This is a genomic window from Nucisporomicrobium flavum (assembly GCF_016464385.1).
Classification (GTDB): domain Bacteria; phylum Actinomycetota; class Actinomycetes; order Mycobacteriales; family Micromonosporaceae; genus Actinoplanes; species Actinoplanes flavus_A.
In genome coordinates this window covers 387,677-444,267 of record NZ_JADMLH010000005.1, presented here as the reverse complement: position 1 = coordinate 444,267, position 56,591 = coordinate 387,677, and the positions used below count along the sequence as shown (strand labels likewise).

51 protein-coding genes and 1 tRNA gene (2 of these 52 running past the window's edge) are annotated in these 56,591 nt (G+C 71.7%); 30 read left to right on the top strand and 22 right to left on the bottom strand.

The features are described 5' to 3' along the window. The 5 genes from IT780_RS16025 to IT780_RS16005 form a co-directional block, all read right to left on the bottom strand. Positions 1–261 carry the 5' portion of a hypothetical protein gene (locus IT780_RS16025; protein WP_199512329.1) on the bottom strand. Its footprint begins 21 nt before the window's first position, so 261 of the gene's 282 nt are visible here — the first part of the coding sequence; the start codon lies at positions 259–261; its stop codon lies off the left edge, out of view. A gap of 10 nt (positions 262–271) precedes the next feature. Continuing rightward, positions 272–1,444 carry an MFS transporter gene (locus tag IT780_RS16020; RefSeq protein WP_199512328.1) on the bottom strand — a complete coding sequence of 391 codons (1,173 nt, stop codon included), beginning with the start codon at positions 1,442–1,444 and terminating at the stop codon, positions 272–274. Beyond that, the gene (locus IT780_RS16015) at positions 1,441–3,075 is read right to left on the bottom strand and encodes a GNAT family N-acetyltransferase (RefSeq protein ID WP_199512327.1); all 1,635 of its coding nucleotides are present in this window, start codon (positions 3,073–3,075) and stop codon (positions 1,441–1,443) included. Before IT780_RS16015 ends, IT780_RS16020 begins: the two co-directional genes overlap by 4 nt. After that, positions 3,068–4,300 carry a DUF6271 family protein gene (locus IT780_RS16010; protein WP_199512326.1) on the bottom strand — a complete coding sequence of 411 codons (1,233 nt, stop codon included), beginning with the start codon at positions 4,298–4,300 and terminating at the stop codon, positions 3,068–3,070. Before IT780_RS16010 ends, IT780_RS16015 begins: the two co-directional genes overlap by 8 nt. Before the next feature lie 143 nt (positions 4,301–4,443). After that, positions 4,444–4,516 (bottom strand) — tRNA-Gly (locus tag IT780_RS16005). 121 nt (positions 4,517–4,637) lie between these two features. Here IT780_RS16005 and IT780_RS16000 point away from each other — a divergent pair. Further along, positions 4,638–5,177: a TIGR03086 family metal-binding protein gene (locus tag IT780_RS16000; RefSeq protein WP_199512325.1), complete on the top strand. Its 540-nt coding sequence runs from the start codon at positions 4,638–4,640 to the stop codon at positions 5,175–5,177. Here IT780_RS16000 and IT780_RS15995 read toward each other — a convergent pair. After that, positions 5,174–7,207 (bottom strand): phosphocholine-specific phospholipase C, encoded by a 2,034-nt coding sequence (locus IT780_RS15995; protein ID WP_199512324.1) that lies wholly within the window; start codon positions 7,205–7,207, stop codon positions 5,174–5,176. The genes IT780_RS16000 and IT780_RS15995 overlap by 4 nt on opposite strands. Positions 7,208–7,431: 224 nt before the next feature. On the opposite strand from IT780_RS15995, the gene rho reads away from it, so the two are divergent. Beyond that, positions 7,432–8,547 (top strand): transcription termination factor Rho, encoded by a 1,116-nt coding sequence (gene rho, locus IT780_RS15990; RefSeq protein ID WP_199512323.1) that lies wholly within the window; start codon positions 7,432–7,434, stop codon positions 8,545–8,547. Positions 8,548–8,554: 7 nt separating this feature from the next. Here the strand turns inward: rho and IT780_RS15985 are convergent, their stop codons facing one another. Then, complete coding sequence (locus IT780_RS15985; RefSeq protein ID WP_199512322.1) at positions 8,555–9,355, bottom strand: L,D-transpeptidase family protein; 801 nt, start codon at positions 9,353–9,355, stop codon at positions 8,555–8,557. Between the two features lie 180 nt (positions 9,356–9,535). On the opposite strand from IT780_RS15985, the gene IT780_RS15980 reads away from it, so the two are divergent. Next, positions 9,536–10,168, top strand: a complete 633-nt coding sequence (locus IT780_RS15980) for a CGNR zinc finger domain-containing protein (protein ID WP_199512321.1) — start codon at positions 9,536–9,538, stop codon at positions 10,166–10,168. Positions 10,169–10,217: 49 nt separating this feature from the next. Beyond that, a complete protein-coding gene (locus tag IT780_RS15975; RefSeq protein WP_199512320.1) occupies positions 10,218–11,060 on the top strand; it encodes a zf-HC2 domain-containing protein in 843 nt (280 codons plus the stop codon). 30 nt (positions 11,061–11,090) lie between these two features. Here the strand turns inward: IT780_RS15975 and IT780_RS15970 are convergent, their stop codons facing one another. The 3 genes from IT780_RS15970 to IT780_RS15960 form a co-directional block, all read right to left on the bottom strand. Further along, positions 11,091–11,324 (bottom strand): hypothetical protein, encoded by a 234-nt coding sequence (locus IT780_RS15970; protein WP_199512319.1) that lies wholly within the window; start codon positions 11,322–11,324, stop codon positions 11,091–11,093. 64 nt (positions 11,325–11,388) lie between these two features. Beyond that, complete coding sequence (gene mscL / locus IT780_RS15965; RefSeq protein ID WP_199512378.1) at positions 11,389–11,832, bottom strand: large conductance mechanosensitive channel protein MscL; 444 nt, start codon at positions 11,830–11,832, stop codon at positions 11,389–11,391. A gap of 111 nt (positions 11,833–11,943) precedes the next feature. Beyond that, the gene (locus IT780_RS15960) at positions 11,944–12,297 is read right to left on the bottom strand and encodes an anti-sigma factor antagonist (protein WP_106126981.1); all 354 of its coding nucleotides are present in this window, start codon (positions 12,295–12,297) and stop codon (positions 11,944–11,946) included. Positions 12,298–12,486: 189 nt separating this feature from the next. Here IT780_RS15960 and IT780_RS15955 point away from each other — a divergent pair, with 189 nt between their 5' ends. Genes IT780_RS15955 through IT780_RS15930 form a run of 6 tightly spaced genes read left to right on the top strand, consistent with a single transcriptional unit; the run spans position 12,487 to position 18,075 of the window. After that, positions 12,487–13,350 carry an STAS domain-containing protein gene (locus IT780_RS15955; RefSeq protein ID WP_199512318.1) on the top strand — a complete coding sequence of 288 codons (864 nt, stop codon included), beginning with the start codon at positions 12,487–12,489 and terminating at the stop codon, positions 13,348–13,350. Positions 13,351–13,354: 4 nt separating this feature from the next. After that, entirely contained in the window at positions 13,355–13,768 is a 414-nt protein-coding gene (locus IT780_RS15950) for an STAS domain-containing protein (RefSeq protein WP_199512317.1), read from the top strand. After that, positions 13,765–14,172 carry an ATP-binding protein gene (locus IT780_RS15945; protein ID WP_199512316.1) on the top strand — a complete coding sequence of 136 codons (408 nt, stop codon included), beginning with the start codon at positions 13,765–13,767 and terminating at the stop codon, positions 14,170–14,172. Before IT780_RS15950 ends, IT780_RS15945 begins: the two co-directional genes overlap by 4 nt. Beyond that, positions 14,169–15,200: a SpoIIE family protein phosphatase gene (locus IT780_RS15940; RefSeq protein WP_199512315.1), complete on the top strand. Its 1,032-nt coding sequence runs from the start codon at positions 14,169–14,171 to the stop codon at positions 15,198–15,200. Before IT780_RS15945 ends, IT780_RS15940 begins: the two co-directional genes overlap by 4 nt. 14 nt (positions 15,201–15,214) lie before the next feature. Then, positions 15,215–16,540 (top strand): sensor histidine kinase, encoded by a 1,326-nt coding sequence (locus tag IT780_RS15935; protein WP_233412872.1) that lies wholly within the window; start codon positions 15,215–15,217, stop codon positions 16,538–16,540. Beyond that, positions 16,537–18,075: a fused response regulator/phosphatase gene (locus IT780_RS15930; RefSeq protein ID WP_199512313.1), complete on the top strand. Its 1,539-nt coding sequence runs from the start codon at positions 16,537–16,539 to the stop codon at positions 18,073–18,075. Before IT780_RS15935 ends, IT780_RS15930 begins: the two co-directional genes overlap by 4 nt. A 40-nt stretch (positions 18,076–18,115) precedes the next feature. Here IT780_RS15930 and IT780_RS15925 read toward each other — a convergent pair whose 3' ends face one another. Next, on the bottom strand, positions 18,116–20,203 hold the full coding sequence (locus IT780_RS15925; RefSeq protein WP_199512312.1) for a S9 family peptidase: 2,088 nt from the start codon (positions 20,201–20,203) through the stop codon (positions 18,116–18,118). Positions 20,204–20,352: 149 nt separating this feature from the next. Between IT780_RS15925 and IT780_RS41880 the strand changes: the two genes are divergently transcribed. Then, complete coding sequence (locus IT780_RS41880) at positions 20,353–21,657, top strand: FAD-binding oxidoreductase (RefSeq protein WP_233412871.1); 1,305 nt, start codon at positions 20,353–20,355, stop codon at positions 21,655–21,657. A 7-nt stretch (positions 21,658–21,664) separates the two neighbouring features. Here the strand turns inward: IT780_RS41880 and IT780_RS15915 are convergent, their stop codons facing one another. After that, positions 21,665–22,291, bottom strand: a complete 627-nt coding sequence (locus tag IT780_RS15915; RefSeq protein WP_199512311.1) for a dihydrofolate reductase family protein — start codon at positions 22,289–22,291, stop codon at positions 21,665–21,667. A gap of 148 nt (positions 22,292–22,439) precedes the next feature. On the opposite strand from IT780_RS15915, the gene IT780_RS15910 reads away from it, so the two are divergent. After that, positions 22,440–23,627, top strand: coding sequence for a serine hydrolase domain-containing protein (locus IT780_RS15910; protein ID WP_199512310.1), 1,188 nt, complete (start codon positions 22,440–22,442; stop codon positions 23,625–23,627). A 175-nt stretch (positions 23,628–23,802) separates the two neighbouring features. Here the strand turns inward: IT780_RS15910 and IT780_RS15905 are convergent, their stop codons facing one another. After that, positions 23,803–25,815, bottom strand: coding sequence for a SpoIIE family protein phosphatase (locus tag IT780_RS15905; RefSeq protein ID WP_199512309.1), 2,013 nt, complete (start codon positions 25,813–25,815; stop codon positions 23,803–23,805). A 110-nt stretch (positions 25,816–25,925) separates the two neighbouring features. Between IT780_RS15905 and IT780_RS15900 the strand changes: the two genes are divergently transcribed. Both IT780_RS15900 and IT780_RS15895 read left to right on the top strand, forming a co-directional pair. Further along, a complete protein-coding gene (locus tag IT780_RS15900; protein WP_199512308.1) occupies positions 25,926–30,329 on the top strand; it encodes a hybrid sensor histidine kinase/response regulator in 4,404 nt (1,467 codons plus the stop codon). Next, positions 30,322–30,870 (top strand): response regulator, encoded by a 549-nt coding sequence (locus tag IT780_RS15895; RefSeq protein ID WP_199512307.1) that lies wholly within the window; start codon positions 30,322–30,324, stop codon positions 30,868–30,870. Before IT780_RS15900 ends, IT780_RS15895 begins: the two co-directional genes overlap by 8 nt. 1 nt (position 30,871) lies before the next feature. Here IT780_RS15895 and IT780_RS15890 read toward each other — a convergent pair whose 3' ends face one another. Then, complete coding sequence (locus tag IT780_RS15890; RefSeq protein ID WP_199512306.1) at positions 30,872–32,032, bottom strand: FAD-dependent oxidoreductase; 1,161 nt, start codon at positions 32,030–32,032, stop codon at positions 30,872–30,874. A 61-nt stretch (positions 32,033–32,093) separates the two neighbouring features. Between IT780_RS15890 and IT780_RS15885 the strand changes: the two genes are divergently transcribed. Next, positions 32,094–32,549, top strand: coding sequence for a MarR family winged helix-turn-helix transcriptional regulator (locus tag IT780_RS15885; protein ID WP_199512305.1), 456 nt, complete (start codon positions 32,094–32,096; stop codon positions 32,547–32,549). A gap of 9 nt (positions 32,550–32,558) precedes the next feature. On the opposite strand, the gene IT780_RS15880 is transcribed toward IT780_RS15885, so the two are convergent. Then, entirely contained in the window at positions 32,559–32,891 is a 333-nt protein-coding gene (locus IT780_RS15880) for an STAS domain-containing protein (protein WP_199512304.1), read from the bottom strand. 123 nt (positions 32,892–33,014) lie between these two features. Between IT780_RS15880 and hemL the strand changes: the two genes are divergently transcribed. From hemL to ccsB, 6 genes are read left to right on the top strand one after another with little or no spacing between them, the layout of a single operon-like run. Further along, positions 33,015–34,358, top strand: coding sequence for a glutamate-1-semialdehyde 2,1-aminomutase (hemL, locus tag IT780_RS15875; protein WP_199512303.1), 1,344 nt, complete (start codon positions 33,015–33,017; stop codon positions 34,356–34,358). Further along, positions 34,355–35,011 (top strand): histidine phosphatase family protein, encoded by a 657-nt coding sequence (locus tag IT780_RS15870; protein ID WP_199512302.1) that lies wholly within the window; start codon positions 34,355–34,357, stop codon positions 35,009–35,011. Before hemL ends, IT780_RS15870 begins: the two co-directional genes overlap by 4 nt. A gap of 55 nt (positions 35,012–35,066) precedes the next feature. After that, positions 35,067–35,630: a TlpA disulfide reductase family protein gene (locus IT780_RS15865; protein WP_199512301.1), complete on the top strand. Its 564-nt coding sequence runs from the start codon at positions 35,067–35,069 to the stop codon at positions 35,628–35,630. Continuing rightward, positions 35,630–36,388 carry a cytochrome c biogenesis CcdA family protein gene (locus tag IT780_RS15860; protein ID WP_199512300.1) on the top strand — a complete coding sequence of 253 codons (759 nt, stop codon included), beginning with the start codon at positions 35,630–35,632 and terminating at the stop codon, positions 36,386–36,388. The genes IT780_RS15865 and IT780_RS15860 overlap by 1 nt, the downstream gene beginning before the upstream one ends. After that, positions 36,385–37,995, top strand: coding sequence for a cytochrome c biogenesis protein ResB (gene resB / locus IT780_RS15855; protein ID WP_199512299.1), 1,611 nt, complete (start codon positions 36,385–36,387; stop codon positions 37,993–37,995). Before IT780_RS15860 ends, resB begins: the two co-directional genes overlap by 4 nt. Continuing rightward, on the top strand, positions 37,995–39,023 hold the full coding sequence (gene ccsB / locus IT780_RS15850; RefSeq protein ID WP_199512298.1) for a c-type cytochrome biogenesis protein CcsB: 1,029 nt from the start codon (positions 37,995–37,997) through the stop codon (positions 39,021–39,023). The genes resB and ccsB overlap by 1 nt, the downstream gene beginning before the upstream one ends. Before the next feature lie 9 nt (positions 39,024–39,032). Here ccsB and IT780_RS15845 read toward each other — a convergent pair whose 3' ends face one another. Continuing rightward, complete coding sequence (locus IT780_RS15845; protein ID WP_307831209.1) at positions 39,033–39,887, bottom strand: helix-turn-helix domain-containing protein; 855 nt, start codon at positions 39,885–39,887, stop codon at positions 39,033–39,035. 102 nt (positions 39,888–39,989) lie between these two features. On the opposite strand from IT780_RS15845, the gene IT780_RS15840 reads away from it, so the two are divergent. Then, positions 39,990–40,859: an aldo/keto reductase family oxidoreductase gene (locus tag IT780_RS15840; RefSeq protein WP_199512297.1), complete on the top strand. Its 870-nt coding sequence runs from the start codon at positions 39,990–39,992 to the stop codon at positions 40,857–40,859. On the opposite strand, the gene IT780_RS15835 is transcribed toward IT780_RS15840, so the two are convergent. Continuing rightward, a complete protein-coding gene (locus IT780_RS15835) occupies positions 40,856–41,713 on the bottom strand; it encodes a hypothetical protein (RefSeq protein ID WP_307831208.1) in 858 nt (285 codons plus the stop codon). The genes IT780_RS15840 and IT780_RS15835 overlap by 4 nt on opposite strands. Positions 41,714–41,806: 93 nt before the next feature. On the opposite strand from IT780_RS15835, the gene IT780_RS15830 reads away from it, so the two are divergent. Genes IT780_RS15830 through IT780_RS15820 form a run of 3 tightly spaced genes read left to right on the top strand, consistent with a single transcriptional unit; the run spans position 41,807 to position 44,822 of the window. Beyond that, positions 41,807–43,264, top strand: a complete 1,458-nt coding sequence (locus IT780_RS15830; RefSeq protein ID WP_199512296.1) for a menaquinone biosynthesis decarboxylase — start codon at positions 41,807–41,809, stop codon at positions 43,262–43,264. Then, positions 43,261–44,157 (top strand): menaquinone biosynthesis prenyltransferase MqnP, encoded by an 897-nt coding sequence (mqnP, locus tag IT780_RS15825; RefSeq protein ID WP_199512295.1) that lies wholly within the window; start codon positions 43,261–43,263, stop codon positions 44,155–44,157. The genes IT780_RS15830 and mqnP overlap by 4 nt, the downstream gene beginning before the upstream one ends. A 17-nt stretch (positions 44,158–44,174) precedes the next feature. Continuing rightward, complete coding sequence (locus IT780_RS15820) at positions 44,175–44,822, top strand: UbiX family flavin prenyltransferase (protein ID WP_199512294.1); 648 nt, start codon at positions 44,175–44,177, stop codon at positions 44,820–44,822. Here IT780_RS15820 and IT780_RS15815 read toward each other — a convergent pair. After that, positions 44,795–45,070: a BldC family transcriptional regulator gene (locus tag IT780_RS15815; RefSeq protein ID WP_199512293.1), complete on the bottom strand. Its 276-nt coding sequence runs from the start codon at positions 45,068–45,070 to the stop codon at positions 44,795–44,797. The two genes, IT780_RS15820 and IT780_RS15815, sit on opposite strands and share 28 nt — an antisense overlap. A gap of 222 nt (positions 45,071–45,292) precedes the next feature. Between IT780_RS15815 and IT780_RS15810 the strand changes: the two genes are divergently transcribed. From IT780_RS15810 to IT780_RS15800, 3 genes are read left to right on the top strand one after another with little or no spacing between them, the layout of a single operon-like run. Then, entirely contained in the window at positions 45,293–45,754 is a 462-nt protein-coding gene (locus tag IT780_RS15810; RefSeq protein ID WP_199512292.1) for an Lrp/AsnC family transcriptional regulator, read from the top strand. After that, the gene (cds1, locus tag IT780_RS15805; RefSeq protein ID WP_199512291.1) at positions 45,709–46,890 is read left to right on the top strand and encodes an L-cysteine desulfhydrase Cds1; all 1,182 of its coding nucleotides are present in this window, start codon (positions 45,709–45,711) and stop codon (positions 46,888–46,890) included. The genes IT780_RS15810 and cds1 overlap by 46 nt, the downstream gene beginning before the upstream one ends. Before the next feature lie 5 nt (positions 46,891–46,895). Further along, positions 46,896–48,338: a hypothetical protein gene (locus tag IT780_RS15800; RefSeq protein ID WP_199512290.1), complete on the top strand. Its 1,443-nt coding sequence runs from the start codon at positions 46,896–46,898 to the stop codon at positions 48,336–48,338. Positions 48,339–48,342: 4 nt separating this feature from the next. Here IT780_RS15800 and IT780_RS15795 read toward each other — a convergent pair whose 3' ends face one another. The 4 genes from IT780_RS15795 to IT780_RS15780 all read right to left on the bottom strand — a co-directional run bounded on the left by IT780_RS15795 (position 48,343) and on the right by IT780_RS15780 (position 54,658). Further along, positions 48,343–48,966, bottom strand: coding sequence for a putative glycolipid-binding domain-containing protein (locus tag IT780_RS15795; protein WP_199512289.1), 624 nt, complete (start codon positions 48,964–48,966; stop codon positions 48,343–48,345). A gap of 92 nt (positions 48,967–49,058) precedes the next feature. After that, positions 49,059–50,987 (bottom strand): DEAD/DEAH box helicase, encoded by a 1,929-nt coding sequence (locus IT780_RS15790; RefSeq protein ID WP_233412870.1) that lies wholly within the window; start codon positions 50,985–50,987, stop codon positions 49,059–49,061. A 238-nt stretch (positions 50,988–51,225) separates the two neighbouring features. After that, the gene (locus tag IT780_RS42700; RefSeq protein ID WP_199512288.1) at positions 51,226–52,749 is read right to left on the bottom strand and encodes a hypothetical protein; all 1,524 of its coding nucleotides are present in this window, start codon (positions 52,747–52,749) and stop codon (positions 51,226–51,228) included. A 172-nt stretch (positions 52,750–52,921) separates the two neighbouring features. Then, the gene (locus IT780_RS15780) at positions 52,922–54,658 is read right to left on the bottom strand and encodes an NlpC/P60 family protein (RefSeq protein WP_307831207.1); all 1,737 of its coding nucleotides are present in this window, start codon (positions 54,656–54,658) and stop codon (positions 52,922–52,924) included. Between the two features lie 250 nt (positions 54,659–54,908). Between IT780_RS15780 and mqnE the strand changes: the two genes are divergently transcribed. Continuing rightward, complete coding sequence (gene mqnE, locus IT780_RS15775; protein ID WP_199512286.1) at positions 54,909–56,078, top strand: aminofutalosine synthase MqnE; 1,170 nt, start codon at positions 54,909–54,911, stop codon at positions 56,076–56,078. Between the two features lie 397 nt (positions 56,079–56,475). Continuing rightward, a protein-coding gene (locus IT780_RS15770) for a hypothetical protein (RefSeq protein ID WP_233412869.1) crosses the window boundary here: on the top strand, positions 56,476–56,591 show its start. 262 nt of this gene lie beyond the right edge of the window; only the first 116 of its 378 coding nucleotides appear in the window; its start codon is at positions 56,476–56,478; its stop codon lies off the right edge, out of view.

Below are 56,591 nucleotides of genomic sequence, written 5' to 3'. Positions count from 1 at the left end.
GGTCCCGCCGAAGCGTGCCTCGTCGGCCACGCAGCGGACCCCGTCGACGAAGACGATGTGGTCCCGGGTCACCGCTTCCGCCGGAGTCTCGTCATCCGCGTAGATCGCGGCGAAACCGCCTGTCGCGGACACGTTGAAGAGATTGAGGGGCCGGCCGTCGGCGTCGACCGCTCTGGCTGCGCAGTCCTGGCAGAGGTGATCGGGGTAGCGCGGGTTGGGGCGGACCTCGGTTCCGCAGATCGGGCAGAGCTGGATCGCCATGAGCCGGATCTTATCGAGCGGCGGCTTCGGTCTGATCCGCCGGCACCGGGGTCGGCTGCGGCCAGCGGATGGGTACGACGCACAGCACCGCCAGCCACGCCGTCACCGCGACCGCTCCCATCGCCCACACCAGGCTGGTGCCCTCGGCGATGAAGCCCAGCACCGGCGGCCCGGCGAGCAGTCCCGTGGTGCTCATGGCGGCGGCCATGGTCAGTGTGGCGGAGCCCTCGCGGGCGGCGGCCACGTACAGGCAGGGGCTGACCGCGGCCATGCCGAGGCCGACGCAGGCGAAGCCCGCCAGGGCCGGTATGACGCCCCCGGCGAGCAGCGCCGTCGCGAGCCCCGCGCCGGCCACGGTGCCGCCGGTGAGGACGATGCGTTTGTCTCCCCAGCGGGCGCGCCAGCCGTCGGCGAACAGGCGGGCGGTCACCATCATGGCCGAGGTGACCGCGATGCCGAGCGGGAGCAGATGCGGCGCGGCGTGCGCGACCTTCTCGAGGTAGAGCGCGGACCAGTCGGTCATCGCGCCCTCGGTGATGGTGGTGAAGAGCATGGCCAGGCCCAGCCAGGTGGTGAGGCGGGACGGGCGGATCCAGCGCCGGCCGGCGGCCTTCGCCGGGGTCGGCAGGTCTTCGTGCAGCAGCGCCGGCCGGGCCGCGAGGATCAGCGCGAGCAAAAGGGCGCCCGCGATCGCGAAGTGCACGGGTACGGCGTCCGTGAACGTGGTGACGCCCGAGGCGAGCAGTGCCGCGCCGAAGATGCCGCCGCTGAACAGGGCGTGGAGTTTCGCCATCGTGTTGCGCTCGTACCGGGCCTCGAGGGCGGCGCCCTGCGCGTTCATGGCCACGTTGAGGCAGCCGACCGCGACGCCGTCGACGAGCAGGATGCCCAGCGCCAGCGGGTACGTCGGCACCACCGCGAGCCCGGCCAGCGCCGCGACCAGCACGAGCGCCGAGCCGAGGGCCAGCCGCCGCGAACCGAGGACCGCGATCAGCCGGGCGACCAGCGGGAACGACACCGTCGCGCCCACGCCGGCCGCGAGCAGGAACACGCCCACCTCGCCGGGGGTCAGGTCGAGGCGGTCGCTGAGCGCGGGGATGCGCGCGGCCCACGTCGAGTACTGGAAGCCGAGGAAGCAGAACAGCGCGGCGACGGCGAGCTGCGAGCGGCGGAACTCGCTCATGCGGGGCCCCTATCCGTGATGACGCGGGACATGTAGACGGCGTCGGGGCCGTACCCGGAGGGGAGCGCGGCGTGGGGGTGCGGGTGGTATCCCTGCGCGGACCAGAAGCCGGCGGAACCACCGACCGCGACCAGGGAGATGCGCTCGTACCGCAGGGACCGGGCCGTCGCGGTCAGGTGCCGCACCATGCGCTTCGCCCAGCCGCGGCCGCGGAACTGGTCGCCGACAACGATGTCATGCAGGTGCAGATTGGCCGAGTCGAACGTCTTGTCCTCCGCCCGTTCGAGGCTCGGGGCCTGGAAGCGCGGGTACGGCAGGGCGAGCAGGTACCCGCCGATGCGTTCTCCGGCGTCCAGCACGAACGAGGTGGCTGGGGACCGGGCGGCCCGGGACCGGAGCACGGCCGGATCCTCGGAGAGCCCCTTCGCGCGGTACGCGGCCGCCTCGAGCTCGGCGATGGCGTGCCAGTCGTCGGAGCCGATCGGCCGTACGCGTTCCGCCCGGACCGTGACACAGGGCAGCGGGTCGAAGCCGTTGAAGTGCAGCGTGCTGTAGCTCGTGGCGTACGCACCCGCGGCGGAGATCCACACTGGATCGCCCGAGGCGAGATCGGCCGGTACGGACACCGGGCCGCCTCCCAACGTGTCGTCGCTGTCGCAGGTGGGACCCGCGACGATCGCCGGGATGCTGCGCCCGCCGGTACGGGTCGGGAACTCGAGGCGGTAGCGCAGCCGGTCGCCCTCGAACAGCCCGTTGAACCGGCCGCAGCTCAGGTACAGCCATGCCTGTTCGCGTACGGTCAGCCGGTCGACGTGGGCGCGGATGACGCTGTGGTCGGCGACGAGGTAGCGGCCCGGCTCGATGACGAACCCCAGCTTCCGGTGCGCCGCCTCGCGCAGGCGCCGCATCCCGGCCCGGATCGCGGCGAAGATACCGGCGGTCGGCGGGGTCAGCGGGGTGCCGTCGCGGTTGAGGTAGCCCTGTGCGGGCAGCCCGCCACCGAGGTTGACGTGGTCCAGGTGGATGCCGCGCGCCGCCAGGTCCCGGACGACGGTGGTGAGGTCGTCGAGGGCCTGCTGCCAGCCCTGCACGGTCATCTGCTGCGACCCGACGTGCACCGACAGGCCGGACGGGACCAGTCCCCGCCGGCGGGCCTCCTCCAGGACGGAGACCGGGTCGCTGGTGCCGCACTTGCCGGTGAGACCCCAGACCGCGCCCGCCCCGGTCGTGGCCAGGCGGCAGAACACGCGTGCGCCGGGTGCGTGCTCGGCGATGGCGCGTACGTCCTCCACGCAGTCGGTCGCGAACATGGTGATCCCCAGCCGGTGGGCGGCGGCGATCGCGGTGTCGGACTTGACGGTGTTGCCGTAGTGCACGAGGCCGGGTGCGATGCCCGTACGCAGCGCCTGCCGGATCTCCCCGGGGCTGGCCGCGTCGAAGCCGGCGCCCCGGTCGGCGAGGCAGGTCAGCACCTCGTCCACCGGGCACGCCTTCATGGCGAAGCGCACCGCGACCCCCGGGAGCTCGGCGAGCAGGATGTCGTACTGCCGCTCGATGCCGGTCAGGTCGTAGATGATCCGGTCCTCGCCGGCCGCCGTCAGCGCGGACCGCACGTGGCGCCGGTCAAGCATCGCGCACGCTCGTCGTCCGGGCCGCCGCCATCAGGGCCGCCCACGCGTCGATGAGCAGGGCGAAGTCGTCGGTGTCCCGCCGGGCCTCGAACAGCAGTCGTTCGCGCCGGTCCCGCACGACGTCCGCGACCGTGGTGAACCGCCCGCCCAGCCGGCGGTACGCGGCCTCCAGGCTCCGGATCTTCGCCTCGTTCGGCTCGCGGGGCTGCCAGGTGCTGTCGCGGACGATCGCCGCGATCGCGGCCGGGTCGTCGCTGGTCATCCGCTGGTAGATGAAGTGCAGGTAGTGCATGGAGAGAATGAACTTCGCGTACCGCATCTGGTACGCCAGGAAGCCGGCGTCGGTCTTGCGTTCCGGGGTGTGGAAATTGACGATGTGACGGTTGTGCAGAACCCCGGGCAGGTGGGCCTTGTCGGCGACGTGAATGAGGAAGTAGTCGCTGCCGATGGTGTCGGTCGCGGGCGGCAGCGGAATCCGCTCGTGCAACCCGTGGAAGCCGATGTTGTGCATGTCCACCCGCATCGGGTCGACGACGGAGAGGACGAATTCGTCGCCGTCGAAAGGCGCACTGCCGGTGAAGGATTCCTCGACCAGCGCGCGTTTCTCCTCCTCCGTACTGCCGTCGGCGGCCCAGAGGCTGACCAGGTCGTAGTAGGCCTCGTGACCGCGGATGTCGGCGATGTCCACGGACATCTCCCCGACGAACGACCCGCCGACCATGCTCACCGTGGCGTCACGCAGCGCCGGATCCAGCCGGTCCTGCGCGGTGCCGGCCAGGTGCGCCGGCTTGCCCAGAAAGAGAAGTTCCGGGTGGATCGGGAAGACCTTCTTGCCTTGGTGCGTCTGAAAGAAGCTGTCCGAGTCGCGGCGGTGCACAGAGTCGCAGCCCAGCGCCGCGGCGATCAGGAAGGCGCGGTTCGTGCAGGCGCCGTACGACAGCCCGCGCGGCAGCATCAGGTCGAGCAGCAGGTCGGGCTTGTCCACGTCGGCGCGCCGGACCACCCGCTGCAGAAAGGCGCGCTGAGCCGGCTCGTCCAAGTGCCAGACGTTCGGCGTTGCACCGAGCGCACGGGCGTGTGCCGCAAAGTGCTCCGAGGAATCCAGCACGAGCAGATGGACTTCGACGTCAAAATGCTCAACGGCATAGGCGGCCTCCGCGACCACCTCCGCGAGCGTCGCAGTGCATTCCCGGTTCGTCGGCACTGTCAGGCAGACGCGACGCATGCGTGCACCTCCGCTAAATTGGCGGCGGTGAATCTAGCATGGTTGTTCACAGAAGCGCGCCGGGCGGGACCGGCGACTGTCTACACAGGCTGGTCATCGGTGCTGATGTGACATCGGGCACGCGACCGGGAGGAGGAAGAGAGAGCGGACGACGGGATTCGAACCCGCGACCCTCACCTTGGCAAGGTGATGCGCTACCAGCTGCGCTACGTCCGCGTGCCCGGCGGCGCTTCCGCGGCCGGACGTGGGATGAACTCTAACCAATCGCCGGACACGGATGCCAGGCGGCCCAGCGCGCTTCCCGGCGCGGGTTGGCACGGACCCATAAAGTGTCAGCGTGACCGCGGCGACCGTTGATCAGCTGACCGCGACGGCCGAACGCGTCGGACGGCTGGTCGCCGGCGTGAAGCCCGACCAGTGGGGCGATCCGACGCCCTGCGAGGACTGGGACGTCCAGTCGCTGGTGAGCCATCTGGTGCTGGGCAACGCGATGGTGACCTCAGCCCTCACCGCCCGGCCGATGACGTACCGCAGCCTGCAGGCGGGTTTCGACGAGAGCGCCGCGACGCTGACGACGGCCTTCCGCACCCCCGGCATCCTCGACCGCTCGGTCGACGTGCCGCTCGGACGGGTGACCGGCGCGATGGCGCTGCACCTGCGCCTGACCGAGCTGCTCGTGCACGGCTGGGACCTCGCCCGCGCGACGGGCCAGCCGGTCGACTTCGCCGAGGACGTCGTCGAGCAGGAGATCGCCGTGACCGCGCCCGTCCTGGCCGGGATGCCGGACGGCGAACGGCCGTTCGCCACCCCGATCCCGGTGGACGAATCGGCGCCGGCCCTGGACCGCCTGGTCGCCCGTCTGGGGCGCCGGCGCTAGACGAGGCCGCCCATCGCCGGGTCGGTGATGCTGTCCTTGCCGTTCTCCACGTGACCCGCGCAGCGGTACTCGCCGCCCGCGCCGGTCACCGCGAGGTCGTACCAGCCGCGGGTGCGGACCACCGGCCATGATTTCGCCGCCGTCTGGCCGGCGCGCAGCGAGACCGTCGTCCGGCTCGAGGTGTACGCGTCCCGCACGGTCAGCTGCAGCCGGCTGCTCCCGTGGTTGGTGAAGGTCAACGTCACCTTCTCGGCGCGGAGGTCGTAGTCGGTGCGGACGCCGAGCGGTCCACTGTGGAGGCGGCGGTGGAAGCCGTTCGGGCCGTGCACGTCGACGTCGTAGCCGTTCGCGGCGGGCCACGTGCCGGTCAGCGTCTTGCCCGGCTCGACGGTGTACGTGCGCGGCTCGCCGCCGACCGGGCGGGCGTGGAAGACCGCCGCGGCCCGGCCGGTGTTGCGGAACGTGATGGTCAGCGTCGTGCCGCTGACGTGGCTGTCGGCGTGCAGGGCGTACGGGAGGGCACGCGCCGGGCGGACGCCCTTCTCCTGGCGGGGGAGCCGCTGGTCGGCCGGGGGTACGGGCACCTCGTCGGGGTGGCGTACCAGGGCCTCGGGCTTGAGGTCGTCGGTGTCCGGGAGGCGGAAGGGCCGGGCACGGTTCGGCGTACGGAAATCGAAGGCGCTGGTCAGGTCGCCGGTGACCGCTCGCCGCCACGGGGTGATGTTGGTTTCGGTGAGGTCGGGGCGGCCGGCGCCGAAGCGGGCCTCGAGGAAGCGGATCAGCGACGTGTGGTCGAACAGTTGCGAGTTCACCCAGCCGCCCCGGGTCCACGGCGACACCACGATCATCGGGACGCGGACGCCCAGGCCGTACGGGCCGGCCGGGTGGTCGGGGCTGCCGGGGAAGAGCTCGTTCGTCGTCGGCACCGTCGACTCGCCCGGCGTCGGCGGCGCCAGGTGGTCGAAGAAGCCGCCCTCCTCGTCGTACGTGATGAACAGCGCCATCTTGCTCCACACCTCGGGATGCGCGGCGAGGATGTCGATGACCTGCGAGACGTACCAGGCGCCGTACCCGGGCTCCCAGTTCGGGTGTTCGGAGTACGCCTCCGGCGCGACGAGCCACGACACCGCCGGCAGCCGGCCGTTGCTCACGTCCGCGCGGAAGTCGCTGAGCAGCGCCTCCGGATCACGCCCGAGCGCGTTGACGTTCGTACCCGTCTTGGCGCGGTCCGCGAGCGGCGAACCGGGCTGCGCGTTCTGGTACTGGTGGAAGTAGAGCAGCGAGTTGTCGCCGTAGTTGCCGATGTACGGGTCCTGCGTCCACCCCCACGAGCCGCCGGCGGTCAGCCCGAGGCCCACATCCTGGTAGACCTTCCACGGAATGCCGGCGCGCTCCAGCCGCTCCGGGTACGTCGACCAGTCGTAGCCCGCCTCGGCGTTGGTGATGACCGGTCCGCCGCCGCTGCCGTCGTTGCCGACCCACCCGGTCCACATGTGGTAGCGGTTCGGGTCGGTCGGGCCGAGCAGCGAGCAGTGGTAGTTGTCGCAGACGGTGAAGGCGTCGGCCAGCGCGAACTGGTACGGCAGGTCCGAACGCGTGTGGTACGTCATCGTGGTGACGCCCTTGTTCGGCACCCAGCGGTCGTAGCGGCCGCCGTTCCACGCGGCGTGGCCGTCGTTCCAGCCGTGCGGCGGGTCGGGCAGGAACGTGCGGCCCAGGTCGGGCACGTCGGGCCGGAACGGCAGCAGGTCCGGTCCGCCGCTCTGCGGCTGCTGCCACACCGGCTTGCCGTCGGGCCGGCGCATCGGGTGCGGGTCGGCGAATCCGCGTACGCCCCGCAGCGTGCCGAAGTAGTGGTCGAACGAGCGGTTCTCCTGCATCAGGAAGATGACGTGCTCGACGTCGGCGATCGTCCCGGTGCGGTGGTGCGCCGGGATGGCGAGCGCCTTGCCGAGGTCGAGCGGCAGAGCCGCGGCGGCGGCCGGGAGCCCGGCCATCTGCAGGAAACGACGGCGGTCGACGGTACCCATGGCGGCACGGTAGCGGTCCGACATGGACATGAGGTGTCCGTCAGCCGACCATGACGCGCACCTCGGCCCGATGGCCACCGGGCCGCAGGAGTGCTACCTTTGCCTCAGCCGCGCCCTGGATGCCGGCGGCCTGTGCCGCTTCCCAGAGGCTTGATACGGCCCGTTCTTCTTTTCCTCCACGCGCCTTTCGACGCGCGTCTCATCTCTCCCTTTGGAGTATCCGCATGACGGACAATCCTGGCATCGGCGTACCCGTCGACGCCCTCCTCGACATCGTCGGCGACCGCGCCTGGCTGCGCGCCGACGGCTACCTTCCCGGCCCGGACGACATCCCGGTGTCGCCCGAGCAGATCCGCCGGCTCGACCTGCGCCGTGGCGACCGCGTCACGGGTACGGCCCGTACCGCGGGCCGGAAGACCGCGGCGTTGCAGGTCGACACGGTCAACGGTCGCAAGCCCGGACGCCGGCCAGGCTTCTACGACCTCACCGCGCTCCACCCGCAGGAACGCCTCCGGCTGGAGACCGAACCGCACATCCTCACTACCCGCGTCATCGACCTGGTCATGCCGATCGGCAAGGGGCAGCGGGCCCTCGTCGTGGCGCCGCCCAAGGCGGGCAAGACCATGGTGCTGGCGCAGATGGCCAACGCGATCGCCCGCAACAACCCCGAGGCGCACCTGATGCTGCTGCTCGTCGACGAGCGGCCCGAGGAGGTCACCGACCTGCAGCGCTCGGTGCAGGGCGAGGTCATCGCCGCCACCTTCGACCGGCCGCCGCACGAGCACGCCGCGGTCGCCGAGCTCGCCATCGAACGCGCCAAGCGCCTCGTCGAGCTCGGGCGGGACGTGGTGGTCCTGCTCGACTCGCTGACCCGGCTGGGGCGGGCGTACAACCTGCTCGCGCCGGGGCGGGGGCGTACGCTCTCCGGCGGCCTCGACTCCAGCGCGCTGCACCCGCCGAAGCGCTTCCTCGGCGCCGCCCGCAACATCGAGAACGGCGGCTCGCTCACCATCATCGCCAGCGCGCTGATCGACACCGGCTCGGCCCTCGACTCGGTGATCTTCGAGGAGTTCAAGAGCACCGGCAACGCCGAGCTCCGGCTGGACCGCTCCCTCGCCGAGGCCCGCATCTTCCCCGCGATCGACCTCGCCGCCTCCGGCACCCGGCACGACGAGACCCTGCAGGGCCCCGGTGAACTGGCGATCGCCGCGCAGATCCGCCGCGCCCTCAACGGTCAGGGACGCGACGGCATGCGTCAGCTCCTCGCCCAGCTGCGCGGCACGGCCTCGAACACCGAATTCCTGCGTCAGGTCGCCCGGACTCTCGCCGTAGCCGCGTGAGCCGCGGTCAGTAGACCCAGACCTTCGTCCGCAGCGGGAGCTTGTCGTTCGTCCACAGGTAGTTCATCGCCGCGATCGACACCCGTGCGCAGCCGTGCGAGGCCGGGTACGGCGGCACGCTGTTCGCCCCGTGCACCGCGATGCCCCCGTTGAAGTATTTGGGGCGCCACAGCAGGCCCAGCGGCGCGTGGCGCCAGCCGTCGATCTGCCGGGAGACCCGGAACCTGCCGCTCGGGGTGTCGGCGAGATACGTCTGCCCCTCCTGCTCGTAGTGCTGGTTCGAGCCGGTGGACGTGTTGAAGACCTCGGTCACCTTGCCGTCGTTGACGAGCATGAGCAGCTGCCGCTTCTTGCTGATCTCGATGACCCGGCCGCTGGTGCTGCGCGCCTTGGGGCGTACGCCTCGGTCGAGGGCCTTCTGGGTCTTGGGTCCCACCACGCCGTCGCGGCCCAGGCCGGCAGCCTTCTGCAGCGCGAACACCGCCTGCTGGGTCTTGCCGCCGAAGGAGCCGTCGGGCTTGCCGTTCCAGTAGCCGAGCTCCGTCAGGCGCTTCTGCAGGGCGACGACCCGCTCGCCTTTCGCCCCGGACTTGAGCTTCTGCGGCTTGGGCGCCGGCTCGCTCGTGGGTGTCTCCGACGGAGTCGCGGACGCCGAGGGAGAGGTCGTCGGGGTGTCCGCGGGGGCCGACGGGGTGCCCACGGTCGCGGAGGGCGCCGGCGCGGCGTCGTTCGCGCCGCCGGTGTCGCACCCGGTGGCCAACGTTGCGGCGGCTGCCAGAGCCACGGCGGCGGTCAGAACTCTGCGCACCACTTACACCTCATTGTCCGATACTCACACGCGAGAGATGTTCATGCTGCCGTAAGCAGTCAAGCGTCTCATGATCAACGTGGCGTCAGTGACCGAATGCGCAGCGTGTGACGGATGCGCCCGCCCCGGTCAGGCGTGTGGCGGATGCTCGCGTGAAAAAGAATCAAGTACCCTTCGCCTATGTCATGGAAGGCAAGTTCCCGGCACGGCGTACGCGAGGCGCCGGCCGGCCTCGCCCTCCTGCAGGACTTCGTGAACACCCGGGCCACCATGTCGTACGCCCCGGACCTGCTCGCCACGCCCGACGACGCCCAGCGCTGGCTGACCGACGCCCTGGCCACATGGTCGCGCGTGGCCGGCCTGCCCGCCCCCGTGCTGCTGCTCTCCTCCACGGACCTGCGGTCGCTGCGGCGGCTGCGGAGCACGTTCGAGGGCGTGATCCTGGCGGCCGGAGGGCGCAACGCCAACCCGGACGGTTCGCTGCCCCCGGCGGACGTGCCGGTCAGCCTCGTCCCCGACGCCGACGGCTGGGTCCGCATGGTCCCCGCCGGGCGCGGCACCCGCTGGCTCGCGTCGGCGTTGTGGTCCGAGGCGCTCCTCGCGCAGCAGGCCGGGCTGTGGCCGCGGCTGAAGCTCTGCAACAACGTGGAGTGCCGTGCGGCCTTCTTCGACACCTCCCGCAACAACAGCGGCGTCTGGCACGACGTCAGCACCTGCGGCAACACGGCCAACCTGCGGGCCTTCCGGGAGCGCCGGCGGCTGATGGGTGGCACCGGCGACCAGGAGGGCCGCCCGCAGCACGGCCTGCGCTGAAGCCGCGGCCGGCGGGAACCAGCGGGCGTCTCCGCGCGACTATGGGTGCATGGCGTGTGAACGGTGGCGCGAGCTGATATCGGCGCAGCTGGACGGCGAGGACGATCCGGCCGATCGGGCGCGGGTCGACGGGCACCTGGCCGGATGCGCCGGGTGCCGGGAGTGGGTCGACCGGGCGGCGGCGGTCAACCGGGTGGCGCGTACGGGGCTCGTCGCGGACGTCCCCGACCTCAGCGCGGCCATCCTCGCGGCGCTCCCACCCGTTCCCGGCCGCGTTCCCGGCCGCCGGGGCGTGTGGCGGGAGTGGTTCGCGATCACGCGGGCCGAGAGCGGGGGCGGGCGGCGGGCCGGCGTACGCGCGCGGCTCGGAGCCGGCCTCTACGTCGCCCTGGCCGCGGTCGGCGCGGTGCAGCTCATCCTCGGGCTGGCGCAGGTCGGCGGCGGCGCGGCGAGCCTGCACGTGCATGCCGGGCTGGACGCGACCCCCGGCCACCTGTGGCACGAGTCCGCGGCGTGGAACGTGGCGATCGGGGCCGGCTACCTCTTCATCGCCCTGCGCCGCGGCCGGCCGGCGGGGCTCGTACCGATGCTGACGGCCTTCGTGGGGATGCTTCTGCTGCTGTCGGTCAACGACCTGTCCGCGGCTCGGGTCGACGGGACCCGGCTGGTCAGCCACGGTTTCGTGATCCTGGGATATCTGCTCGTCGTGGCGCTGTCGCGGGTCGCGGGCGATCCTGCCGAGCCGCCCGGCGACCGGGCCGGTGTGGGCGGCGGCTGGCGTCTCGTGGAGGCCACTCCCGACGAGCCCGCCCGGCCGGCACGCCTGCGCCTGCTGCCGGGTGGCCCGGTCACCGCCCGCCATACGCCGGCCGGCGAGCGCCGGGCTGCCTGAGCGCGTCGCGGACGCTGTGAGGCCTGTTGGTCAGCGGTCGCGGGGGCGTACGGACAGCTCCCGCCACTCGTCCGGGCCGGTCAGGAGCGCGCGGACCATGTCCAGCGCGGCTTCCTCGCTGTCGTACTCGAAGAAGTGGGAGACGCCGTCAGCGCCGCCCGCGCGCTGCTCCACGTACCACTGGTCGCCGCTCGTCCGCAGGTAGACGTCCTTGCGTGCGACGCGTCCCCATCTGCCGTTCCACCAGTGCTTACGTTGCTCCATCCCGGCACTGTATCGAACATCTGTTCGAACAGCGCCGGGTGGGTTGATCTTTTCGGCGGAAACCTCAGCGGGGCGGCTCCTGGCCGTGGCGGCCGAGGATGTCGTTGACCGCACCGGGGGCGACCTGCTGGCGGACCAGGGCGTCGCGGATCTCGGTGAGCAGCTTGACCTCCTCGCTGGGGGCCTCCGGCGGCGGCTCCTCGCCGCGCTTGCGCCGCTCGGCGAGCCGGTTCAGCGGGTAGACCACGAGGAAGTAGAGCACCGCGGCGGTCAGCAGGAACGTGATCACCGCGTTGATGAAGCCGGCGTAGTCGAAGACGACGCCGGCTTTCGGCGACCAAGCGCCGGCTGTCACGCCCGAGCCGCCGCTGATCCACTTGATCAGCGGTTCGAGGAAGGACTTGGTAAAGCCGCTGACCACAGCGGTGAAGGCGGCGCCGATGACGATGCCGACCGCGAGGTCGACGACGTTGCCGCGCATGATGAAGTCTTTGAAGCCTTTGAGCATGGACACGCGCACTCCTGCGATGAGGGGCCGAGAAGTTTCGATCGCAGCAGTTGCCCACGACCTGTCGGCGACAAACTACGCCGATCGGCCCATCGCGGGAAGCGGGCGCGCTCAGTCGAGCGCCGGCTCCTCGGCGGTCACGGCCTCGTCGACCGTCGGGTACGTGTGCAGCACCTCGACCAGCCCGGACACCTCGAGGATGCGCAGCACCCCGCGCTGGGGGGCGGCCAGCCGCACCACACCGCCGGCGTCGTCGGTGCTGTTCTTGGCGCGCACGAACACGGAGAGCCCGGTGGAGTCGCAGAACGAGACCTCGGCCAGGTCGAAGACCAGCCGCGTGCGGCCCTTCTCGAGCAGGTCGCTGATCTGGTCCTGCAGCTGGGGCGCGGTGGCCATGTCGAGCTCGCCCGCCACCGACACGACGACCACGTCGCCGCGCTGCTCGGTTTGTACCGTCAGGGACATTCAGGACCTCCCAGTTATGGGCAGAACGTTACTCCACGCGGCCGGGTGCCCGCAGAACGGGGAGACCCGCCTGACCACGGATTATTAGTTGGCCGACAGCAAGTATGAACCGGCCCCGATGGTAAAGTCCGGCCCGGTTGCCCGCGACCTGCGGCGGCCATGACCCGGCCGAGGTCACAGGAGGCACCGGTGGCGCTGAGTTCGGACCGGAGCGGTCGGTTCGCCGACCTGCTCAAGGGGCACGAGGACGCGATCGTCGCGTCCTGGACGGACGCGGTGGCCGCCTCCCTGCGGGGCCGGTTGAGCCAGGCCGAGCTGTACCGGCAGGCCTCCGAGCTGCAGCGAGGCTTCCAGGCGGCGTTCGACGGCGGCGCGCAGGACCTCGAGGACGACGCGGCCGCCGAGCTGCGGGCCCAGCTCAGCGAGCTGTCCAGCACCCGGGCCCGGCAGGGCTTCACCGCCAACGAGACCGCGGTCAGCGTCTTCACGCTCAAGGACGCCGTGCTGCGCGTGCTGGACGAGGGCGAGGGCGCCGATGCCGCGGTCCTGCGCGAGTACGTGGCGTTCTCCTCGTTCGTCGACCGCGCCGGCCTCTTCACCTTCGACAGCTACACGCGGGCGCGCGAGGAGCTCATCGCCGACCAGGCGGAGCAGTTGCTGGAGCTCTCCACCCCCGTGGTGAAGCTGTGGGAGGGCGTGGTCGCGGTGCCGCTGGTCGGCACGCTGGACTCGGCCCGCGCCCAGGTGGTCATGGAGCGGCTGCTCGAGACGCTGGTGGAGACCGGCTCGCCGTACGCGATCATCGACATCACCGGCGTTCCCGCGGTGGACACCCAGGTCGCGCAGCACATCCTCAAGACCGTCGTGGCCGCTCGGCTCATGGGTGCAGACTGCATCATCTCCGGGATCCGGCCGCAGATCGCGCAGACGATCGTGGCGCTGGGCATCGAGTTCGGCGACATCGCCACCAAGTCGAGCCTCGCCGACGCCCTGCGGCACGTGCTGCGGATGACCGGTGACAAGGTCGCGCAGAAGCCGCGCCGGGAAGGCTGAGCCGATGGAACGCGTCCCGGTCCTGAAGATCGGCGACATCCTCCTGGTGTCCATCCAGATCGACATGGAGGACCAGGTCGCGCTGCAGCTGCAGGAGGACCTCGCCGACCGCATCGTGGCGACCGGCTGCCACGGTGTGATCATCGACATCAGCGCGCTGGACATCGTCGATTCCTTTGTCGGGCGCACGCTGGCGACGATCGCCTCGATCTCCCGGGTGCTGGACGCCGAGACGGTCGTCGTGGGCATGCGGCCGGCGGTCGCGATCACGCTGGTGGAGCTCGGGCTGTCGCTGCCGGGGATCCGTACGGCGCTCAACGTCGACCTCGGCATGGAGCTGCTCGCGGCCGCCCGGGCCGAGGCCGAGGGCGGAGCGGGCCACGAGGACACCGACGAGCCGGCGGTCACCGCACCATGACCGGCGGGGCCGCGGAGCGGGTAGCGGTCGCCACCGACCAGGACGTGGTCCGGGTCCGTCAGCTCGTCCGTACGGTCGCCGTGGCGGTGAAGCTGTCCCTGGTCGACCAGACCAAGCTCGTCACCGCCGCGAGCGAGCTGGCCCGCAACACGCTGGTCTACGGCGGCGGCGGCACGGTCGAGGTGACCCGGGTCGACAACGGCCGCCGGTCCGGCATCCGCATCGTCTTCGCCGACAAGGGCCCGGGCATCCCCGACCTCGACCTGGCGCTGACCGACGGCTACACCACCGGCGGAGGGCTGGGGCTGGGTCTCAGCGGCGCCCGCCGCCTGGTCGACGAGTTCGACATCGAGACCGCGGTCGGCGAGGGCACGACCATCAGCGTGACCAAGTGGTGCCGATGAGCGGAGGAACGGTGGCTTCGCTGCCCGAAGGGCTTCTCGACGGAGGGCTCTGGTTCCGGGTGGAGGCCCCCAGTGCGGCTGCTGCCGTACGCCGTTCCGCGGAGCGCCTCGCCGCCGAGCTCGGCATGCCGGACCGCCGGACCGCCGACCTCTCGATCGTCGTGGCGGAGGCCGCGGGCAACCTCGCCAAGCACGCCGACGAGGGCAAGGCCCTGCTGCGCCCGGCCCGCTCGGGCACCGAGGCCGGCGTCGAGATCATCCTCATCGACAAGGGCCCCGGCATGGCCGACGTGCTGCGCTCCTCCGGCGACGGCCACTCGACCGCCGGCACGCTGGGCATCGGGCTCGGGGCGATAGCGCGTCAGGCCGGCTGGTGCGACCTGCACTCGGTGCCGGGCAAGGGCACCGTCCTCGCCGCCCAGGTGTGGCCCACCGCGGCGCCGGAACCGGCGTGGGCGTCCGGACTGACCCGGCCACTCACCGGCGAGCCGGTCAGCGGGGACGGTTTCGCCGTCCGCCACACCGGGGAACGCCGTCAGGTGCTCGTCTGTGACGGGCTCGGCCACGGGCGGCTGGCACACGCGGCGACGCAGGAGGCCGTACGCGTCTTCGGCGGGCTGCCCGAGGCGCCGCCCGCTGCGGTCGTCGACGCGTTGCACCGTACGCTCGGACACACCCGCGGGGCCGCGCTCGCCGTCGCCGAGCTGGACCAGCAGCGGGGTCTGGTCCGCTATGCGGGCCTGGGCAACATCTCCGGGACGATCATCGCGCCGGACGGCGGCCGGCGCGGCATGGTGTCGCTGCCCGGCATCGCGGGGCACCAGCGCCGGCAGATCCGCGAGTACGAGTACCCGCTCGCGCCCGGGGCCGTGGTGCTCATGCACACCGACGGGGTCGTGGACCGCTGGAGTGCTGCCGACTACCCCGGTCTGCTCAGCCACTCGCCGCAGGTCATCGCCGCCACCGTGCTGCGCGACGCCGGCACCCGCCGCGACGACGCGGGCGTCCTCGTGGCGCGGTTGCCATGAGGGCCGAGCCGCTGATGCGGACGCGGATCCGGGTGGAGCAGGACGTCTTCACGGTCCGGCAGATCGGCCGCGAGGTGGCGCGGGAGGTCGGGCTCGAGTCGCAGGACCAGACCCGGCTCGCCACGGCGCTCAGCGAGGTGGGCCGGTTGCTCGTCGGCGCGGGCCGCGACGCGGACGTGGTGTTCACCGCGACGCTCGACGGGGTACCCACACTGTTCGTAGAGATGGCCCATCCGGTGTCCGGTGACAGCGCGCGGCTCAGCGCCCAGCTGACCCAGGTGGGCCGCCTGGTCGACACGATGGAGGTAGGGGATGGGGAGACCGGTACGGTCGTGCGGATGTCCCGACGTCTGCCGCCGAGCTCACCGGCTCTGATCCCCGGCCGTATGGACGAGATTCGCGAACGCCTGTCCGGCCACGTGCCGGGCACCCCGCTCGACGAGCTGACGGTGCAGAACCAGCAGCTCATCGCGGCGCTGGACGAGGTACGCGCGCAACGCGACGACCTCGCCCGGCTCAACGCGGAGCTGGAGGACACCAACCGCGGCGTGATGGCGCTGTACCACCAGCTCTCCGACGAGCTGGAGGAGACCAACCGCGGGGTGGTGGCGCTCTACGCCGAGCTCGACGAGAAGTCGGTGCAGCTGCGCGCCGCCAGCGAGGCGAAGAGCCGGTTCCTGGCCAACGTCAGCCACGAGCTGCGCGCCCCGGTCACCGCGATCATCGGGCTGGGCCGGCTGCTCTCCGACGAGTCCTCGGACAAGCTGACCGACGAGCAGGCCCGGCAGGTGGAGCTGATCCGCTCCTCCGCCACGGACCTGCTGTCGCTCGTCAACGACCTGCTGGACCTCGCGAAGGCGGAGGCCGGCCGGATCGAGCCGAACTGGTCCGATGTGGACCTGAAGGCGGTGTTCGGTCAGCTCCGCGGCACCCTGCGCCCGCTCGCCACGCGCCCCGACGTCGACTTCATCGTCGACGAGCCGGCGGTGCCGGTGCTGCGCTCGGACGAGGTGCTGCTCGCCCAGGTCCTGCGCAACCTGCTCACCAACGCCATCAAGTTCACCGCCACCGGCTCTGTGCGCCTCGGCGTCGAACGGGTGGGCGACGACGTCGAGTTCACGGTCGCCGACACCGGCACCGGCATCCCGCCCGAACTGCACGAGCGCATCTTCGAGGAGTTCTACCAGGTGCCGGGCAGCCAGGCGCTGAGCGGCAAGGGCACCGGGCTGGGGCTGCCGTACGCCCGCCGGCTCGTCGCGATCCTGGGCGGGGCGATGCGGGTGACCTCCACCCCCGGCGAGGGCAGCACCTTCGTCGTCTCGCTGCCGGTGTCGCCATGACGCCGGCCACCGTCCTGGTGGTCGACGACAGTGCCACCAAGAGATACCTGCTGGTGAGCTGGCTGACCCGGGCCGGCTTCACGGTCGTGGAGGCGGAGACCGGCGGCGCCGCCCTCGCGATGCTCGGCGAGGCGGACGTCGACCTGGTCGTGCTGGACGTCAAGCTGCCCGACATGAGCGGTTTCGAGGTCTGCGAGCGGATCAAGACCGATCCCGAGTACGGCGTCCTTCCCGTCATCCACGTCTCGGCGCACGCGGTGGACGTGGTCGACCGCACCCAGGGGCTGAACCGGGGCGCGGACGCGTACCTCGTCGAACCGATCGAGCCGGACGAGCTGATCGCCACGTCCCAGGCGGTGCTGCGCTACTACCGCGCCCGGCAGCGCGCCGAACTCCTCGCCGCCCGCATGATCCGGCTGGCCGAGACCACGCTGGCGATCAACTCGGCGTCGACGCTGGTCGGCCTGCTGCAGGCGGCCGCGGACGGCGCGTACGCCATCTTCGGCGGCCCGATCGTCGTGGTCGCGGAGACGGCCGAGGGCGAGGGCCTGGCCGCGATCGCGGCGGGCGGCCCGGCCACGGTGCGGCCCTGGACGGTCGAGCACCACGAGACCGCGGTGGGATCGACGGTACGCACCGACGAGCCGTCCGCCTGGAACCTCGTCGACTGGCCCCAGGGCGAATCCGTGACGGTGGCCGCGGCGCGGCTCCGCAACGACCGCACCCCGGCGTACGTGGCGGTGCCGGCCAGCTCGCAGAGTGCCGGCTTCCCCGTGCTGCGCCAGCTCTCCCAGGCCGTCGCCGCGGCGGTCGAGGCCCAGCGGTCGTACGACGAGGAACACCGCATCGCGGTCACCCTGCAACGCAGCCTTCTGCAGTCCCGCCTGCCCGACGTACCCGGCCTCGAACTCGCGGTCCGCTACGAACCGGCGGGCGCCCAGACGGAGGTGGGCGGCGACTTCTACGAGCTGACGATGCTCGACGGCCGCCTCCTCGTGGCGATCGGCGACGTGGCCGGCCACTCCCTGCACGCGGCGACGGTCATGGCCGAAGTGCGGCACGCGGTCCGCGCGTACGCCGTCGAGGGCCACCCGCCGGGCGCGGTCATCGACCTGGTCAACCGCTTCATGCGTACGGTCCTGCCGGCGGAATCGGCGACGCTCTGCCTGCTCACCCTGGAACCGGCCTCGGGCCGCATCCGCATGGCCAGCGCGGGCCACCTCCCGCCGCTGCTGCACGTGGCGGGCACGGGAGCCCGCTTCCTGGCCCCGCGCGGCCCGCTGCTGGGCATCAACGCTCCCCGGCCGGACGACCTGGAGTTCGTCCTGCCGCCGGGTGGCACGCTGGTGCTCTACACGGACGGCCTGATCGAACGCCGCGAGTCCGACATCGACGTGGGCCTGACGGCGCTGGCGCAATGCGTGTCGGAGGTGGAGCCGAGCCTGGACGCGTTCTGTCAGCGATTGCTGGTGCAGCTGGCGGGCGCGGGCGAACAGGCCGACGACATCGCGGTGGTAGCGCTCCGCCGTACCTGACGAAGGCCCGGCCATGCGGCCGGGCCTTCCGCGCGTCGCGTCAGGCGAGGCCGACCGTGTCCAGGATCCAGGCGGTCACGAACGCCTCTTCCTTCCAGGAGTCGTAGCGGCCGCTCGGTCCCCCGTGGCCCGCCCCCATCTCCGTCTTCAGCAGGTACGAGCCCTCCGGCGCCGTCGCCCGCAGGCGGGCGATCCACTTCGCCGGTTCGTGGTACAGGACCCGGGTGTCGTTGAGGCTGGTCACGGCCAGGATTCTCGGGTACGCCTGCTTCGTGACGTTCTCGTACGGGCTGTACGACTTCATGTACGTGTACACGTCCGCGTTCTCCAGCGGGTTGCCCCACTCCTCCCATTCCGTGACCGTGAGCGGGAGGGAGGGGTCCAGGATGGACGTCAGCGGGTCCACGAACGGAACCTGGGCGACGATGCCGGCGAACGCGTCCGGGGCCAGGTTGGCGATCGCGCCCATGAGCAGGCCGCCCGCCGAGCCGCCCCGGGCGACGATGCGGTCCGCGCTCGTCCACGAGGAGGCGACCAGCGCGCGGGCGCAGGCCACGAAGTCGGTGAAGGTGTTCTTCTTCGCCAGCATCTTGCCGTTCTCGTACCAGCGACGGCCCATCTCGCCGCCGCCGCGGACGTGCGCGATGGCGTAGACCATGCCTCGGTCGAGCAGCGAGAGGCGGGCGATGGAGAAGTACGGGTCCATGCTGATCTCGTACGAGCCGTAGCCGTACAGCAGCAGGGGCGCGGTGCCGTTGCGCGGGGTGCCCTTGCGCGCCACGATCGAGATCGGGACCTTGGTGCCGTCGTCGGCGAGCGCCCATTCGCGGTGCTGCTCGTACGCGTCGGGGTCGAAGTCCCCGAGCACCGGCTTGCGCTTGCGCAGCACCATCGCCCGGGTGATCAGGTCCACGTCGTACACCGAATCCGGGGTGACCATCGACGTGTAGCTGATCCGGACGATGTTGGTGTCGTATTCGGGGTTGCCCGCCAGGCCGACGCTGTAGAGCGGCTCGGGGAACTCCATGTCGTACGTGCCGGTGCTGCCGTCGGCCATCACGCGCAGGCCGGTGAGGCCGTCGCGGCGCAGCGAGATGACGACGTGGCGCTGGAACGCGTCGACCGACTCGAGGCGGGTGCCGGGCGTGTGCGGAATCAGCTCGACCCATTCGCCGGGGTTGTCGACCGACGTGGAGGCGACCGCGAAGTCCTCGGCGTTCTCGTTGTGCAGGATGAGGAAGCGGTGGCCGTGGTGCTCCACCGAATACTCGACGCCCTGGACGCGTTCCCGGATCACGGCCGGCTCGGCGGTGGGGTGGTCGGCCGCGATGACCCGTACCTCAGACGTGATCTTGCTGTTGGCGTCGATCACGATGAACTTCTCGCTGCGGGTCAGCTCGACGCCCACCCAGAACCGTTCGTCGGCCTCCTCGTAGACGACCACGTCGTCCGCCGCGGGCTGCCCGACGGTGTGCCGCCACACGCGATGGGGCCGCCACGCGTCGTCGACGGTGATGTAGAAGAGCGTGGAGCCGTCGGCGGACCAGGCGCTGCCGTAGAACGTGCCGGGCACCTCGTCGGCCAGTGTCTCGCCGGTGCGCAGGTCCTTGACCTTCAGCGTGAACCGCTCGTCGCCGTCGAAGTCCACCGAGTACGCCAGGCGGGTGCCGTCGGGTGTGATGTCGAACGTGCCCAGCGCGAAGAACTTCTTGCCCTCGGCGAGCTCGTTGCCGTCCAGCAGCACCTCCTCGCCGGGAAGCGGGGCGCCGTCACCGGTGGACGGCGGCGTCACGTCGTCCGGGGCGGCCGCGACGCGGCACTGGATGCCGTACTGCTTGCCCTCGACCGTGCGCGTGTAGTACCAGTAGCCGCCCTTGCGCTGCGGCACCGAGAGGTCGGTCTCCTGGGTGCGGCGCTTGATCTCCTCGAAGATCGTGTTCTGCACCCCTTCGAGGTGCGCGGTCGCCCGCTTGGTCCAGGCGTTCTCCGCCTCCAGGTACGCGATCGTGTCCGGGTTCTCCTTCTCGGCGAGCCAGGCGAACTCGTCGGTGACCGTGTCGCCGTGGAAGGTGCGCTCGCTGGGCACCTGGCGTACCGCCGGCGGGGTCGTGGGCATGTCGGTCGTCACGCTTGCCCACGTTACCGGTCGGTTGTCGATCACCGCCGGTACAGGCGTGCACGCGTCTGCCCACGCCATTCGAACATGTGTACGATGTGCCAGAGTGGACGATCTCCAAGAGCAATCGATGCGGTGGCATTTTGAGCGGGGGTGTGGCGATGGGGGCGGACCTTCCCGCGCGTGAGCCGCTGCTGCGAGCGCTGGTGGACATCTGTGGGCCCGATTTCGCCCGGACGGCCGGCCCTTCCGACACGGTCGCCGGGCGCCTGGCCAGCTTCGTCGCGGCACCCGCGACGGCCGCCGCGGTCGCCGACACCATGCGCCTGGCCGGGGAGCGCGGCCTGGCCGTCATCGCGCGCGGTTCCGGATCCAAACTCGATTGGGGTACGCCCCCGCCCGGCGTGGACCTGCTGCTCGACACGGGCCGCCTCGACGGCATCTGGCACCACGACGCGGAGGCCGGGACGGCGGAGATCGGCACCGGTACGACCGTCCGGGCCGTCCAGGCGGCGCTCGCCCTGAGGGGCCAGCGCCTCGCGGTGGACCCGCCCTCGATGACGGCGACCCTCGGCGGCGTGCTCGCCGTGAACGAGACGGGCCCGCTGCGCTACCGCTTCGGCACGGCCGCGGACCAGGTCATCAGCGTCACGTACGTGGGCAGGGACGGCGAGGTCGCCACCTCCGACGGTGAGGACGGGCGCCCGGGCATCGCCGAGATCGACGGCGTGCTGCTGTCCGCGCGGGTACGCCTCGAGCCGCTGCCCGCGGTCCGGCGCTGGGTGTCGGTGCCGGTCGCGACGCCGCGCGACGTCCAGGACCTGGTCGCCGAGACGCTGTCCCGGCGCGTCGGCCCGAGCGCCGTCGAGGTCGACCTGCCCGCCGGGAGCCGGCCCGCCGCGGCCGGGCATCTGCGCGTGGTGCCGCCGCCGGGCCCGGTCCCGTCCGGGAGCGCAACGGCCGGGCACCTGCGGGTGGTTCCGTCGCCGGGCTCGGCCGGGCAGCCGCCGGCTGTTCCGTCGCGCGGGTCGGGGTCGGCCCCCCGCGGGGCCCTCGCGGTGCTGCTCGAGGGCGACCCGGCCGACGTGGCGCACCGGGCGGCCGGCCTGGAGAAGACGCTCGGCCGCGACGCGACCATCTCACCGGTGGCGCCGGGCTGGTGGGGCCGCTACCCGTTCGGCCCTGACGACGTGGCCCTGCGGATCGCGGTGCCGGCGGCCGATCTGCAGTCCGCGGTGTACGCGCTGCGCGACGTGACCGGGATGCCGGTCCCGATCCGGGGTTCGGCGGGCCGGGGCATCGTGCACGCGGTCCTGCCCGGCACGCTCGCGGCGGAACGCGTCGAGGGCATCCTGGATGCGGTGCGCGGGGTGCTGCTGGCCCGCGGCGGGCGCTGCGTGGCGATCTCGGCGCCGAGGGCGATCAGCGCGGAGATCGACATGGCAAGCCGCCGAGACCTGTTCTGACCGCTCGTCAGGTGTGGGCGGGTGAACGGCGCAGGACGTCGGCGGCCATGTGACGGCCGAGGTCGGCGAGCATGCCCACCGCGTAGGTCAGGTAGGCGAACTGGCCCATCTGGGCGACGTTTGTCAGCGCCAGCTGCTGGGAGGAGAGCCTCCTCGGCAGGACCGGGGTGCCCGCGCCGAGCATCACCGGCGCGACCGCGAGGATGACCTCGTCGAGCAGGCCCGCGTCCGCGAACTCGGCCGCCAGGTCGCCGCCGCCGGCCAGCCACACGTTGCGGCCCTGCGCGGCGACCGTCATGGCCTCGTGGACCCGGCGTACGTCGCCGCTGACCATGAAGATGTTGGCGTCCGGGACCAGCGGCAGCTCGCGGTGGGTGAACACCCAGCAGGGGATGTCGCCGTACATGTCGTGCCAGTTCTGCGGCTCGTCGACCACGTTGTCGTTCTTCAGGACCCACTCGTACGTGCCGGCGCCCATCGCGAACGCGCCGATGTTGGCGAAGAACGCGCCGAACGGGTTGTCGGTGCCCTCGTCGACCTCGAACAGCCACTCGAGGGAGTTGTCCAGGTCGGCGGTGAAGCCGTCGATGCTGGTCGCCGTGTAGTACTGAGTCTTCGCCACGACAAACACCATGCCACGGCGCAGCCGACAAAAAGGTCGGATCGGTCAGGCTGGTAGCGCCTGCTGTACCCGCGCCGGGCACTGGGCTGGATCGTGGACGGACGCCGCTTCTCGAAGGATGGATGGTGTTCAGCCCATCCGGCCCCATCGAGGAGCGAACATGTCGCACACAGCCGTACCCACCCGCCGCCGTACGTTCTCGATCGTGGGCGGTGCCCTGGCCGCCCTGACCGCCGGCACCGCCCTCGCCGCGCCCTCGGCGTTCGCCGGTCCCGCCGAGGCACCGCACCGCGTCCGCGCCGACGCGGTGCAGCAGCGGATCGACCGGCTGGTCAGCGAGGACGGATTCCCCGGCGTGCTGGCCTCGGTACGCGGCACCGACGGGCGCGTCCGCGACTACACCGCCGGGGTCGCCGACCTCAAGACCCACCGGCCGGTTCCGCGCGACGCCCGCGTACGCATCGGCAGCAACACCAAGACGTTCACCGCCGTGGTCGCGATGCAGCTCGTCGGCGAGGGCCGTATCGACCTGAACGCCACCGTGGAGCACTACCTGCCCGGTGTGGTGCAGGCCAAGGGCAACGACGGCAGCAAGATCACCGTGCACCAGCTGCTGCAGCAGATGAGCGGTCTGCCCGACTACGACGACGTGATCTTCACCAAGCCGCAGGACCTGGTGGACAAGGTCCACTCCTACTTCGAACCCCGTCGGCTGGTGGACGCCGCACTCACCCAGGCGCCCGAGTTCGGGCCCGGCGAGAAGTGGCAGTACAGCAACACGAACTACATCCTCGCCGGCCTGATCATCGAGCGGGTCACCGAGCGCCCGGTCGGGGAGGAGATCACCCGCCGGATCATCGAGCCGCTGGGGCTGCGGGACACGTACTGGCCGGGCGTGGGTGAGCAGAGCCTGCGCGGCCGGCACCCGCAGGGCTATGTCGCGACCGCGCCGGGCGCACCGTGGATCGACGTCACCCGGATGGACCCGTCGCTGGGCTGGTCGGCCGGCCAGCTCGTGGCCAGCCCCGGCGACCTGCGGACGTTCTTCGAGGCGCTGATCGGTGGCAAGCTGCTCAAGCCCGCGCAGCAGGCCGCCATGCTGAAGACCGTCCCGGCGCCCGGCTTCGAGCCGACCGGCGACTGGCAGTACGGCCTCGGCGTCGCCCGGCACCCCCTGCCCTGCGGCGGGTACGCCTGGGGCCACGGCGGCGACATCCAGGGCTTCGAGACGCGCAACCTGGTCACGACCGACGGTCGTAGCGCCGTGGTCGCGGTGACCGGCCTGCCCACGAGCGAGGAGATGCTCACCCACGTCACCGACACCGTGGACGCCGCCCTCTGCGCCTAGGGGGTGTTCCGCGGATCATGGCGACGCCGAGCCGAGGCCCAGGTTTCGCGTCGCAAGCGTGGCGGGCGGTCGGATACCGGTGTTGTATCCGGTCGTTCGGCACGTGCCGCGAGGCGGAAGCTGGGCCCGGCGCAGGCCGTCATGATCCGCGGAACACCCCCTGGCCGTAAAGCGGTCAGGCGTCGTTGCGCAGGACGAGAATCGCGATGTCGTCGCGCGGCTCCTCGACGGAGAAGTTGATCGTCGTCGACCGGAGCCGCGCGGCCATCACGTCCGCCGGGTAGCCGGCCAGCGGCGTCGCCGCCTGCCGCAGCCGGTCGGTGCCGAACAGCTCGCGGCCGCGGCGGCGCTCGGTCACGCCGTCGGTGTAGAAGATGAGCGAGTCGCCGGGCCCGAGGGCGACCGCGACATCGGGTGACGAGATGCTCTCGAGCAGGCCCAGGGCCGTGCCGCCCTCGCCCACGAAGGCGGTCCGGCCGTCGGCGTGCACGAGCACCGCGCGGTCGTGGCCGGCCAGGTGCAGGCGGACGCGCAGGTCGGCGCCGTCGCGGGTCACCGAGGCCATCGCCAGCGTGCAGTACCGTCCGCCGCCGCGCTGGACCAGCGTGCGGTTGACCCGGCAGAGGATCTCGGTCATCGGCTTGCCGTCGTCGACCAGGATGCGGATCACGTCGCGGACCAGGCCCGTCACGGTGGCGGCCTGCACGCCCTTGCCGGAGACGTCGCCGACCACCACGACCCAGCCGTCGCCGGTCGGGACCACGTCGTAGAAGTCGCCGCCGACCTCGGAGCCGGTGGGTACGTACTCCGCGGCGAAGCCCACGCCGTCGACGTGCGGCAGGGCCGGCGGGAGCAGCGAGGCCTGCAGGGTCCGGGCGACCTTGTGCCGCTCGTCGTGGATGCGGGCGTTGTCGATCGCCAGGGCGGCGCGGCGGGCCACGTCCTCCAGGACCGCGACCTCGTCCACGTCGTGCCGGTGCCGCACGTGGCGGCCGACGGCCAGGGTGCCGAGGCGCTGGCCCCGGGCGACCAGGGGCACCGCGAAGCCCTCGGACGGCGTACCGAACATGACCTGCTGGCCGAGCCGGGACGCCTCCTCCAGCCGGGCCAGGATCGAATCGGGGCCGGTCTCCGACAGCGTGCCGTAGAGCTGGGACACCGCGGACTCGTCGGCGTGGGTGGCCGCGGCGAGCTGCAGCCGGCCCCACGAGTCGGTGGTGTGCACCGCGCACCACTGGCCCAGCCGCGGAACCACCAGCTGCGGGATCAGCGCCATCGTCAGGTTCACGTCGAGGGACTGGGCGAGGAGCTCGCTGGCCTCGGCGAGGAACGTCAGCCACGTCTGCCGGCGCAGGTCCGTACGCCGCAGCCGGTCGTTCTCCAGGTGCAGCGACAGCCGTTCGGCGACCAGCGTGGCGAGCGGCAGCGCGTAGCCCTCCGGGGAGGCGTCCAGCTCCAGCTCACCCGCGTACGGCCGCTGCACGGACAGCGGCACCCGGATCGTGGCCGCGTTGTCGCGCGGGGGGCGGCCGTGCCGGGCGAGCAGTTGGCGCCCGCCGCCGTCGCCGCGGTCCAGCCGCAGGACCCCGCCCGTCGCGCCGGTGAGCCGGGCCAGCCGGGCGATCAGGTCGGAGGCGAACTCGGCAAGCGTCTCCTCGGTGGGCCGCTCGGCGTCGCTCTGCAGCAGCGCGGTCAGCTCGCCGACGGTCGGAGCGGCGTCACCTTCCAGCAGAGGCAGCACGGCGGGGGAAGCAGTGGCCGGCTTGCTCTCGAGCCGGAACCACACGCCCTTGCCGGTGCCCTCGTGCACCGTGCCCCAGCGGCTCGCGAAGTGGTCGACGAGCAGGAGCCCGCGACCACGCTCCGCTACCTCGCCGATCTCCGTCTTGTCGTTGCGGGGGCCGACCGCGAGCTCCTCGACCGGGCCCGGTGCGAAGTCGGTGACCGTGACGGTCAGCCCGCCCGGGTCGGCGGCGACCTCCATGTCGAGCTCGGTGCCGGCGTGCACCACGGCGTTCGTGGACAGCTCGGTGGTCAGCAGCAACGCCTCGTTGATCAGCTCGTCCAGGCCGGTCTCCTCCAGCACCGAGCGGACGAGCGCGCGGGCGGCGGCGGGCGTACGCCGGTCGTTGGGCAGCCGGACGCGGCGCACCAGCGCGCCCGTCGTGCGTCCCGTCTCCACCGACACGAGTGCATCCTCTCCTGCCGACCGGTGGTTGCACAAAGCCACATCTCGCAATGACCCGGCCGGGCGAGGGATGATGGGACGCCCTGCCCTGGACAGCGAGTGAGGACAGCATGACGACGGCGAAAGAGGCCGGCCCCGGCGTGGCCGAGGAGACCGTGCTGCTCGGCGAGCTGGCGGAGGCGCTGCGCCGGGTGCGACACGGTGACCTGAAGGTCCGCCTGGCGCGCCGGAGCGGGTCGTTCGGCGAGCTCGTGGACGCGTTCAACGAGGTGGTGACGCTGCAGGAGCGGCAGAACCTGGACGTACGGCGGATCAGCCGTACGGTCGGCCGCGAGGGCCGGCTCACCGAGCGCCTGGACGACGAGGGGCTGGACGGGGCGTGGTCCGACAGCGTCCGCTCGGTCAACTCCCTGATCGACGACCTGGCCCGGCCGACCACCGAGATCAGCCGGGTCATCGTCGCGGTGGCCGAGGGCGACCTCTCCCAGCACATGGCGCTGGAGATGGACGGGCGCCCGCTGCGGGGCGAGTTCCTCCGGATCGGCCGTACGGTGAACACGATGGTGGACCAGCTGTCGTCGTTCGCCAGCGAGGTCACCCGGGTGGCGCGGGAGGTGGGCACCGAGGGCGAGCTGGGCGGCCAGGCGGACGTCCGGGGCGTGGCCGGCACGTGGAAGGACCTCACCGACTCCGTCAACACGATGGCCTCCAACCTGACCCACCAGGTGCGCTCGATCTCCCAGGTGGCGACGGCGATGGCCCGCGGTGACCTGTCGCAGAAGATCACGGTGTCGGCCCGCGGCGAGGTGGCCGAGCTGGCGGACACGATGAACGGCGTGACCGACACGCTGCGCCTCTTCGCCGAGCAGGTCACGCGGGTGGCGCGCGAGGTCGGCACCGAGGGCAAGCTGGGCGGCCAGGCCGACGTGCCGAACGTCGCCGGCACCTGGAAGGACCTCACCGACTCGGTGAACTCGATGGCGTCCAACCTGACGAGCCAGGTCCGCAACATCGCCCAGGTCTCGACCGCGGTGGCGAAGGGCGACCTGTCGCAGAAGATCACGGTGGCGGCGCAGGGCGAGATCCTCGAGCTCAAGGACACCGTGAACACGATGGTGGACCAGCTGTCGTCGTTCGCCGACGAGGTCACCCGGGTGGCCCGCGAGGTGGGCACCGAGGGCCGGCTCGGCGGTCAGGCGCAGGTCCGCGGCGTCTCCGGCACCTGGCGCGACCTGACCGAGAACGTCAACCAGCTCGCCGCCAACCTCACCGATCAGGTCCGCAACATCTCCCAGGTGTCCACCGCGGTGGCCAAGGGCGACCTGTCGCAGAAGATCACGGTCGACGCCCGCGGCGAGATCGCGCAGCTCAAGAACACGATGAACACGATGGTGGACCAGCTGTCGTCGTTCGCCGACGAGGTCACCCGGGTGGCCCGCGAGGTGGGTTCCGAGGGCAAGCTCGGCGGTCAGGCCCAGGTCAAGGGCGTCTCGGGGACGTGGCGCGACCTGACCGACAACGTCAACTACATGGCGTCCAACCTGACGAGCCAGGTGCGCAACATCGCCTCGGTCACCACCGCGGTGGCGAAGGGCGACCTGTCGCAGAAGATCACGGTCGACGCCCGCGGCGAGATCCTGGAGCTGAAGTCGACGGTCAACACGATGGTGGACCAGCTGTCGTCGTTCGCCGACGAGGTCACGCGCGTGGCCCGCGAGGTGGGCACCGAGGGCAAGCTCGGCGGCCAGGCCCAGGTACGCGGCGTCGCCGGCACCTGGCGCGACCTCACCGACAACGTCAACTCGATGGCCTCCAACCTGACCGCCCAGGTCCGCAACATCGCGCAGGTCTCGACCGCGGTCGCCCGCGGTGACCTGTCGCAGAAGATCACGGTCGATGCGCAGGGCGAGATCCTGGAGCTGAAGTCGACCGTGAACACCATGGTCGACCAGCTGTCGTCGTTCGCCGACGAGGTCACGCGCGTGGCCCGCGAGGTGGGCTCGGAGGGCAAGCTCGGCGGTCAGGCGCAGGTGCCCGGCGTGGCCGGCACGTGGCGCGACCTCACCGACAACGTGAACTACATGGCGTCCAACCTGACCGCCCAGGTCCGCAACATCGCCTCGGTCACCACCGCGGTGGCCAAGGGTGACCTGTCGCAGAAGATCACGGTCGACGCCCGTGGCGAGATCCTCGAGCTCAAGGACACCGTCAACACGATGGTCGACCAGCTGTCCTCGTTCGCCAACGAGGTCACCCGGGTCGGCCGCGAGGTCGGCATCGAGGGCAAGCTCGGCGGTCAGGCCCAGGTCAAGGGCGTCTCGGGTACGTGGCGTGACCTCACCGACAACGTCAACCAGCTCGCCTCCACGCTGACCACCCAGCTGCGCGCGATCGCCGAGGTGTCCACCGCGGTGACCCGGGGTGACCTGACGCAGAGCATCGCCGTCGAGGCCCAGGGCGAGGTCGCGGAGCTCAAGGACAACATCAACCAGATGATCGTGACCCTGCGCGAGACCACCAAGGCGAACGCCGAACAGGGCTGGCTGGACTCCAACCTCGCCCGCATCGGCGGCCTGCTGCAGGGCCAGCGCGACCTCGGCGAGGTCTGCCGCATGATCATGACCGAGGTGACGCCGCTGGTGGAGGCCCAGCTCGGCGCCTTCTTCCTGATGGACAACGAGGAAGCGGTCATGCGCCTGCGGCTGGCGGCCTCGTACGGGTACGTCGCCCGCACCAACGAGGTCACGTTCGGGCCCGGCGAGGGACTGGTCGGGCAGGCGGCGGTCTCCCGGCGCACGATCCGGGTGCGCGCCACCCACGACGGCGTGCTGACCATGCGGTCCGGCCTCATGTCGATGCCGCCCAACGACCTCGTCGTGCTGCCGGTGCTGTTCGAGGGCGAGATGCTCGGCGTGATCGAGTTCGCGTCGGTCGCCGCGTTCTCCGGGCTGCACCTGACGTTCCTCGAGCGCCTGGTGGCGACCATCGGGATCGCGCTCAACACCATTCAGGCCAACCGGCGTACGGAGGAACTGCTCGCCCAGTCGCAGCGGCTGGCCCGGGAGATGCAGGACCAGTCGGCGGAGCTCCAGCGGACGAACGCCGAGCTGGAGGACAAGGCGCAGCTGCTCAGCGAGCAGAAGGGCAACATCGAGGTCAAGAACCGCGAGATCGAACTGGCCCGCCTCGGCCTGGAGGAGAAGGCGCAGCAGCTGTCGCGGGCGTCGGCGTACAAGACGGAGTTCCTGGCCAACATGAGCCACGAGCTGCGGACGCCGCTCAACTCGCTGTTGCTGCTGGCGCGCCTGCTCGCGGAGAACCCGGAGAAGAACCTCAGCGAGAAGCAGATCGAATTCGCCCGTACGATCCACAGCGCCGGCTCGGACCTGCTCTCGCTGATCGACGACATCCTGGACCTCAGCAAGATCGAGGCGGGGCGGATGGACGTCGAGCCGGACCAGGTGGACTTCGAGGAGATCCGCTCGTACGTCGAGCAGGCGTTCACCCCGCAGGCCGAGGACAAGGACCTCGACTTCCGGGTCGACGTCTCGCCCGACCTGCCCGACACGATCGTCACGGACACCCAGCGTCTGCAGCAGATCCTGCGCAACCTGCTCTCGAACGCGGTCAAGTTCACCGACCGCGGCTCGGTCACTCTGAGCATCTTCCCGGTGGAGCCGGGCACCGACTTCGACCTGCCGTCGCTGACGTCGGCGGAGCTGGTGGTGGCGTTCGCGGTCAGCGACACCGGCATCGGCATCTCCGACGAGAAGCTCAACCTCATCTTCGAGGCGTTCCAGCAGGCCGACGGCACGACCAGCCGCAAGTACGGCGGCACCGGCCTGGGCCTGTCGATCAGCCGGGAGTTCGCCGCGCTGCTCGGCGGCACGATCGTGGTGTCGTCCGCCCCCGGCGACGGTTCCACCTTCACCCTGTACGTGCCCGACGTGCTGGTGCGCGACACCATCCCGATGCCCGCGCTGCCGCAGGTCGCGGCGGAGCAGAGCGGGCCGCCCCGGACCTCGTCCGTGTCGTCGCTGGACATGCCGTTGCTCGCCCCGCCCGCCGAGGCGGAGTCGCACACGGTCACCCCGGCCAGCCGGCAGCTCGACGGTGCCACCGTGCTGATCATCGACGACGACGTCCGCAACGTGTTCGCCCTGACCAGCGCCCTGGAGATGCACGGGCTGAACGTGCTCTACTCCGACAACGGCGTGGACGGCGTACGGCTGCTAGCCGAGCACCCCGAGGTCGACATCGTGCTGATGGACGCGATGATGCCGGACCAGGACGGGTACGAGACGACCCGGGGGATCCGCCGCAATCAGCGCTTCCGCGACCTACCGGTAGTGTTCCTGACGGCGAAGGCGATGCCCGGTGACCGCGAGTCGGCCCTGGCCGCGGGTGCCAGTGACTACATCACCAAGCCCGTCGACCTGGACCAGCTCATCGAGCTGATGGCTCGCTGGGTCAACGCGTCCGAGACTTCGGGGACGGAGAGTGAGCGTGGCTGAGCGCGCCAAGGCTCTGCTGGTCGACGACCGGCGCGACAACCTGGTCGCGCTGGAGGCGATCCTGCAGGGGCTGCCCGTGCAGGCGGTGGCGGTGGAGAGCGGCGAGGCGGCGCTGAAGCAGCTGCTCGTCGACGACTTCGCCGTGATCCTGCTGGACGCGCAGATGCCGAACATGGACGGCTTCGAGACGGCGAGCCACATCAAGCGCCGCGAGCGGACCCGGCACGTGCCGATCCTCTTCCTCACCGCCGCCGACCGGGACGCCCAGCTCGCCCTGCGCGGGTATGCGGTCGGCGCGGTGGACTACCTCACGAAGCCGTTCGACCCGTGGGTGCTGCGCGCCAAGGTGTCCATCTTCGTCGAGCTGTGGACCAAGACGCAGCAGCTCAAGGCCCAGGCGGAGGCGGCCCGGGAGCGCGACGCGCAGTGGCAGCGGCTCACCGACCTGGTGGACGAGGCGGCCCGCTCGCTGCGCGCCGGCGGCGAGGGAGCGGCGGCGGAGGCGCTGGAGCTGCTCGAGAAGGCCCGCTGGGGCACCTGAGTCATCGGAACACCCGGTCGCGTAGGACGGGCACCGCGTTGAGCACACGCAGCGCCGCCTTGCTCGCCGAGAAGGCCAACGGATTCGCCACCAGCCCCTGTCGCTGGGCCTGAACGGACGCCTTCACCGCGGCGAAGCCGTACGCCCGCATCTCCTGCTCGTAAGCCGCGATCGCGGCGACGGGAGCCATGCCGCTGGTGAGGTTGCGGCACAGCAGCTCCGCGTCGCGCAACGCGGTGTTCGCCCCGATGCCCCGGGACGGCGGCATGCTGTGGATCGCGTCGCCCAGCACGGTCACCCGGCCGGCCGGCCAGGGCGGCACCGGGACCGACGTCTTGATGGTGAAGCCGGAGACCTCGCTCGCCGCGTCGACGAGGTGGCGCAGCCGAGGATGCCAGCGGGCCGTGAGCTCCCGCGCCAGGGAGTGCAGCCGGTCGGGGACCAGATCGCCGATGCCGCCGGCCGGCAGGCTCTCGCGCCGGGCGCTGAGACCCCACACCAGGTAGTCCTCGTGGGTGGCGACGAAGAGGTTCCGTCCGCCCGGCGCCAGCACCAGGCCGGGCCCGTCGGCGAACGCGGACGGCAGCAGCTCCGCCGGTGGGCCGTGCGGCACCACCCGGCCGGTGATGCCGTCGACCCCGGTGTCGACGCGCCCGGCGTGCGGCAGCAGCTGTGCGCGGGTAGGGGAGTGCGTGCCCTCGGCGCCGACCAGGATCGTGCCGGCGGTGGCCGAGCCGTCGGCGAAGCGGGCGGTCACGTCGTCGCCCTGCTCGAAGCCCGCGAGCTCCCGGCCGAACCGCACCCGGTCGTCGAGCCCGGACAGGAGGATCTCCCGCAGCCGGTACCGGTTGATCGAGCGGTGACCGGAGTCGGCGCCGGCCGGCGCGATCTCGACGGCCAGCAGCTCGCGGAGGCGCTCGTCGACGAAGGCGAAGGTGCGTGGCGGTCGCCCGCAGGCTGCCTCGTAGTCGGCGACTTGCCGCGGCGGAAGGCAGGATCGCAGCGCGCGGTCGCCGTCCCGGTCGATGTGGATCCGGTATCCGGCGGCGAACGCGTCCGGGCTCGCCGCCCGTTCGAAGACCTCGACGTCGACGCCCGCCCGGTGCAGGCCGTGCGCGAGGTAGAGCCCGCCGATGCCCGCACCGGCGATGAGAACCCGCATGATGAACCTCCCCGGAGGATTTAGCTAAGTACTTTAGCTAAATAATTTAGGAGAGTCAAGCGTGAGCGTGCAGGACGACCTCGGCCGGCAGATGGGCGGTCGCTTCAGCACCGCGATCGTGCAGTTCCATGCGGCGGTGGCGGAACGGGTCGGTCTCAACGTCTCCGACTACAAATGCGCGGAGATCATCCGGCGGCTCGGCCCCATCAACCCGGCCCGCCTGGCCGCGGCCACCGGCATGTCCACGGCGGCCACCGCCCAGGTGGTCAACCGGCTCGAGAAGGCGGGCCTCGCCGAGCGCCGGCCCGACCCCGGCGACGGGCGCCGTACGCTCGTCCACCCGGTCGAGCAGGGCACCGCGCAGGAGGAACTCGGACGGATCTTCGCCGGGTTCGGCGCGCGGATGGCCGCGGTCATGGAGGCCTACGACGAGGAGCAGATGCGAACCCTGCTGGACTTCGTCAGCCGTACGACCGAGGTGCTCGAAGCCGAGGCGGTGACCCTCCGGCGGCGGTGACCGGGGGCGTCAGGCGGTGGAGGAGATCATCAGGGCCGTACGCAGCCCGGTGATGTCGAGCACGCGCATGAGGAAGTCGCCCACGTTGGCCAGCGACAGCACCGCGCGGGCGTGCTGGGCCTTGCGGCTCAGGACGACGAGGGTGCCGAGGCCCTGCGAGTCGCAGAACGTGACCCCGGCCATGTCGAGCACGATGCGCGCAGGCAGCTCGGACTCCTGCAGCACCTCGTTCACCATCGCGGACAGCTTCGCCACGGTGAGCACGTCGATCTCACCGGCGAGGTGGAAGACGACCTCGTCGGTGGCGCGCTCAATCGCGATGGACAGCTCCGGTCGCTCCACCCGGCCACCCTATCGCGGGCTGCCGAATGTTGCCTGTTGAGCATGGTTTGGCCTGCGGTCGCGAGGTGACCTGAACAACCCGGTGCGGGGCTGGGCGGACGATCCGCGCGGGACGCTGACAGAATGGGATTCGCCGTGACCACCTCATACCGCGCCGGCACTCCGTACCCGGAGGACGCACCGGCTTCCCAGGCCCTTTTCGACCGCGCCCAGGCCATCGTGCCGGGCGGGGTCAATTCACCCGTGCGTGCGTTCCGGGCCGTCGGCGGCGTGCCGCGGTTCATGGCCCGGGGCGCCGGTCCGTGGATGGTCGACGCCGACGGGCGCCGCTACGTGGACCTGGTCTGCTCGTGGGGTCCGCTGATCCACGGGCAGGCGCATCCGGCGATCATCGCCGCCGTGCAGTCCGCCGCCGCCCACGGCACCAGCTTCGGCACGCCCACCGAGGGCGAGGTGGAGCTGGCCGAGGAGATCGTCCGGCGCACCCCCGTGGAGCAGGTACGCCTGGTCAACTCGGGCACCGAGGCGACGATGACGGCGATCCGCCTGGCCCGCGGCTACACCGGCCGCTCCAAGATCGTGAAGTTCGCCGGCTGCTATCACGGCCACGTCGACGCGCTGCTCGCCGCGGCCGGTTCCGGCGTCGCCACGCTGGGGCTGCCCGATTCGCCCGGCGTCACGGGCGCGGCGGCGAGCGAGACGATCGTGCTGCCGTACAACGACGCGGCCGCGGTCGAGGCGGTCTTCGCCGGGCAGGACGACATCGCCGCGATCATCACCGAGGCCGCCGCCGGCAACATGGGCGTGGTCGCCCCGCGCGACGGCTTCAACCAGCGGCTGGCCGAGATCGCCCACGCGAACGGCGCGCTGCTCATCGTCGACGAGGTGATGACCGGCTTCCGGGTCTCCGCGGGCGGCTGGGCCGGGCTCGAGCCGGTCGACGCCGACCTGTTCACGTACGGCAAGGTCATGGGCGGCGGCCTGCCCGCGGCGGCGTTCGGCGGCCGCACGGAGATCATGTCGCGCCTGGCCCCGGCCGGCCCGGTGTACCAGGCCGGCACGCTCTCGGGTAACCCGCTCGCCTGTGCGGCCGGCCTGGCCAGCCTGCGCCTGGCGGACGAGGCGGCCTACAAACGCCTCGACGAGGTGTCGGCCACCGTGGGTGCGCTCGCCTCGGACGCGCTGAACACCGCGGGCGTCGCGCACCGGCTCTCGTACGCGGGCAACATGTTCTCGATCTTCTTCACCGACGCGGACGTCCGCGACTACGCCACGGCGAAGACGCAGGACAGCGCGGCGTTCAAGGCGTTCTTCCACGCGATGCTCGCCCGCGGGGTCTACCTGCCGCCGAGCGCTTTCGAGTCGTGGTTCGTGTCGACCGCCCTCGACGACGACGCCCTGGAGACCATCGGTGCGGCGCTGCCGGCTGCGGCTCGCGCCGCCGCGGCAGCGGGGAGCACCCCATGAGCGAACCCACCAGGACCACCGTGCACGTGCTGCGGCACGGCGAGGTGTACAACCCGGGCAAGATCCTGTACGGCCGCCTGCCCGACTTCCACCTCTCCGAGCTGGGCCGGCAGATGGCGAAGGCGGCGGCGGAGCACCTCGCCGAGCGCGACGTGACGTACGTGGTGGCCAGCCCTCTGGAGCGCGCACAGGAGACCGCCGAGCCGTTCGCCGAGCAGTTCAAGCTGGAGACGGCGACCGACACCCGGCTGATCGAGAGCGCCAACTTCTTCGAGGGCAAGAAGGTGTCGGTCGGCGACGGCGCCTTCAGCAACCCGCGCAACTGGTGGGTGCTGCGTGACCCGATCACGCCGAGCTGGGGCGAGGCATACCTGGTGATCGCCCACCGGATGTTCGCCGCGGTCCAGGCCGCCCGGGTCGCCGCGGAGGGGCACGAGGCGGTCTGCGTCTCGCACCAGCTTCCGATCTGGACGCTGCGCCGGCACATCGAGAACAAGCGCCTCTGGCACGATCCCCGCAAGCGGCAGTGCGGGCTGGCGAGCCTGACCTCGTTCCGCTTCGAGGGCTCGAAGGTGGTCGGCATCGACTACGCCGAGCCCGCAGCCGCGCTGGTCGCGATGTCGCCCGGCGCCAGGACCGCTAAAGGGGCATGACGAAGTGAGCCGAGCGCAGCGAGGGTCGCGACGGCAGGCTGTCAAGCAGCACAGCTTGACCGTGCGCCGGCTCGCCGCTGTCGTCCTCACCGCCGCCGTCGCGGCCGGTGCCCTGACCGGGTGCGGCAGCGAGAGCTGGGAGAAGAAGTGCACGACGAACGCGGACAACGTCATCGAGTGCACGCCTGACCAGCGCCCGCAGGCCCGCGAGGTGACCGGCGAGCTGCTCGGCGGCGGCACGTACGACGTCGCGCAGGACCGCGGCAAGGTCGTGGTGGTCAACTTCTGGGGCTCCTGGTGCAACCCGTGCCGGGCCGAGGCGGACGACCTCGAGGGCACGTACCAGGCGACCAAGGCGAAGAACGTGACGTTCATCGGGGTGAACTCGCGGGACGACCGGGACGCCGCGAAGGCCTTCGAGCGCGGGCGGGTCACGTACCCGAGCATCTTCGACCCGAATGGCAGCGTGGCGCTGAAGTTCGACGTGACGCAGGTGAGCACCCCGGCCACGCTGATCCTGGACCGGCAGGGCCGGATCGCGGCTGCCATCCGGGGCGCCACCACGATCGGCATCCTCAAGCCCGTCGTCGAACGCATCGCAGCGGAAGCGACCGGCTGATGGGCGAATCATTTGCCAACACCGCCAGCACCGGGCCGCTGATCCTGGCGATCGCGGCTGCCGCGGTGGCCGGTCTGGTCAGCTTCCTCTCGCCCTGCGTACTGCCGCTGATCCCCGGCTACCTCTCGTACGTGACGGGTCTGGCCGGCTCCGACCTGGACGCCGCGGAACGGGCCCGCACCAAGGGCCGCATCCTGGCCGGCACCAGCCTCTTCGTGCTCGGCTTCGCAGTCGTGTTCACGCTGATGGCGACGCTGGTCGCCAACATCGGCATCACCCTGCAGACCCACCGGCAGACCCTGAACATCGTGCTCGGCGTGCTGGTCATCGTGCTCGGCATCGCCTTCCTCGGTCTGATCCCCGGCCTGCAGCGGGAGATCCGCATCAGCAAGCTGCCCAACGCCGGGCTGATCGGGGCGCCCGTGTTCGGCGCGCTCTTCGCGCTGTCCTGGATCCCGTGCGTCGGCCCCACGCTCGGGGCGGTGCTCGGGCTCGCCACGACCGCCGGGGAGACCGACCGGGCGGTGACGCTGGCGCTGGCGTACAGCCTGGGGCTGGGGGTGCCGTTCGTGCTGTTCGGGCTCTTCTTCCGGCGCCTGCTCGGGGTCTTCAAGGCGGTACGCCGCAACAGCCGCTGGGTCACCCGTATCGGCGGCGCGCTGCTCATCGTCGTCGGGATCACGCTCGTCACCGGCGGCTGGGACAGCTTCCTCATCTGGCTGCAGACGACGTTCACGTTCGACGGAACGCTGCTGTGACCGTCGTGGAGGAACGTCCCGCCCCCGCGGCCTCGCCGCCGCCGCGCCGGCCCAACCGCGCGTGGGCGCTGCTGCGCAACTCGTGGCGGCAGCTGACGAGCATGCGTACGGCTCTGGTGCTGCTGTTCCTGCTCGCCGTCGCCGCGATCCCCGGGTCGGTGCTGCCGCAGCGCGCCCTCAACGCCGAGAAGGTCAGCGGCTACTACCAGGCCCATCCGAAGCTCGCCCCGATCCTGGACCGCGTCGGCGGCTTCGAGGTGTACGCGTCCCCCTGGTTCGCCGCGATCTACCTGCTGCTGTTCACGTCGCTGATCGGTTGCGTGGTGCCGCGGCTCGTGGATCACGTCCGCGCGCTGCGCACCGTACCCCCGGATGCGCCGCGCCGGTTGGAACGCCTGCCGCAGCATGCCGCCGGGGAGGAACGGTCCGATGATCCGGCCGCCGCTGCGGCCGCTGCCGCCGCGGCGCTGCGCAAGCGCCGCTTCCGCACGATCGTGCGCGAGGGCGACGGCGGTGCGTGGACGGTCGCGGCGGAGAAGGGCTATCTCAAGGAGAGCGGCAACCTGCTCTTCCACCTGGCGCTGCTCGCGGTGCTGGTCGGCGTGGGCTTCGGGCACTGGTACGGCTGGCACGGCAACCGTCTCCTCGTGCAGGGCGCCGACCAGGGCTTCTGCAACTCCGTCACGCAGTACGACGAGTCCACGCTCGGCCCCCGGATCGACGCCTCCGATCTGCCGTTCTTCTGCCTGCGGCTGGACGACTTCCAGGCGGCGTTCCAGCCCACCGGGCAGCCGAAGACCTTCGAGGCCACCGTGGACGTCCAGGCGAAGCAGGACGGACCGTGGCAGCGGAAACGCTTCACGGTCAACGATCCGCTGCGGCTGCCGCAGGCCAACGTCCACCTGCTCGGCCACGGCTACGCGGTGATCCTGCGCTACACCGACCGGTACGGCGAGCAGCAGACGAAGATCCTGCCGTTCCTGCCCCGCGACGGGATGTTCACCAGCGAGGGCGTCGCCCAGTTCCCGGACGTCAACATCGACCCGAAGACCAACAAGCGCGACGAGAACCTGCAGGTCGGCTTCGAGGGCGTGTACCTGCCCACGGTCGATCCCCAGGGCGGCCCGACCTCGGTGTTCCCGGCCGAGAACGACCCGACGCTGTTCCTGACGGCGTACCGGGGCAACCTCGGCGTCGACGCGGGCCTGCCCGGCTCGGTGTACGCGCTGGACCGCGGCCAGATCGCGACCGGCAGGCTGAAACAGGTCAGCGGCGTCCGCCCGCAGCGGCTCACCCCGGGCCAGACGTGGAAGCTCGACGACGGTACGAAGCTCGAGTTCCTGGGTACGCGGCCGTTCGCCACGCTGTCGGTGCGCTACGACCCCACCCAGCCGCTCGTGCTCGGCGGCGCGGTGCTGGGGCTGCTCGGTCTGATGCTGTCGCTGGGCGGGCATCGGCGGCGGCTGTGGTTCCGGATCACGCCCCGAGAGGGGTCCGGTAGCGTGGTGGAGGCCGGTGGGCTGCCCCGCACCGACTACCCGGGCTTCGGCGAGGAGTTCCAGCAGGTCGTGGGCGCCGCACGCGGCGATGAGGGAGGGACGCCCTGATGGCGGAGTTGTCCAACCAGTTGATGGCTGTCACGGTGCTGGCGTACCTGGCCGCGATGGTCTGCTACGCGGCGGAGTACGCGTTCGGCGACCGCAGCCACATCGGCCGCGCCGCGGCCCGGCCCGCCCGGGAACTCGTCGGCGCGGGCGCTCCCGTGCCGCCCGCCGCTCCCGGTGAGCCGGACGTGCTCGCTTCCGCCCCCGATGAGGCGGACGAACCCACTTCGTCCGCGGGCACGCCGGAGGCCCCGCGCCGGGACCGCGGCGAGCTGCTCGGACGCATCGCCGTCGGGCTGAACGGGCTCGCCTTCGCCCTGCACCTCGGCACGGTCGTGACCCGCGGCGTCGCGGCGCACCGCATGCCGTGGGGCAACATGTACGAGTTCATCCTCGCCGTGACGCTGGTCGGCTCCGCGGTCTGGCTGGGCGTGCTCACCCGCCGCCCCGCCGTCCGCCACCTCGGCCTGTTCGCCGCGCTGGCGCTCGTGGTGCTGCTCGGCGCGGCCGGCCTGATCGCGTACACCCCGGTCGGCCCGCTCGTCCCGGCGCTCAACTCGTACTGGTACGTCATCCACGTCAGCACGATCATCATCGCCAGCGGCATCCTGCTGATCGGCGCGGTCCCGGCCGCCATGTTCCTCATCCGCACCGGGTACGACGAGGGCAGGCGCTCGTTCCCGTACACGCTCGGCGCCAAGGTCCCCGCGGCGGCCACGCTGGAACGACTCACGTTCCGCCTGCACGCCTTCGCCTTCCCGCTCTTCACGTTCGGCGCGCTGATCGCCGGGCCGCTGTGGGCGGAAGCCTCCTGGGGCCGCTACTGGGGCTGGGACCCCAAGGAGGTGTGGGCGTTCATCTCCTGGGTCGTCTACGCCTGCTACCTGCACGCCCGAGCCACCCCGAGCGTCAAGCGCACGACGGCGACCTGGATCGCCCTGCTCGGCTTCGCGACAATGCTGATGAACCTGTTCGGCGTGAACCTCTTCTTCGAGGGCCTGCACTCGTACGCCAACGCCGGCGGCATGTAGGAACCGGCCTCACGCCTCCGCCGCGGCGGTGACCTCCCGGGTCGCCGGGGCAGCGGCCAGGGAGGTGAGCAGGGCCAGGCGGTCGGCGTCCTCGGTGCCCGGTTCGGGGTGGTAGACCACCAGCACCATCCCGTCGGTGCCGTCCACGTCCAGCTTCGACATGCCCAGCGACAGCTCGCCCACCAGCGGGTGTTTCATCCGGACCGGCTGCCCCCGCATCGGGCGGACGTCGTGGCGGGCCCATTCCTGGCGGAAGACGTCGCTGGCGAGGGAGAGTTCGCCCACGAGCTGCACGGCCCGCGGGTCGTCGGCGTCCGAGCCGAGCCGCCGGCGGAACGCGGCCACGCATTCCCGTACGGTGGCCGCCCAGTCCAGGTGCAGCTCCTGCTCGGCCGGGTCGAGGAAGAGCGACCGGAGCCGGTTCTCGCCGACCCGTACGTTGGGGGTCAGCGCGGTCGCCGCCGGGTTGGTGGCGAGCACGGTGAAGTATTTGTCCGCGGCGAACGCCGGCAGCCCGATCGTGGCCAGGAGCTGGGCGGTCGCCGGCGGCACGGTCTGGCGGCGGGGCCGGCGGGCGCGGGCCCGGGGGCGGGGCGCCACCAGCTGCAGCAGGTACGCGAGCGCGGTGTCGTCCAGCCGCAGCACCCGGGCGAGCGCCTCCAGGACCTGCACCGACGGGTTGCGGTCGCGGCCCTGCTCGAGCCGGAGGTAGTACTCGGCGCTGATCCCGGCGAGCATGGCCACCTCTTCGCGGCGCAGGCCGGCCACCCGGCGCATGCCGCGTACGGGCAGGCCGACATCCTCCGGCGTCACCAGCTTGCGGCGCGCCCGGAGGTAGTCCCCGAGCCGGTTGTCGTCCTGCACCCGTCCCACGGTAGCCGCGGCCGGTGGCAGGTTCCTGTCCCTGTCACTACCAGTATCAACGGGGATCTGGGCGGCCCCGACGGGAGCCGGGAGGGTGGCCGCATGACTGATTCCTCTTCCCTTCCCGGCGGCACCTGGACGATGGGCGACCTGACCGTCACCCGCTTCGGGTACGGCGCCATGCAGCTCGCCGGGCCCGGGGTCATGGGGCCGCCCGCCGACCACGACGGCGCTCTGGCCGTGCTGCGTGAGGCCGTCGAGCTCGGCATCACCCACATCGACACCAGCGACGCGTACGGGCCGCACGTCACGAACCGGCTGATCCGGGAGGCGCTGCACCCGTACCCGGAATCGCTGCACCTCGTCACGAAGGTCGGCGCGGTCCGCGACTCTCAGGGCGGCTGGCCCCCGGCCCGGACGCCGGACGACGTACGCCGAGCCGTACGCGACAACCTCGAGGCCCTGGGTGTGGACGCGCTCGACCTCGTCAACCTGCGGCTGGGCGACGCGACGGGACCCCGGCCGGGCTCGCTCGCGGAACCGTTCGAGGCGCTGGTGGAGCTGCAGCGGCAGGGGCTGATCCGGCACCTCGGGGTGAGCAACGCCACGGTGGAGCAGGTCGCCGAGGCGCAGAGCATCGCGCCGATCGTGTGCGTGCAGAACCTCTACAACCTCGCGTACCGGCAGGACGACGAGCTGATCGACCGGCTCGCCGCCGAGGGCATCGCGTACGTGCCGTTCTTCCCGCTCGGCGGCTTCAGCCCGCTGCAGTCCGCGGCGCTCTCGGCCGTGGCGGCGCGGCTTGACGCCTCGCCGATGTCCGTCGCGCTGGCGTGGCTGCTGCAGCGGTCACCGAACATCCTGCTCATCCCCGGCACCTCGAAGGTGGCCCACCTGCGGCAGAACGTCGCGGGCGCGGGACTCGTGCTGTCCGGCGACGACCTCGCCGAGCTGGACAAGATCGGGCGCTAGCAGTCGCCGGCGGTCCACGTGTCGTAGTGGGTGATCCAGTCGAGGCAGAAGCCGCCCGTACGCTCTCGGGCGGCGCCGCCGGTCAGCGTGTCGACGTCCTCCCGCCAGTACCGGGCCGGGCCACGGTCGGCGGGACGCAGCTGCACGTTGTCGACGGTCACCGGCGGGACTTTGAGGCGGGCGGGCCGGCCGGAGTCGACGTGCACCTCGACGTACTGCTCGACGTACGCGCTCGAGCCAATCGGCAGCTTCTGGGCGGTGAGCAGGTTCCAGCGGTTGTTCCACCACAGCCACGCCTGCCACACGTTGTCGGAGTCCGTGTGGATGTCCAGCCACACCCGGTCGCCCGGCCGCAGCTGGTACTGGTCGTAGAACTGCCAGGAGTTCGTGTTGGTGTTGAACGTGTAGACGCGCTGGCGCGCCTGGCCGGCCCAGCCGGTCTCGGCCCAGCCCGCCTCCAGCCAGGCGATGCGACCGTTGCCCAGGTCCCGCTTCACCATGAAACGGCTGGCGACGAAGTCGTACGTGTTGCGCCGTACCGCGCTGTCGACGACGGAGAGGCGGCCGAAGACGCCGCTCCACTCGTTGCCCGTGCCGGCGCCCAGGTGGTGGTAGCCGCTCGGGGTGTTGCGGACGGCGTCCATCCGTACGCCGGACTCCAGCACCCGTGCCGCGGCCCGGCACGCCTTCGGGGCCGAGTTCCCCGCCGGGCGGATCGGCGCCTTGGTGGACGCCCGGCCCGGCTTGCACTCGGGGAGGCGGTGGCTGGGCTGGGAGGCCGCGGGCGCCGCCACCCCCAGCGCGCCGGCCAGACCCGCCAGGGCGCACCACCGTGCCACGAACCGGAACCTCACGCCGCCCACCCCGTCCCCCGAGCCGTACGCAAACCGAACCGCAGACTCCAACGCCGGGAAAGATCGTCCGGTGACGGGTGACAGACTGGATGCATGGCTGCGAAGTTCCCGTACCACGACCTGCAGAGCTTCATCACGGCCCTGGAGAAGGCCGGCGAGCTGCGCCGGGTGCGCGTACCGGTCGATCCGACCCTGGAGATCAGCGAGATCGTGACCCGGACTGTCCGGGCGGGCGGCCCGGCCCTGCTCTTCGAGCGACCGACCCGCGGCGAGATGCCGGTCGTCGTCAACCTGTTCGGTACGGAGAAGCGCATGGCGATGGCCCTCGGCGTGGATTCGCTGGACGAGGTGGGCGACCGCATCGGCGAGCTCATCAAGCCGGAGCTGCCGGTCGGCTGGTCGGGTATCCGCGAGGGCCTGGGCAAGGTGCTGCAGCTCAAGTCGGTGCCGCCGCGCAAGGTGAAGTCGGCGCCCTGCCAGGAGGTCGTGCTCAAGGGCGACGAGGTGGACCTGGACCGGCTGCCCGGCCTGCAGGTGTGGCCCGGCGACGGCGGCATCTTCCACAACTTCGGGCTGACCCACACCAAGCACCCGGAGACCGGCAAGCGCAACCTGGGCCTCTACCGGCTGCAGCAGCACTCGAAGAACACGCTGGGCATGCACTGGCAGATCCACAAGGATTCGACCGCCCACCACGCGGTCGCCGAGCGGCGCGGCGAACGGCTGCCCGTGGCCGTCGCGATCGGGTGTGACCCGGTCGTCAGCTACGCGGCCAGCGCGCCCCTGCCCGGCGACATCGACGAGTACATGTTCGCCGGTTTCCTGCGCGGCGAGCGCGTCGAGATGGTCGACTGCCTCACCGTGCCGCTGCAGGTGCCGGCGCAGGCGCAGATCATCCTCGAGGGCTACCTCGAACCGGGGGAGCGCGCGCCGGAGGGACCCTTCGGCGACCACACCGGCTTCTACACGCCGGTCGAGCCGTTCCCGGTGCTGCACATCGAGTGCATGACGATGCGCAAGCAGCCCGTCTACCACTCGATCATCACCTCGAAGCCGCCGCAGGAGGACCACGGGCTGGGCAAGGCCACCGAGCGGATCTTCCTGCCGCTGCTCAAGATGTTGATCCCGGACATCGTCGACTACGACATGCCGGCCGCCGGGGTGTTCCACAACTGCGTCATCGTCTCGATCCGCAAGCGCTACCCGAAGCACGCCCAGAAGATCATGAACGCGATCTGGGGCGCGCACCTGATGTCGCTGTCGAAGCTGATCGTCGTGGTGGACGAGGACTGCGACGTGCACGACTACCACGAGGTCGCGTTCCGGGCGTTCGGCAACGTCGACTACGACCGCGACCTGCTCGTCACCCAGGGCCCGGTGGACCACCTCGATCACGCCTCCTACCAGCAGTTCTGGGGCGGCAAGGCGGGCCTCGACGCGACCCGTAAGCTGCCCGCCGAGGGCTACACCCGCGGCTGGCCGGAGGAGATGACCATGTCCGGCGAGGTCACCGCCCTCGTGGACAAGCGCTGGAAGGAATACGGCATATGACGGCGGTGGCCCCCGCGCCGGAGCAACCCGGCAAGGTCAAGGCGTTCCTGCGGCTGGTGGCCATCGAGCACTCGGTCTTCGCGCTGCCGTTCGCGTACCTGTCGGCCGCCGTCGCGATGGACCGTGAGGGCACCGGCGTGCACTGGCTCGACCTGCTGCTCGTCACCGTCGCGATGGTCGCCGGCCGGACGTTCGCCATGGCGGCCAACCGCATCCTCGACCGGCGGATCGACGCGCAGAACCCCCGGACGCAGAACCGGGAGCTGGTCACCGGCGCGGTGAGCGTACGCACGGCGTGGACCGGAGCGATCGTCTCGCTGGCCGTGCTCTTCCTCGCCGCCGGGCTGCTCAACCCGCTGTGCCTGCTGCTGTCGCCACTCGCGGTGATCCCGCTGGTCGTCTACCCGTACGCGAAGCGCTTCACGAACTTCCCGCACTACGTCCTCGCGCTGGCGCAGGCGGTGGCCCCGGTCGGGGCGTGGCTCGCGATCACCGGCACGTTCGACGGCTCCGGGCCGGCCTGGCTGCTCGGCGTCGCGGTGGGCCTCTGGATCGGCGGCTTCGACATCATCTACGCCTGCCAGGACGTCGAGGTCGACCGCCGGATCGGCGTGCACTCCACCCCGGCACGCTTCGGGGTCGGTACGGCGCTGCACATCTCCACCGTGACGCACGTCGTGACCTTCGCGCTCTTCGTCTGGTTCGGCGAGGTCGTCGGGCTGGGCTGGCTGTGGTGGATCGGGCTGGCACTGACCGCGGCGGCGTTCGCGTACCAGCACATCGTGGTCACGCCGACCGACCTGTCCAAGGTCAACCGGGCGTTCTTCACGGCGAACGGCTTCGTCGGGATCGCGCTGTTCCTCTTCGCGCTGCTCGATCTCGTCCTGCTGTGATCGGGCATGCTGGAAGCATGCGCACCCCGTGGATCATCGGTGTCTCAGGAGCCTCCGGCACCCCGTACGCCCGGGCGGTGATCGGCGCGCTGCTCGACGCCGGCGAGGCCGTGGACCTGGTGATCTCGCGGGCCGCGCGGCTGACGCTGCTCGACGAGACCGGGGCGACCGTCCGCGACGCGCACTGGAAGGACGACGTCGGCGCCTGGCTGGGCCGCGACCTCGGCGACGCGGACCTCGTGTACTGGCCCGCCGGTGATCTCGCGGCGGGACCGAGCAGCGGCTCGTACCCGGCCCGCGGTATGGCCGTCGTGCCCGCGAGCACGGCCGCGTGCGCGGGCATCGCCATCGGCCTGTCCAAGGATCTGCTGCAGCGCGCCGCCGAGGTCACCCTCAAGGAGCGCCGCCGTACGGTCGTCGTGCCGCGCGAGACCCCGGTGACCCGCAGCCACCTCGAGCACCTGATCGCGTTGCACGACGCCGGGGCGGTGGTCCTCCCCGCCTCGCCCGGCTTCTATGGCGCGGGGGCGGACGCCACCGCCCAGCAGCTCGTCGACTTCGTCGCCGGCAAGGTGCTGGACGGGCTCGGCGTGCCCCACGACCTGTTCACGAGGTGGCGGGGCGAACTCGGAGGCGCTCAGCGCAACCCGTTGGGCGGGCCGTAGCCGGATCCGGGGTTCGACGGCCCGGCGTTGCGTGGCCGGTTCGCCGCGTCATCCTCGCGCATCTCCTCGACCACGCCGTCGCCCTCGAGCAGCGCCCGCACCTCCGACTCGCGGAATCGGCGGTGTCCACCCGGAGTACGGATGCTGCCGATGCGTCCGGCGGCCGCCCATCGCGTGACGGTTTTGGGGTCGACCCGGAACAGCGCGGCAACCTCCCCGGGCGTCAGCAGTCGGTCTCCAGTGTCCACGGCCCTCTCCCTGCGTCGTTGTGGAGCGCCGGCGGTCACTGTGCGTGTTCGGCGTGCTCGATCGGGACGTACAGCCATTAGAGCATCGGGAAAAACAGCAAGTCGCTGAAATGCGGAAAAAGCCCTGATTGCGACGATGACCATTATCCTTGTGCGCTCGGGCGCTCCCGGCCCGCTACCGGGCGTGAACCACCCGGACGGGCCGCACTAACCTCTGAAGCCATGGACGCCATCGACCTGCGCCTCATCGACCTGCTGCGCGACAACGCCCGTTCGTCGTACGCCGAGCTCGCCCGCCAGGTGGGCCTGTCCGCCCCGGCCGTGCACGAGCGGGTCGGCAAGCTCGAGGCGGCGGGGACGGTCCGCGGCTACCGGGCCGAGGTCGAACCCGAGGCGATCGGGCTGGGCGTCACCGCGCTCATCGGCATCATCGAGGACTCCGGCGCCGACACCGACGACGTGCTCGCCGCGCTGCGGGTCATGCCCGAGATCGAGTCCTGCTACTTCATGGCCGGCGTCGAGTCGTACCAGCTCACCGTCCGGGTCGGCACGATCGCCGAGCTCGAGCAGCTGATCGTCCGGATCAACCGGACACCCGGCGTCGCCTCCACCCGGACGGCGATCGCGCTCTCCACGAAATGGGAGAACCGGCCCCAGCCCGGCCGCGACCCGGCGGTAGGTTGATCAGGGTGCATCTCGAGCGCTGTGACCCGGCCCGCCGGCAGTGGGTGAGCGACGCCATCTCGCTCGTGGAGGCCGACGCCAACCGCTCGGCCGACACCCACCTGCTGCCGTTCCCGCTCCCGCCGTCCTGGGGCATCGACCTCTACCTCAAGGACGAGTCGTCACACCCCACCGGGTCGCTCAAGCACCGCCTGGCACGCTCCCTTTTCCTGTACGCCCTCTGCAACGGCTGGATCGGCCCGGACACCCCGGTCGTCGAGGCGTCCTCCGGCTCCACCGCGGTCAGCGAGGCGTACTTCGCCCGGATGCTCGGGCTGGAGTTCATCGCGGTCATGCCGGCGAGCACGTCGCCCGAGAAGATTTCGCTGATCGAGTTCCAGGGCGGCAAGTGTCACCTCGTCGACGACCCGACGACCGTGGTGGCGGCGGCCCGTACGCTCGCGGCCGGCCTCGGCGGGCACTTCATGGACCAGTTCACCCACGCCGAGCGGGCCACCGACTGGCGCGGCAACAACAACATCGCCGAGTCGATCTACGCGCAGCTGGGGCTGGAACGGCACCCGCTGCCGGCCTGGATCGTGGTCGGCGCGGGCACCGGCGGCACCAGCGCCACGATCGGCCGGTACGCCCGCTACCGGCGGTTCCCCACGCGGCTGTGCGTCGTCGACCCGGAAGGATCGGCGTTCTGGTCCGCGTACGTGAACCAGGACTGGACCATCCTGACCGGCCGCGGCTCGCGCATCGAGGGCATCGGCCGGCCCCGGGTCGAGCCGTCGTTCCAGCCCGCGGTCGTGGACCGCATGATCCCGGTGCCCGACGCCGCGTCGCTGGCGGCCATGCGGGCCGGCTCGGCCGTGCTGGGGCGCCGGGTCGGCGGATCCACGGGTACGAACCTGTGGGGCGCGTTCGCCCTGATAGCCGAAATGCGTGAGGCGGGCCGCACGGGCTCGGTGGTGACGCTCATCTGTGACGGCGGCGAGCGGTACGCCGACACCTACTACTCCGACCGGTGGGTCGCCGCGCAGGGCCTCTCCCTGGACGCGCCGCTGGCCTGCATCAATGCGTTCCTGGCCGGCGGGCCGTGGCGTCCGCCGCGGGAAGGGGGCGACGCGGGGGCGGACGACCTGCAAGGATGAGTCCCGTGCCCGACGGCGACGACGTGACCATCCCGCCCGCCCCGCCCGCCGGGCTCCCGACCCGGGCTGTCCCGTTCGTTCCCGCTCCGCGCGTCCCGCACCCGTGGGATTCCCTTCCTCCGGGGTTTCCGTCCCCGGTCCTTCCCGAGCCGCGGCGTGCCCTCGGCAAGGGTCTGCTGTTCGGCGGCTCCCTCGCCCTGATCGTCGCCCTGTTCCTCGGCGCCGGCGCGGTGTACGTCGCCAACCGCGATCCGCTCGACTCCCGCGCCGAGGCGGCCGCCGAGGACCGCCCGAAGCTGCCGCTCACGCCGTTCGAGCAGGTCAACGCGGCGCTCAAGACCCAGGCGGAGGCCCTGCTCCGCGGCGACGAGAAGGCCTGGCTCGCCGCTGTCGACCCCGGCAGGCGCAAGCTGCGCGACCGCTACCGCGCGATGTACCGGTCGCTGCGCCTGCTCGGCGTCAGCCACTTCGACTACCGGACGTACGTCCGCGACGTGCGCCCCGACAAGTCCGGCAGCCTCAAGATCGGCGCGGACGTCGCGTACTGCCTCGCCGGCGACACCTGCGTCAAGGAGAAGAGCACTGTCTCGGACGGACCGCCGTCCGTGGCGCTCGAGCTCACGGTCAAGCACGGCAAGGGCGGGTGGTTGATCACGTCGCTGGCACCCCGGAAGCCGACCGCCGACAAGTACCGCGCTCCCTGGGCCTCCGGCGAGCTCGTCACCACCGCCGGTAAGCGCGTCACCCTGATCGGCGCCCCGAGCGAGAAGAAGTACTTCCGGCGGCTCCTGCCGATCGCCGAGCACGCCGCCGTCGTCAACGACCGCTTCGCCGCCCTGGTCGGCAACCCGCAGCAGCGCTACCGCATCTACGTGGCCGGCGCCAAGCAGTGGAAGAGCTGGTACGGCGGCATCAGGGACAAGTGGATCGTCGCGTACGCCTTCCCCCGTAACGAGGCGGGCACCGACGTGGTCCTCAACATGGCCGAGCTGAAGGACGACAGGGAGTTCCTCGCCACCACGGTGCAGCACGAGCTCGGCCACGTCGTGACGGTCGGCAACCTGCACCGGCGCACCTGGGTCGAGAGCGACATGTGGCTCAAGGAGGGCATCGCCGAGTACATCGGCTGGTATCCCCGGCCGGCCACCGCGAGCTGGCGCCGCCCGGCGGTGCGCAACCTGGTCAACGGCAGCGGGCGCCCGAAGTCCATCGCGGTCGACCCGCTGAAGGCGCAGGCCCGCCTGCGCGACGGCGACGCCTTCTACGGCTTCGGCCACTTCTCGGCGGACTGCATGGCGAAGAAGTACGGCCAGCGCGCCCTGTTCACCTTCGTCCGCCTCCACCTGCGCGAGGACCGCGACCTGGACTCCGCCTCCGGCGAGGCATTCGGCAAGCCGTTCGCGGCGGTCGACAAGGCGTGCGTCGCGTACATCCGCGACCGCGCCTGACCTCCTACCCCTTCCGGACGGCCAGGCCGGGGTAGTCCCGCACGAAACCCTCGTCGTCGACGGTCAGGTCCGCGCTGAACGTCTCGTTCGCGTAGCGCACCTTCCCGTCGCCCAGCGCGGTGTAGATCTGGTCCGCCTGCACCACCTCCAGGCTGGGGAGCAGCACCCACGCCACGCTGACCCGGTGCGCCACCCCGGGCTCGGCCTTGAGCAGGCCCAGCCGCCGGATCGGCAGCGTGTTCGTCAGCGGTGAGCCGGTCAAGTCGACGTCGTACGCCCCCAGCAGCAGATCGGGGTCCTCCGCGCCGGGCAGCCCCGCACCGGCGTGCCCCGCGGCGGTCAGGGCGGCGTCCAGGTCGCCGTGCTCGGACGTCGTCGCCCGCCACGCCCCGCCTTCCGCCTGGAGCCGCAACGTACGCCCCCAGCCGGCCCCCTCGGCGCTCACCTCGACGGAGGTGGTCACCCACGAGTCATCGGTACGCACCTCGTACCGCGCCGTGTACGCGATCGGGTCCACGGCGAGCGCTGTGCCACGGGCGACCAGCCCCGCGCTCAGGTCGACCACGGCATGCTCGGCGCCGGTCGTGTCACGGCGCTCCCAGAACAGCGAGCCAGGCGGAACGGACATGCGACCCTTCATACCCGGGCCACCTGCCGGCATGCAAAGAGGCCCCCGGCGTGTGCCGGGGGCCTCTCCGCGTCGTTCAGTGAATCACTGGATCAGTGGATCGGGGTGGGACGGCCCGTCTGGTAGCGGCCGCCGGCCTCGCGTCGGTCGTTACGGCCACCCTCGCGGCGGAAACCACCGGTGCGGTCACCGAAGTTGCGGGCCGCCGGACGGTCGCCGCCGCCGAAGGAACGCTCGCCGCCGGCCGGCCGGTCGGTGCGCGGCCGGTCGCCGAAGCTGCGATCCCGGTCGCCGAACGAGCGCTCGGTGCGCGGGCGGTCGCCGAAGCTGCGGTCCCGGTCGCCGCCGCCGAACGAGCGCTCGCCGCCGGCCGGCCGGTCGGTGCGCGGGCGGTCGCCGAAGCTCCGGTCCCGGTCGCCGCCGAAGCCGCCGCGGTCCCGGTCGCCGCCGAACGAGCGCTCGCCGCGCGGGCGGTCGCCGAAGCTGCGGTCCCGGTCACCGCCACCGAAGGAACGCTCGCCGCGCGGGCGGTCACCGTAGCTGCCGCGGGGCCGGTCGTAACCGCCGCGCTGCGGCCGGTCGCCGAAGCGGCGGGGACGGTCACCGCGCTCGCGCGGCTCCGGCTCCGGCTTGACCGGTACGCCGCTGGGCTCGCGGGCGCCGGTGGTCTCGGCCAGCTTCTCGTCGCCGAGGCGAACGCGCACCTCGGAGGGGAAGACGCCCGCCTTCTGCATCATCGCCTGGGTGCTGCGACGCTGCTTGGGCAGGACCAGCGTGACCACGGCACCCGACTCGCCCGCCCGGGCCGTACGGCCGGCGCGGTGCAGGTAGTCCTTGGGGTCCTTGGGCGGGTCGACGTGCACGACCAGGGAGATGCCGTCGACGTGGATGCCGCGGGCGGCGACGTCGGTGGCGACCAGCACGTTCGTGCGGCCTTCCTTGAACTCGGCCAGCGTACGGGTGCGGACCCGCTGGGTCTTGCCGCCGTGCAGGGCGCCGGCGCGCACACCCACCGCCGCGAGCTGCTCGACCAGCCGGTCCACGCCCATCTGCGTACGGGCGAAGACGATCGTCTTGCCCTCACGGTTGGCGATCGACGCGGTGATCGGGAACTTGTCGTGCGGCGGGATCAGCAGCAGGTGGTGGTCCATGGTGGACACGCTCGCCTCGGCCGGAGCCGTGGAGTGCGTGACCGGGTCGTGCATGAACCGCTTGACCAGCGTGTCGACGTCGCCGTCGAGGGTGGCGGAGAACAGCAGGCGCTGCGCGTCCGCCGGGGTCTTCGCCAGCAGCTCGGTGACCTCGGGCAGGAAGCCCATGTCGGCCATCTGGTCGGCCTCGTCGAGGACGGTCACCTGGACGTCGTCGAGCTTGCAGGCGCCACGCTCGATCAGGTCGCCCAGGCGGCCCGGCGTGGCGACGATCACCTCGACGCCGCGGCGCAGCGCGTCCATCTGCCGGTCGTACGGCACGCCGCCGACGGCGGTCTTGAGGAAGACGCCGACCGAGCGGCCGAGCGGCATGAGCGCGTCGGCGACCTGCATCGCCAGCTCACGGGTGGGTACGAGGATGAGCGCCTTCGGCCGGTGCGGCAGCGCGCGCCCGCCCCGGGCGACCCGGGTCAGCAGCGGAAGGCCGAACGCCAGGGTCTTGCCGGAGCCGGTCTGCCCACGGCCGAGCACGTCACGGCCGGCCAGGGCGTCGGGCATCGTCGCGGCCTGGATCTCGAACGGGGTGGTGATGCCCTCGCGGCTGAGCACGCGGACCAGCTCGGGGGCGAGGCCCAGGTCGGCGAAGCTCTTCGTCGCCTCCACGATCTCGACCTCGGCGGTCGTCGGGTCGGCGGGGAGCTCGGCGGTGATGATCGCCGGGTCCGCGGCGAGGGCCGCGGTGGTCGTCGCCGGGTCGGCGGCGGTGGCCGCCGGGGCGGCGGCGGGAGCCTGCGGCTCCTCGGGGGTCGTGCTGGAAGCGGGTGCTTCGAAGACGGACGGGAACGTGCTGGGATCAGCGAAAGTGGTCAAGAGAACCTCTCTACGGGGGCGCATGCTCGCGAATGGCCCGCCTCGGCTGCTGAGAGCCGACCGCTGAAATGCCCGCAAGAACGCCCGTGGCGTGCGCCGACAGGGCACGCCAGGTCAATTACTGCCATCAGTGTACGGGTCAACGTCACAGACACTGCCCGCATTCCGCGCCGGTAGTGGGCTGTCTCACCCCCGGGCGCAACCTCGCCAGCCTAGGTGGCCAGCGGCGGAGCGACAACTATTTCGAGAAAACTCCACCGATCATGTTGCTGAAGGCGTCACCGACGGTGAACAGGAAGACGAGGCTCACGCCGACCAGGAGCAGCAGCACGATGAGCATGGCGACGATCACCTTGACGTTGCTGCGGCGCTGCGCCTCGGGGCCATCGCGCCAGCCCTGGGCCAGGATGTGGCCGGTCAACGAGCCGGAATTCTCCACCGGGTTCATCATCACGGGCATCGTCATGTCGGCGGGCGCGTAATCGGCGAGGCCGCCGTACACCGTGCCGTGGTCGCGCTGCTGGGGCACGGCACCGCCGTGTCCGGAACCCGACCCGTACGTCGCAGGTCGCCCGGCGGGGCCGCCGGCCGGCGCGGGGGCTCCGCCGAACGGCTGGCGAGCCGGGCCCGATGCGCCGACCCCGAACGTGGTGGCCTGCTGGGCGGCGTGCGTCGCGAACGGCATCGTCGAGTCGCTGCCCGCGCCCGCGTTGAACGGCATCGTGGCGTCGCTGCCCGCACCGGCCTTGAACGGCATGGTGGCGTCGCTTCCGGCGCCGGCGTTGAACGGCATGGTGAGGTCGCTCCCGGCGCCGGCGTTGAAGGGCATGGTCGCGTCGGGGTTGCGATCCGCCAGCGGGTGGCCCGCGGAGCCACCGCCGGCCGCCGCGGAGCCACCGCCCGACGTTGTGGAGCCTCCGCCGGCCGCCGCGGAGCCACCGCCCGACGTTGTGAAGCCTCCGCCGGGCGCTGCGGAGTTTCCGCCGGGCGGTGCGGAGGTGAAGGGCATCGTCAGGTCGCCCGCTGCGGGACCACCGGTCGGCGGCATCGTGTACGACGGCAGGCCCGGCGACGGGATGACCGGCGGAGCGGGGAACGGCGGCGGCGCGGGCACCGGTGACGGCCCGGGACCCGGCGGTACGGGGCTCGGACCAGGGCCGGGCGGCACCGGGCTGGGACCCGGACCGGGCGGCATGGGGCTGGGGCCGGGGCCGGGCGGCACCGGGTTGGGTCCGGGGCCAGGCGGAACGGGACCCGGCGGCATGGGCGACGGCGACGGACCCGGGCCGGGCGGCATCGGCGAGGGCGACGGGAACGGCGCCGGCTCCGGGCGGGTGGGCTTCGGAGGCTCCGGCTTCGGCCGCGGATCGGGCGTCGACGGCTCCGGCAGGTCGGGCTCCGGCTCCGCGGGCGCGGCAGGCTCGGACGCGGTCGCCGGCGCCTCGGACGCCTCGGCGGACTGGTCGATCGAGCGCGTGCCGTAGACGCCGCCCTGCCGGGTGGCGGGCCGGCTGTCGGCGCTGTCGTCCCGCACCGACGCGCGGCCGGACGATCCGCTGACCGGCGCGGAGCTGGGCACCGACGCCGATCCGGACACCGGCTTCGCCGAGCCGGCCGGATCCGGCGCCCACAGGGCACCCGCGGCCGGCGGCGGGGGAAGCTCGTACCCCTGATCGTCGTGCGGCCCGGAGCTGCTCGCGGGCGTCGGCACAACCGGCGGCTTCGTGCCGTCGCTGTCCGATGCCGCCTGCCGCTCGTCCATGGGTCCTCCCGATCGCCGCCACCCGCGTGCGACGTCACATGCGCCGACGCCGGGCAAGCCGGATGCCGGGCGTTCCTCACTACCGTGCCATATCACCGCTCATATGCGCACCCGGCGTCAAGTGGTCCCCGCCCGAAGATCCGGTTTCGGTCCCCTTATGTCGCTGACGCGATCAGTTCGCCGTCGCGGAGCCCGAGGTGCTCGCGGAGGTCTTCGCCGATGCGGAAGTCTTCGCCGTCGTGGACGTCGTCGCCTTCGCCGTCGCTGACTTGGACGTCGTGGTCGGCGCCGGGGCGGTCGTCTTGCTGGTCGTGGCCGACGCCGTCGGAGACTTCGTGTCGTCCGAGCTGTCCGCCGAGCCGGACGGCGACGTCTCCTGCGACTTGCTGGGCGACGCCGCCGGGGGCGCGCTCGTGGTCGGCGGCGTGGTCGTCGGCTTCGGTTCCGTGCTCGGCGACGTCGACGGCGAGCTCGGCGGGGTGGACGGCGAGCTGGGCGTGGTCGGCGGCTTGCTCGACGTCGGCGGCGAGCTCGGCGGGGTCGACGGGCTGCCCGGGGTCGTGGGGTGCGTCGGCGGCTTGCTGGTCGGCCGCGGCGTGGGGCTCGTCGTCGGCGTGTGGTTGCTCGGGGTCTCCGGGTCCGGCGAGCCCAGGTGCGGGCCCTCGACCGTGCCCTCGACCGAGCCGTAGATGCGCGTCGCCGCGAACAACCTGGTCCAGCGTACGGGGACGAGCCGCACGTTCAGGCCGGTGCGCGGGGCCTCCACCATCATGCCGTCGCCGGCGTACATGGCGACGTGGTGGATGCCCGTCCAGCTGGTCGACGAGCTGAAGAACAGCAGGTCGCCGGGGAGCAGCGAGTAGCGGTCCACCGTCTTGCCGCGGGTCTGGTAGTACTGGTCCTTCGACACCCGGGTGAGCGGGAAGCTGCCCGCGGCGGCCGAGCGGTAGGCGTAGTACATGAGCCCCGAGCAGTCGAACTGGTCCGGGCCCTCCTCGGACCACACGTACGGGTCTCCGCGCTGGGCCAGGGCGATCCGCAGCGCCGCGATGGCACGCGGGTCGGCGCCCCGGCCCGCGTTCTCGCCCGCGAGGAAGCCGGCGCCGGCCTGGGCGTCCTGGACCGCCTCGGCGGCGTCCGACGCGGCGATCACGTCGGCGTGCTGCTGCTCGTACTTCTGCTGAGCGGCCGACTTCTTGTCGAGCGCGGTCTTCTTGGCGGCGCGCTCGGTGGTGAGCCGGTCGAAGGTCGTCCGCAGGTTCTGCTGCTCGGCCACCGCAGCCGCGTACGCGGACTGCACGATGGTCAGCTGCCGCCCGGCCGCCTGCTCGGTGGCGGAATCGCCGCGCTGGATCCGCGCGAGGGAGTCGAGGTCCTGCAGCCCGGAACCGAACGAGCCCGGCGGGAGCGCCGCGGCGTTGCGTACGGAAGCGGCAGCCGCGGCCGTGACCTCCTGCTGGGCCGCTGTCACCGCGGCCTGGGTCTGGGTGACCTTCTGGTCGGCGGTCGTGAGCTGCGTCCGCGTGAGGTTGAGATCCTCGTCGAGCTTCGCCAGCTGCTCGCCCATGGCGGCGACCGCGGCCCGGCCGGCCTCGATCTTCCGCATGATCGGGTTGGTCGGCGCGCCGACCCCGATGGCGCTCGACGGCGGCGGTGTGGTGGGGGTCGTGCTCCGCTGGCCCGGCAGAGTGATCGAACCGATCGCGACGGGCCGCGAGCCCGCGTCCGGAACCGAGCCGGGCGCCGCGGGAGCCGCGGGCAGAGCCGGTGCGACAGGAACGGCCGGTGCGACGGGTGCGCCCGGTGCGACGGGCGTGGCGGCGGCGGGAAGGGGGTTGAACAGGGCTGCGAGGGCAGCGGCGGTCGCAGCGGAGTACGCGAGCGGGCGCCACCAGGGGCGTACCCGCACCGCCGATCCGCGTCGGCCCTGCCTCGTCCCACCCATGTGCACCCCGTCCCGCGCCGGTCGCCCACCGGCGTCTTCGGTCCCCATAAAGGTCTTACCCCAACACCTGCACCGGTGTCGATCGAATGGAGATGAAAGGACGCTGAGAATCGTAAGTCGCAGACGTGACCTGCGCCGCCCCGGAGCGGCCGCGGGCGGACTTCTGTCAGGGGTTGGACGTACGCTCGACAGCACCGTGATGAGAGGGGCCCAGATGGACGTCGGACTGAAGCGCGAGCTGGAAGCCAAGGTCTACGCCGGTGAGCGGCTGACGCGCGAGGACGGCATCGCCCTCTACGAGTCCGACGACCTCGCGTGGCTCGGGCGGCTGGCGCACCACAAGCGCACCGAGATGAACGGCGACCGGGTGATGTTCAACGTCAACCGGCACCTGAACCTGACGAACGTCTGCTCCGCCAGCTGTGCGTACTGCTCCTTCCAGCGCAAGCCGGGCGAGAAGGACGCGTACACGATGCGCATCGACGAGGCCGTTCGCAAGGCCAAGGAGATGGAGGACGAGCAGCTCACCGAGCTGCACATCGTCAACGGCCTGCACCCCACGCTGCCCTGGCGCTACTACCCCAAGGTGCTGCGCGAGCTGAAGGCCGCGCTGCCCAAGGTCAACCTCAAGTGCTTCACGGCGACCGAGGTGCAGTGGTTCGAGAAGATCAGCGGCCTGCCCGCGAGCGAGATCCTCGACGAGCTGATGGACGCCGGCCTCGAGTCGCTGACCGGCGGTGGCGCGGAGATCTTCGACTGGGAGGTCCGCCAGCACATCGTCGACCACAACTGCCACTGGGAGGACTGGTCGCGGATCCACCGGCTGGCACACCAGAAGGGCATGAAGACCCCGGCGACCATGCTGTACGGCCACATCGAGGAGCCGCGGCACCGGGTCGACCACGTGCTGCGCCTCCGCGAGCTGCAGGACGAGACGGGCGGCTTCGCGGTCTTCATCCCGCTGCGCTACCAGCACGACTTCGTCGACTCCGCGGACGGCAAGATCCGTAACCGCATCCAGGCGCAGACGACCATGGCGGCGCCGGCCGAGTCGCTCAAGACGTTCGCGGTGTCCCGGCTCCTGTTCGACAACGTGCCGCACGTCAAGTGCTTCTGGGTCATGCACGGCCTCTCGGTCGCCCAGCTCTCCCTCAACTTCGGCGTCGACGACCTCGACGGCTCGGTCGTCGAATACAAGATCACCCACGACGCCGACTCGTACGGCACCCCGAACACGATGCACCGCGGCGACCTGCTCGACCTGATCTGGGACGCGGGCTTCCAGCCGGTCGAACGCAACACCCGCTACGAGGTCGTCCGCGAGTACGACAAGCCGACCCCGCTGGCCGAACGCCGCAGCGAGCCGCAGCAGGTCTGGGCCTGATCCGCCGGTCGGCCGTCGCCTGACCCCGGTCCGGGCGGGTGCCCGGCCGGACCTGGGGTGGCCCGGGTGCGTTACCGGCCTCACGCCGGTCCGGCCTCGCGCCGGTCCGGCCTCGCGCCGGTCCGGCCTCACGCCGGTCCGGCCTCGCGCCGGTCCGGCCTCGCGCGGCCTCGCGCCGATCCGGTCTGGCCTTGGGGGAGCCTGGTCTTGGTCCGGTGTGGTCTTGGTCTGCTCGGCGTTGGGCGTCGGCCACGGGTCCGGGCTGGGCGGGCGTGAGGGAACGCACGTGCGCGGCGTCGGGCTGGGGGCTGGTGGGCCGGGGCTCCGGCGTACCCTTTGCTTTGTCATGGCCGAGACTCAGAGTGCGCGCCGTCCGCGCCGGGATGCGGACGGGCGGTTGGCGACCGTTCAGGACCTGGTGGGCGTCGCCCTGGCCGGGCTGGTCGCCGGGCTCGTCGTGCTGCTGATCTTCGAGGGCATCATGTCGCTCGTGCGCGCCTCGGAGTTCGGGGC

Coding starts and splice junctions, on each gene's coding strand:
- IT780_RS16020 (WP_199512328.1), bottom strand. CDS start 1,444: ATGAGCGAGTTCCGCCGCTCGCAGCTCGCCGTCGCCGCGCTGTTCTGC.
- IT780_RS16015 (WP_199512327.1), bottom strand. CDS start 3,075: ATGCTTGACCGGCGCCACGTGCGGTCCGCGCTGACGGCGGCCGGCGAG.
- IT780_RS16010 (WP_199512326.1), bottom strand. CDS start 4,300: ATGCGTCGCGTCTGCCTGACAGTGCCGACGAACCGGGAATGCACTGCG.
- IT780_RS15995 (WP_199512324.1), bottom strand. CDS start 7,207: ATGGGTACCGTCGACCGCCGTCGTTTCCTGCAGATGGCCGGGCTCCCG.
- rho (WP_199512323.1), top strand. CDS start 7,432: ATGACGGACAATCCTGGCATCGGCGTACCCGTCGACGCCCTCCTCGAC.
- IT780_RS15980 (WP_199512321.1), top strand. CDS start 9,536: ATGTCATGGAAGGCAAGTTCCCGGCACGGCGTACGCGAGGCGCCGGCC.
- IT780_RS15975 (WP_199512320.1), top strand. CDS start 10,218: ATGGCGTGTGAACGGTGGCGCGAGCTGATATCGGCGCAGCTGGACGGC.
- IT780_RS15970 (WP_199512319.1), bottom strand. CDS start 11,324: ATGGAGCAACGTAAGCACTGGTGGAACGGCAGATGGGGACGCGTCGCA.
- mscL (WP_199512378.1), bottom strand. CDS start 11,832: ATGCTCAAAGGCTTCAAAGACTTCATCATGCGCGGCAACGTCGTCGAC.
- IT780_RS15960 (WP_106126981.1), bottom strand. CDS start 12,297: ATGTCCCTGACGGTACAAACCGAGCAGCGCGGCGACGTGGTCGTCGTG.
- IT780_RS15950 (WP_199512317.1), top strand. CDS start 13,355: ATGGAACGCGTCCCGGTCCTGAAGATCGGCGACATCCTCCTGGTGTCC.
- IT780_RS15945 (WP_199512316.1), top strand. CDS start 13,765: ATGACCGGCGGGGCCGCGGAGCGGGTAGCGGTCGCCACCGACCAGGAC.
- IT780_RS15940 (WP_199512315.1), top strand. CDS start 14,169: ATGAGCGGAGGAACGGTGGCTTCGCTGCCCGAAGGGCTTCTCGACGGA.
- IT780_RS15935 (WP_233412872.1), top strand. CDS start 15,215: ATGCGGACGCGGATCCGGGTGGAGCAGGACGTCTTCACGGTCCGGCAG.
- IT780_RS15930 (WP_199512313.1), top strand. CDS start 16,537: ATGACGCCGGCCACCGTCCTGGTGGTCGACGACAGTGCCACCAAGAGA.
- IT780_RS41880 (WP_233412871.1), top strand. CDS start 20,353: ATGGGGGCGGACCTTCCCGCGCGTGAGCCGCTGCTGCGAGCGCTGGTG.
- IT780_RS15915 (WP_199512311.1), bottom strand. CDS start 22,291: ATGGTGTTTGTCGTGGCGAAGACTCAGTACTACACGGCGACCAGCATC.
- IT780_RS15910 (WP_199512310.1), top strand. CDS start 22,440: ATGTCGCACACAGCCGTACCCACCCGCCGCCGTACGTTCTCGATCGTG.
- IT780_RS15900 (WP_199512308.1), top strand. CDS start 25,926: ATGACGACGGCGAAAGAGGCCGGCCCCGGCGTGGCCGAGGAGACCGTG.
- IT780_RS15890 (WP_199512306.1), bottom strand. CDS start 32,032: ATGCGGGTTCTCATCGCCGGTGCGGGCATCGGCGGGCTCTACCTCGCG.
- hemL (WP_199512303.1), top strand. CDS start 33,015: ATGGGATTCGCCGTGACCACCTCATACCGCGCCGGCACTCCGTACCCG.
- IT780_RS15870 (WP_199512302.1), top strand. CDS start 34,355: ATGAGCGAACCCACCAGGACCACCGTGCACGTGCTGCGGCACGGCGAG.
- IT780_RS15860 (WP_199512300.1), top strand. CDS start 35,630: ATGGGCGAATCATTTGCCAACACCGCCAGCACCGGGCCGCTGATCCTG.
- ccsB (WP_199512298.1), top strand. CDS start 37,995: ATGGCGGAGTTGTCCAACCAGTTGATGGCTGTCACGGTGCTGGCGTAC.
- IT780_RS15840 (WP_199512297.1), top strand. CDS start 39,990: ATGACTGATTCCTCTTCCCTTCCCGGCGGCACCTGGACGATGGGCGAC.
- IT780_RS15830 (WP_199512296.1), top strand. CDS start 41,807: ATGGCTGCGAAGTTCCCGTACCACGACCTGCAGAGCTTCATCACGGCC.
- mqnP (WP_199512295.1), top strand. CDS start 43,261: ATGACGGCGGTGGCCCCCGCGCCGGAGCAACCCGGCAAGGTCAAGGCG.
- IT780_RS15820 (WP_199512294.1), top strand. CDS start 44,175: ATGCGCACCCCGTGGATCATCGGTGTCTCAGGAGCCTCCGGCACCCCG.
- IT780_RS15810 (WP_199512292.1), top strand. CDS start 45,293: ATGGACGCCATCGACCTGCGCCTCATCGACCTGCTGCGCGACAACGCC.
- cds1 (WP_199512291.1), top strand. CDS start 45,709: ATGGGAGAACCGGCCCCAGCCCGGCCGCGACCCGGCGGTAGGTTGATC.
- IT780_RS15795 (WP_199512289.1), bottom strand. CDS start 48,966: ATGTCCGTTCCGCCTGGCTCGCTGTTCTGGGAGCGCCGTGACACGACC.
- IT780_RS42700 (WP_199512288.1), bottom strand. CDS start 52,749: ATGGACGAGCGGCAGGCGGCATCGGACAGCGACGGCACGAAGCCGCCG.
- mqnE (WP_199512286.1), top strand. CDS start 54,909: ATGGACGTCGGACTGAAGCGCGAGCTGGAAGCCAAGGTCTACGCCGGT.